General features: G+C 63.2%; 48 protein-coding genes (1 of these 48 cut by a window edge). 22 read left to right on the top strand and 26 right to left on the bottom strand.

Going from position 1 to position 54062, the window contains the following annotated elements:
- Positions 1-1092, top strand: a 1092-nt coding sequence (locus tag FJ930_RS04205) for a porin (RefSeq protein ID WP_141835102.1), incomplete at its 5' end; no start/stop codon positions are given.
- Between the two features lie 900 nt (positions 1093-1992).
- On the opposite strand, the gene FJ930_RS04195 is transcribed toward FJ930_RS04205, so the two are convergent.
- Positions 1993-3672 carry a sulfotransferase gene (locus FJ930_RS04195; protein ID WP_141835099.1) on the bottom strand — a complete coding sequence of 560 codons (1680 nt, stop codon included), beginning with the start codon at positions 3670-3672 and terminating at the stop codon, positions 1993-1995.
- A gap of 279 nt (positions 3673-3951) precedes the next feature.
- Here FJ930_RS04195 and FJ930_RS04190 point away from each other — a divergent pair, with 279 nt between their 5' ends.
- From FJ930_RS04190 to FJ930_RS04175, 4 genes are all read left to right on the top strand, one after another.
- Positions 3952-5064 (top strand): pyridoxal phosphate-dependent aminotransferase, encoded by a 1113-nt coding sequence (locus tag FJ930_RS04190; protein WP_140749600.1) that lies wholly within the window; start codon positions 3952-3954, stop codon positions 5062-5064.
- A gap of 202 nt (positions 5065-5266) precedes the next feature.
- Positions 5267-5551 carry an acylphosphatase gene (locus tag FJ930_RS04185; protein WP_140749603.1) on the top strand — a complete coding sequence of 95 codons (285 nt, stop codon included), beginning with the start codon at positions 5267-5269 and terminating at the stop codon, positions 5549-5551.
- 72 nt (positions 5552-5623) lie between these two features.
- Positions 5624-6268 (top strand): TetR/AcrR family transcriptional regulator, encoded by a 645-nt coding sequence (locus tag FJ930_RS04180; RefSeq protein WP_140749606.1) that lies wholly within the window; start codon positions 5624-5626, stop codon positions 6266-6268.
- On the top strand, positions 6237-7400 hold the full coding sequence (locus FJ930_RS04175; RefSeq protein WP_141835095.1) for an isovaleryl-CoA dehydrogenase: 1164 nt from the start codon (positions 6237-6239) through the stop codon (positions 7398-7400). Before FJ930_RS04180 ends, FJ930_RS04175 begins: the two co-directional genes overlap by 32 nt.
- A 17-nt stretch (positions 7401-7417) precedes the next feature.
- On the opposite strand, the gene FJ930_RS04170 is transcribed toward FJ930_RS04175, so the two are convergent.
- Positions 7418-7810 (bottom strand): hypothetical protein, encoded by a 393-nt coding sequence (locus FJ930_RS04170; RefSeq protein ID WP_141835093.1) that lies wholly within the window; start codon positions 7808-7810, stop codon positions 7418-7420.
- Between the two features lie 244 nt (positions 7811-8054).
- On the opposite strand from FJ930_RS04170, the gene FJ930_RS04165 reads away from it, so the two are divergent.
- The 4 genes from FJ930_RS04165 to FJ930_RS04150 all read left to right on the top strand — a co-directional run bounded on the left by FJ930_RS04165 (position 8055) and on the right by FJ930_RS04150 (position 12703).
- A complete protein-coding gene (locus FJ930_RS04165; protein WP_140749615.1) occupies positions 8055-9662 on the top strand; it encodes a carboxyl transferase domain-containing protein in 1608 nt (535 codons plus the stop codon).
- 1 nt (position 9663) lies between these two features.
- The gene (locus FJ930_RS04160; protein WP_140749618.1) at positions 9664-10194 is read left to right on the top strand and encodes an O-acetyl-ADP-ribose deacetylase; all 531 of its coding nucleotides are present in this window, start codon (positions 9664-9666) and stop codon (positions 10192-10194) included.
- 120 nt (positions 10195-10314) lie between these two features.
- Positions 10315-10689 carry a hypothetical protein gene (locus FJ930_RS04155; protein ID WP_181176580.1) on the top strand — a complete coding sequence of 125 codons (375 nt, stop codon included), beginning with the start codon at positions 10315-10317 and terminating at the stop codon, positions 10687-10689.
- Positions 10690-10738: 49 nt separating this feature from the next.
- A complete protein-coding gene (locus FJ930_RS04150) occupies positions 10739-12703 on the top strand; it encodes an acetyl/propionyl/methylcrotonyl-CoA carboxylase subunit alpha (RefSeq protein ID WP_141835091.1) in 1965 nt (654 codons plus the stop codon).
- Between the two features lie 69 nt (positions 12704-12772).
- On the opposite strand, the gene FJ930_RS04145 is transcribed toward FJ930_RS04150, so the two are convergent.
- Together FJ930_RS04145 and FJ930_RS04140 are read right to left on the bottom strand one after the other, a co-directional pair.
- A complete protein-coding gene (locus FJ930_RS04145; protein WP_140699771.1) occupies positions 12773-13894 on the bottom strand; it encodes a branched-chain amino acid ABC transporter substrate-binding protein in 1122 nt (373 codons plus the stop codon).
- Positions 13895-14324: 430 nt separating this feature from the next.
- Positions 14325-14591, bottom strand: a complete 267-nt coding sequence (locus FJ930_RS04140) for a sel1 repeat family protein (RefSeq protein ID WP_010915070.1) — start codon at positions 14589-14591, stop codon at positions 14325-14327.
- 438 nt (positions 14592-15029) lie between these two features.
- On the opposite strand from FJ930_RS04140, the gene FJ930_RS04135 reads away from it, so the two are divergent.
- The 5 genes from FJ930_RS04135 (at position 15030) to FJ930_RS04120 (ending at position 18701) form a co-directional block, all read left to right on the top strand.
- The gene (locus FJ930_RS04135) at positions 15030-15371 is read left to right on the top strand and encodes a DUF2147 domain-containing protein (RefSeq protein ID WP_140749625.1); all 342 of its coding nucleotides are present in this window, start codon (positions 15030-15032) and stop codon (positions 15369-15371) included.
- A 221-nt stretch (positions 15372-15592) separates the two neighbouring features.
- Entirely contained in the window at positions 15593-15748 is a 156-nt protein-coding gene (locus FJ930_RS29955; protein WP_181176581.1) for a hypothetical protein, read from the top strand.
- 41 nt (positions 15749-15789) lie between these two features.
- Positions 15790-15984: a hypothetical protein gene (locus FJ930_RS04130; RefSeq protein WP_140749629.1), complete on the top strand. Its 195-nt coding sequence runs from the start codon at positions 15790-15792 to the stop codon at positions 15982-15984.
- Positions 15985-16100: 116 nt separating this feature from the next.
- Complete coding sequence (locus FJ930_RS04125; RefSeq protein WP_246676801.1) at positions 16101-17555, top strand: AMP nucleosidase; 1455 nt, start codon at positions 16101-16103, stop codon at positions 17553-17555.
- 108 nt (positions 17556-17663) lie between these two features.
- Entirely contained in the window at positions 17664-18701 is a 1038-nt protein-coding gene (locus FJ930_RS04120; protein ID WP_246676796.1) for an endonuclease/exonuclease/phosphatase family protein, read from the top strand.
- Positions 18702-18743: 42 nt separating this feature from the next.
- On the opposite strand, the gene FJ930_RS04115 is transcribed toward FJ930_RS04120, so the two are convergent.
- Both FJ930_RS04115 and FJ930_RS04110 read right to left on the bottom strand, forming a co-directional pair.
- A complete protein-coding gene (locus FJ930_RS04115) occupies positions 18744-19340 on the bottom strand; it encodes a DUF922 domain-containing protein (protein ID WP_141835088.1) in 597 nt (198 codons plus the stop codon).
- Between the two features lie 107 nt (positions 19341-19447).
- The gene (locus tag FJ930_RS04110) at positions 19448-21127 is read right to left on the bottom strand and encodes an electron transfer flavoprotein-ubiquinone oxidoreductase (RefSeq protein WP_141835085.1); all 1680 of its coding nucleotides are present in this window, start codon (positions 21125-21127) and stop codon (positions 19448-19450) included.
- Between the two features lie 221 nt (positions 21128-21348).
- Between FJ930_RS04110 and FJ930_RS04105 the strand changes: the two genes are divergently transcribed.
- From FJ930_RS04105 to FJ930_RS04095, 3 genes are all read left to right on the top strand, one after another.
- Positions 21349-21993 carry a hypothetical protein gene (locus FJ930_RS04105; RefSeq protein ID WP_141835082.1) on the top strand — a complete coding sequence of 215 codons (645 nt, stop codon included), beginning with the start codon at positions 21349-21351 and terminating at the stop codon, positions 21991-21993.
- A 90-nt stretch (positions 21994-22083) separates the two neighbouring features.
- Complete coding sequence (locus FJ930_RS04100; RefSeq protein WP_141835079.1) at positions 22084-23004, top strand: uracil-DNA glycosylase; 921 nt, start codon at positions 22084-22086, stop codon at positions 23002-23004.
- 117 nt (positions 23005-23121) lie between these two features.
- Complete coding sequence (locus FJ930_RS04095; RefSeq protein ID WP_140742261.1) at positions 23122-23934, top strand: helix-turn-helix transcriptional regulator; 813 nt, start codon at positions 23122-23124, stop codon at positions 23932-23934.
- On the opposite strand, the gene FJ930_RS04090 is transcribed toward FJ930_RS04095, so the two are convergent.
- Positions 23935-24900: a DMT family transporter gene (locus tag FJ930_RS04090; RefSeq protein ID WP_140742263.1), complete on the bottom strand. Its 966-nt coding sequence runs from the start codon at positions 24898-24900 to the stop codon at positions 23935-23937.
- Between the two features lie 229 nt (positions 24901-25129).
- On the opposite strand from FJ930_RS04090, the gene pepN reads away from it, so the two are divergent.
- Both pepN and FJ930_RS04080 read left to right on the top strand, forming a co-directional pair.
- Positions 25130-27775 carry an aminopeptidase N gene (gene pepN / locus FJ930_RS04085; protein WP_141835076.1) on the top strand — a complete coding sequence of 882 codons (2646 nt, stop codon included), beginning with the start codon at positions 25130-25132 and terminating at the stop codon, positions 27773-27775.
- A 208-nt stretch (positions 27776-27983) separates the two neighbouring features.
- Positions 27984-30305 carry a PAS domain-containing sensor histidine kinase gene (locus tag FJ930_RS04080; RefSeq protein WP_141835073.1) on the top strand — a complete coding sequence of 774 codons (2322 nt, stop codon included), beginning with the start codon at positions 27984-27986 and terminating at the stop codon, positions 30303-30305.
- Between the two features lie 45 nt (positions 30306-30350).
- On the opposite strand, the gene FJ930_RS04075 is transcribed toward FJ930_RS04080, so the two are convergent.
- The 19 genes from FJ930_RS04075 to FJ930_RS03985 form a co-directional block, all read right to left on the bottom strand.
- Positions 30351-30830, bottom strand: a complete 480-nt coding sequence (locus tag FJ930_RS04075; RefSeq protein ID WP_141835070.1) for a hypothetical protein — start codon at positions 30828-30830, stop codon at positions 30351-30353.
- A 51-nt stretch (positions 30831-30881) separates the two neighbouring features.
- Positions 30882-33842: a bifunctional [glutamine synthetase] adenylyltransferase/[glutamine synthetase]-adenylyl-L-tyrosine phosphorylase gene (locus FJ930_RS04070; RefSeq protein WP_141835067.1), complete on the bottom strand. Its 2961-nt coding sequence runs from the start codon at positions 33840-33842 to the stop codon at positions 30882-30884.
- Complete coding sequence (locus tag FJ930_RS04065) at positions 33842-35323, bottom strand: ATP-binding protein (protein WP_141835064.1); 1482 nt, start codon at positions 35321-35323, stop codon at positions 33842-33844. The genes FJ930_RS04070 and FJ930_RS04065 overlap by 1 nt, the downstream gene beginning before the upstream one ends.
- Positions 35324-35331: 8 nt before the next feature.
- A complete protein-coding gene (locus FJ930_RS04060) occupies positions 35332-36006 on the bottom strand; it encodes a response regulator transcription factor (RefSeq protein ID WP_027046649.1) in 675 nt (224 codons plus the stop codon).
- A 380-nt stretch (positions 36007-36386) separates the two neighbouring features.
- On the bottom strand, positions 36387-37937 hold the full coding sequence (locus tag FJ930_RS04055) for a Do family serine endopeptidase (RefSeq protein WP_141835060.1): 1551 nt from the start codon (positions 37935-37937) through the stop codon (positions 36387-36389).
- Positions 37938-38085: 148 nt separating this feature from the next.
- Positions 38086-38553 carry a cytochrome c-type biogenesis protein gene (locus tag FJ930_RS04050; RefSeq protein ID WP_140742279.1) on the bottom strand — a complete coding sequence of 156 codons (468 nt, stop codon included), beginning with the start codon at positions 38551-38553 and terminating at the stop codon, positions 38086-38088.
- Positions 38550-40535: a heme lyase CcmF/NrfE family subunit gene (locus FJ930_RS04045; protein WP_141835056.1), complete on the bottom strand. Its 1986-nt coding sequence runs from the start codon at positions 40533-40535 to the stop codon at positions 38550-38552. Before FJ930_RS04045 ends, FJ930_RS04050 begins: the two co-directional genes overlap by 4 nt.
- Positions 40536-40567: 32 nt before the next feature.
- Positions 40568-41011: a cytochrome c maturation protein CcmE gene (gene ccmE / locus FJ930_RS04040; RefSeq protein WP_140742283.1), complete on the bottom strand. Its 444-nt coding sequence runs from the start codon at positions 41009-41011 to the stop codon at positions 40568-40570.
- Between the two features lie 8 nt (positions 41012-41019).
- Entirely contained in the window at positions 41020-42159 is a 1140-nt protein-coding gene (gene ccmI, locus FJ930_RS04035; protein ID WP_140742285.1) for a c-type cytochrome biogenesis protein CcmI, read from the bottom strand.
- Positions 42160-42284: 125 nt separating this feature from the next.
- Complete coding sequence (locus tag FJ930_RS04030) at positions 42285-42722, bottom strand: hypothetical protein (RefSeq protein WP_141835053.1); 438 nt, start codon at positions 42720-42722, stop codon at positions 42285-42287.
- Between the two features lie 187 nt (positions 42723-42909).
- The gene (locus FJ930_RS04025) at positions 42910-44337 is read right to left on the bottom strand and encodes an ATP-binding protein (protein WP_141835050.1); all 1428 of its coding nucleotides are present in this window, start codon (positions 44335-44337) and stop codon (positions 42910-42912) included.
- Positions 44321-44986 (bottom strand): response regulator transcription factor, encoded by a 666-nt coding sequence (locus tag FJ930_RS04020; RefSeq protein WP_056563567.1) that lies wholly within the window; start codon positions 44984-44986, stop codon positions 44321-44323. Before FJ930_RS04020 ends, FJ930_RS04025 begins: the two co-directional genes overlap by 17 nt.
- Positions 44987-45059: 73 nt before the next feature.
- Positions 45060-45359, bottom strand: a complete 300-nt coding sequence (locus FJ930_RS04015; protein WP_140742291.1) for a hypothetical protein — start codon at positions 45357-45359, stop codon at positions 45060-45062.
- A gap of 173 nt (positions 45360-45532) precedes the next feature.
- Positions 45533-45940 (bottom strand): DUF3168 domain-containing protein, encoded by a 408-nt coding sequence (locus tag FJ930_RS04010; protein WP_141835047.1) that lies wholly within the window; start codon positions 45938-45940, stop codon positions 45533-45535.
- 165 nt (positions 45941-46105) lie between these two features.
- Positions 46106-46909, bottom strand: a complete 804-nt coding sequence (locus FJ930_RS04005; protein WP_141835044.1) for an ABC transporter permease — start codon at positions 46907-46909, stop codon at positions 46106-46108.
- Positions 46910-46914: 5 nt separating this feature from the next.
- Positions 46915-47748 carry an ABC transporter permease gene (locus FJ930_RS04000; protein ID WP_140742297.1) on the bottom strand — a complete coding sequence of 278 codons (834 nt, stop codon included), beginning with the start codon at positions 47746-47748 and terminating at the stop codon, positions 46915-46917.
- Positions 47749-47760: 12 nt separating this feature from the next.
- Complete coding sequence (locus tag FJ930_RS03995) at positions 47761-48876, bottom strand: ABC transporter substrate-binding protein (RefSeq protein WP_141835041.1); 1116 nt, start codon at positions 48874-48876, stop codon at positions 47761-47763.
- Positions 48877-48943: 67 nt separating this feature from the next.
- Positions 48944-50038 (bottom strand): ABC transporter ATP-binding protein, encoded by a 1095-nt coding sequence (locus FJ930_RS03990; RefSeq protein WP_140693576.1) that lies wholly within the window; start codon positions 50036-50038, stop codon positions 48944-48946.
- Positions 50039-50177: 139 nt separating this feature from the next.
- Entirely contained in the window at positions 50178-51074 is an 897-nt protein-coding gene (locus FJ930_RS03985; protein ID WP_140611217.1) for a LysR substrate-binding domain-containing protein, read from the bottom strand.
- A gap of 83 nt (positions 51075-51157) precedes the next feature.
- On the opposite strand from FJ930_RS03985, the gene FJ930_RS03980 reads away from it, so the two are divergent.
- From FJ930_RS03980 to FJ930_RS03970, 3 genes are all read left to right on the top strand, one after another.
- Complete coding sequence (locus FJ930_RS03980; protein ID WP_181763269.1) at positions 51158-52747, top strand: amidohydrolase; 1590 nt, start codon at positions 51158-51160, stop codon at positions 52745-52747.
- 40 nt (positions 52748-52787) lie between these two features.
- A complete protein-coding gene (locus tag FJ930_RS03975) occupies positions 52788-53720 on the top strand; it encodes a dimethylarginine dimethylaminohydrolase family protein (protein WP_141835035.1) in 933 nt (310 codons plus the stop codon).
- Positions 53721-53927: 207 nt separating this feature from the next.
- Positions 53928-54062, top strand: the 5' end (the start) of a protein-coding gene (locus FJ930_RS03970) for a penicillin-binding protein 1A (protein WP_140742305.1). It continues 2019 nt past the right edge of the window; 135 of the gene's 2154 nt are visible here — the first part of the coding sequence; it begins with the start codon at positions 53928-53930; its stop codon lies off the right edge, out of view.

The raw sequence follows: 54062 nt of genomic DNA, 5'->3' as shown, positions 1-54062 counted from the left end.
TCCGGTGCGCGCGCCGCCGACGCCGTCGTCGTCGCCGAGCCGGAACCCGCTGAATACGTCAAGATCTGCGATGTCTATGGCGCTGGCTACTTCTACATCCCCGGCACCGAAACCTGCCTGCGTATCGGCGGCTACGTCCGTTACCAGGCCAGCGCTGGCGAGCAAGGCTCGTTTGACGGGCGCACGGCTACTGACCATGAAGATGGCGGCGAGAACGACACCTGGTCCAAATATGCCCGCCTCTCGCTGAGGACCTGGACTGGCCAGGAAACCGAGCTTGGCACCCTGAAGACCTACACCGAGACCCGCTTCACATATAGCAACGGCTCATCAGGCACTTCGCTGAACTTTGCCTGGATTCAACTTGGCGGCCTCCGCGTCGGTGCTGACGAATCGGCCTTCGATACGTTCACTGGGTATGCCGGCAACGTTATCAACGACACGCTGGTTCCCTATGGTGGATTCGAAACCAATGTCATCCAGTACTACTTCGATGCCGGCAACGGGTTCTCGGCCGTGGTGTCGTTGGAACAGGGCTCCGACCAATCATCGGATAGCATCGATGTTCCTGACGCTACGATTGACAGCTATGTACCTAATGTCGTCGGCGGCGTGAAGTACACGCAGGGCTGGGGTTCGATCAGCGGCGTCGTGGCTTACGACAGCAACTACGAAGAAGTCGCCGGCAAGGTCCGTGTGGACGTGAACGTCAATGACGCGATCTCGCTGTTCGCCATGTTCGGCTACGGCTCGGACAACAACCTCAACGACCCGGCCAACGTGATTTCGGCGCATGGCCGCGGCTTCTACAAGCAGTGGGGCGGCAACTGGGCCTGGTGGGCCGGCGGCACGTACAAGTTCAACGAGAAGACCTCGTTCAACCTCCAGGTGTCGGGTGACGACGACAAGAACTACGGCGTTGCGGCGAACGTTGCCTACGACATCGTTAAAGGCTTCACGGTCACGGCCGAAGTTGACTACGACCACTATGGTCGCTTCGACGATCCGGCCAGCTTCACCAACGTCAACTGGACCGGCGCCGACAAGAAGAACAGCGTCGGCGGCATGCTCCGCTTCCAGCGCTCGTTCTAATCAGCAGCGTCTGACTGAAATCGAACCCGGCGGGCAACCGCCGGGTTTTTCATATTAGGTGACGCGATTATCTGATCGAGTCGTGCGAGCAGCAGTCCAGGGCTTCGTCACCCTAGCGCGGAGCGGTAGCGACGCGACTGCGCAGACCCGAGAGTTCATGCCGTGACCCGCGAGTGCAGCCGCGGCACGGGATATTGCGCGGCGCCCGAGGGACAGCCCCTCTGGCCTGCCCGCCCTCCGCAGCGGCGGCGCAGCTGCTGCGAGGGGTGTGAAGGAACTCGACGCAGGGTACCCGATTCTGGACCGCTCGACCCTTCGGCAAAGTCACAGGATCCAGGGTCTGCGCTCCGCTTGGGGTCCGGACTCGGCAGGGTAGCGACGGAGCAAAGGCCCGAAAAGAAGTTTCGCGCGAGCGCGGTTCTTGTAAGCCATCACGCAATCAGCAGCGTTGCCGGGCGTGAGGATGAACGCCCAAGGGCGGCAGGATTCGTCGACTATCGCGTGAATCTTGCTGTTTGGCCGCCTTTCGTGAGGTTGATCGCCTGAAAATCGGCCCTTTTTCCGCCGTGAACGCAACGGTGAACCTTTACACTGCTGGAATCCAAGGCCGCCTATTCAGGCGGATCGTCAGGCGAGGCAACGCTTTTGAATATATTTTGCCAAACGCCCCTCTCTCCACCGCGCAAAGCGGTTGTAGACCGTCTTGTGCGGACCATAGTCCTTCGGCAATCCTGCCAGCGGCAGCCCACTGCTCATCGTTGAACCAAAACAAGCTCGCATCCATCGCCTTGATCCCCCAACTTTCGATTAAGCCGTTGAATCAGATCAACCTTGTTTGGGTCTGGACCCTAGTCTAGGATGATGAAGCCATGGCGGTTGCGCCCCAACCGCAAATGTTTGTTAAACCTCAGCCAAATCTCCCAAAGCGTCGATCAACGGCTGAATCTCGCTTTCGTAATTCTTCCATCGCTTGACGGAGGACTTGTATATCGGCTGGCGAACCTGCCAGAGGCTGTAGGTATTTACCGAGCTATCCCTGTCAAAGAAGCGCAGGCAGGCGTTGTCCCATGGCAAGCCAAGATAATCTATGAGACGACGCGACTGCTCCTCTTGATTTTCAATCAACGTCTCATAGCGATTTTCAAAGATGCGACCCGGAAGAACCTTTGTCCAATGCCGCATCAGACGATCATACTCGCGGTAGTAAAGACCTAGTGTCTGAAGGTCGGCGCTGTAGCTGTGCGTTGTGCTGAATTGCAGAACAAAGCAGGAGACACAATTGTCGATGGCATCGCGACGACAATGAATGATGCGTGCATTGCTAAAAAGAATGCCGATCAGGCCGATCAGCTCGAAATTGTGGGGCATCTTGTCGACGATTCGAAGCGCGTCAGGCGCTCGCTGACGTAGATAGGCAAGATGTTCTGCTGCCAGCATCTTGGTCAGTTCGGGAGTAATCGTCGCGACCGATTTGCCGGGGTCTGTCTCGGAGCTGCCCTTGAGGCCGATCCCATTGGCCATTCGTCTGAGCTTGCTGAGCTCGCCGGCGCCATGAACATTGGGATGGCTGGCACAGATCTGTTCGGTCAGTGTCGTTCCCGAGCGAGGCATGCCGACAATGAATACAGGCACCTCCGACGGGCTGCCATGAGCCGCCATCGAGGCCACCATTTCCGGAGTGAAAGTTTCGATCACGGCATCCACCCACCGGCGGTAGTTTTCCAGATCGAATTTTTGGCCTCCGGCTTGATTTCCTTTCTTGAAGTGGTCCATCGCCTCCTTGTAATGACCGAGGTCGTTGAGCAGCTTTCCAGCCGCGTGATGGAGCATTGCCGCTCCTTCCGCTCCATGGGCCGGGTCTCGAAGTTCCGTCAGGATCGCCGTGAGTTCCGGCGGCTCTTCGGTGAATTTGCGCGTGTGTACAAGTGCGTTGTACGCGTTTGGCACGGCAATGCGCCTTTCTACTGCCTCTTTCAGATGAACCGCGGCTTCGTCCATACGACCGAGACTTGCGAGCGCGTGGGGCAGCCCCATCCGGGCGAGAGGATGATCTCGATTGATCTTGAGCGCCTTCTCGAAGAGCGGCAGCGCCATTTCTCCTTTGTCAAACGCATTGTAAGCATTACCCAAGGCACAAAGCGCTTCCACCAGATCCGGCTTCAATGCCAAGGCCTGCTGAATGTGCTTGATCGCCGGCGTAAATTCGCTGAGCTTCAAATAAATTTCGCCGAGGCTAAGGTGGTAGTAAGGGTTTCCAGGCTCTTCGCCGACCGCCCTGGCGAAATATCGCAAAGCTTTCTCGTCGTCGTGGCCGAGGCCGAGCGTTCCCAGGATATACAGAGCCAGCGGATGGTTCGGCGTGCGCGCCAACACGTGCTGGCAGAGTTCCTCTGCCTCAGCCAATCGTTCAGCTTTCTGTAGTTCTAGCGCCTGCCTCAGTGCCATATCGTCGGAATGGCCGCGAGCCGAACCGGCTATTGGCTGCCTTTGCGGTGGTGCAGTTTTCGGCGATACGACCTTGCGCGATGTAGACTGGGTTTTGAGGTGCTTTGCCCAAGCGGGCGGCAATCGATTGCTCATTGTATTTCGCTAGCAAAAGCGGCCGGAGGAATCCAGTCGGAGCATGCAGTTTGTGTCGCGGACGAGGCATCGCCCATGGCGAAAACGTATCGTCAGGTAGGCGCGGCAGCCACGTCTTGGGTTCCGTTCATCGAGACACGCCTAGGCAGCATTCGCCGAGCGCATCGACAGGCGGCGTAACCCCGTCAACAATGTCCATTTCCGCTTCTTAATGCAACTTGCACCCACCTTTCACTCACGCTAGCAAGAGGGCCCCTTTCTACGCGAGCTTTCCGTCCCATGCGTCAGCGCCCTACCCTCTCGCCGGTCATCGCCGCACTTCCGTCGACCGTGCCCTTTGTCGGCCCCGAAGCACAGGAGCGTGAGCGCGGGCGGGCTTTCCGCGCCCGTATCGGCGCCAATGAGAGCAGTTTTGGCCCTTCGCCGCGCGTCATCGCTCGCATGGAGAGGGTCGCGCGCGACCAGTGGATGTATTGTGACCCCGACAATTACGATCTCAAGGTGGCGGCTGCGGCGCATCACGATGTGGCGGTCGAGAACATCGTTGTCGGTGAAGGCATTGACGGATTGCTCAGCCTGGTGGCGCGCATGTATGTGGCGCCCGGCGACGCCGTGGTGACCTCGCTTGGCGCCTATCCGACCTTCAACTTCCATGTTGCCGGCGTCGGCGGACGGCTTGTCACCGTTCCCTACGAGAACGACCGCGAGAGCCTGGATGGCCTGCTCGCGGCGGTCGTCCGGGAAAAGGCGCCGCTGGTCTATCTGTCCAATCCCGACAATCCGATGGGCAGTTGGTGGGAAGCCGACGAGATCATCCGCTTCATCGAGGCGCTGCCGGAAACCACTATGCTGGTGCTCGACGAGGCCTATGGGGAACTGGGGCCTGCCTCGGCCTTGCCGCCGATCGATGTCTCGCGCCCGAACGTCATCCGCATGCGGACGTTTTCAAAGGCCTATGGGCTTGCCGGCATACGCTGCGGCTACGCCGTGGCCGAAGCCGAGGTCATCCGCGACTTCGAGAAGATCCGCAACCACTACGGTGTCAGCCGCATGGCGCAGATCGCCGGCGTCGAAGCGCTTGCCGACCAGGCCTATCTCGAGACGGTGGTGGCGCGGGTGGCTGCCGGGCGCCAACGCATCGCGGCGATCGCCGAGCAGAACGGCTTGAAGCCGCTTGCCTCGGCAACCAATTTCGTCACCATCGACTGCGGCCATGACGGCGCCTTCGCGCTGAAAGTGCTGCAGGGGCTGCTGTCGCGCGACGTCTTCATCCGCAAGCCGATGGCGCCAAGGCTCGACCGCTGCATCCGTGTCAGTGTCGGTCTCGACCACGAACTGGACATTTTCGCCGAGGAACTTCCCGGCGCGCTGGCGGCTGCGCGCGGAAACTAGCGCATCTCCAAGCTCTCGGAAGCGATCGCTGCGCCGAGCAGATGCCTGGCGCGTGCCGACACATACGATAGCTCAGCGGCTTCCCTGATGGCCGACCGGGCGGCCCGCCCGCGCTCCATGGCTCATTAATTTGATGGCCATGATCTCTTCAGCAGTTGCCTTCGTTCGATCCTGCGCCAGACTCTAGGCAAGGGAGCGAGCCATGGATGACCGGACAAGAGCAGTGCAGGCGCGCGTCCACGGCAAGGTGCAAGGTGTCGGCTACAGGATCTGGGCGCGAGGCGAAGCGAGTGGACTTGGGTTGATGGGCTGGGTACGCAACGAAAGAGACGGCTCGGTGACGGCGCGACTTTCCGGGGCTGACGCGGCGATCTCAGCCATGATCGAACGGCTTGGGCAAGGCCCGGCAGGCTCATCGGTCTCAAGGGTGGATGTGGAGGAACTCGAGAGTTGGACCGCGCCTGGAGATTTCAGGATCGTCGCATAGGCAGGGCCTAGGTTACAGGGCCTTGAATTAATTGAACGTTCGTTTTATTATTACCCCCTTGGCGAGGCAACTATGGCGCGCACCACAGGATCGGACGGCGAACGAACCGAGGCGGCAGTCCGCGAGGCGGCGGTCAATCTGATCGCGCGCTACGGCTATGAGGCGATGTCGATGCGCCAGCTGGCCGCCGAGGTCGGCGTGCAGGCCGCCGCGCTCTACCGCTATTTCCCGACCAAGGAAGACCTGCTGTTCACGCTGATGCGCGAGCATATGGAAGGGCTTCGCGAGGCTTGGGAAAACGCCAGGCCAGACCATGCCGATCCGACCGGGCAGCTTGCTGCCTATGTGCGCAATCACATCGCTTTCCACATCGAGCGCCGGCACGCCACGCATGTGTCGAACATGGAGTTGCGCAGCTTGTCGCCCGACAGGCTGACGCAGATCCTGCGCCTGCGCACAGCCTACGAAAAGGAGCTGCGCGCCATCCTGCGCGACGGCGCCGAGGCGGGCACCTTCAATGTCGAGGACACCGGCCTGACGGCCATGGCGCTGATCCAGATGATGACGGGCGTCATCGTCTGGTTTCGCCCGGGCGAGCGGCTATCGATCACTGAAGTGACGGCGACATATCTTTCAATGACAATGCGCCTGGTCGGCGCCAGGATCGGCGGTGCGGAGGAACGGCATGTATACGAACACGCTCGGCTTCGGGCATGACGAGGACATCGAAGCGCTGCGCGACATGGTGCGGCGCTTTGCCCAGGACAGGATCGCGCCTGTTGCCGCCGACATCGACCGGTCGAATGAATTCCCGGCGCATCTATGGCGCGAACTCGGCTCACTCGGCCTGCTCGGCATCACCGCCGACCCCGACTTCGGCGGCAGCGGCATGGGCTATCTCGCGCATGTGATCGCGGTCGAGGAGATTTCGCGGGCCTCGGCATCGGTCGGCCTGTCCTACGGCGCTCACTCCAATCTCTGCGTCAACCAGATCAACCGTTGGGCGACGTCGGCGCAGAAGGAAAAATTCCTGCCGGCGCTGTGCTCGGGCGAACGTGTCGGTGCGCTGGCGATGTCGGAATCCGGCGCCGGCTCCGACGTCGTCTCGCTCAAGCTGCGCGCCGAGAAGCGCAACGACCGCTATGTGCTCAACGGCACCAAGATGTGGATCACCAACGGTCCGGACGCTGAAACGCTGGTCGTCTACGCCAAGACCGATCCGGAACGGCAATCGCGCGGCATCACCGCCTTTATCGTCGAAAAGACGATGGCCGGATTCTCCGTGGCGCAAAAACTCGACAAGCTCGGCATGCGCGGCTCCAACACCGGAGAGCTCGTGTTCGAGAATGTCGAGGTTCCCTTCGACAATGTGCTGCACGAGGAAGGGCGCGGCGTCGAAGTGCTGATGTCGGGGCTCGATTATGAGCGCACCGTGCTCGCCGGCGGCCCGATCGGCCTGATGGCCGCGTGCCTGGACGTGGCTATCCCCTATGTGCAGGAGCGCAAGCAGTTCGGCCAGCCGATCGGCGAGTTCCAGCTGGTGCAAGGCAAGCTTGCCGACATGTACACGGTGATGAACGCCGCGCGCGCCTATGTCTATGCCGTGGCCGCGGCCTGCGACCGCGGCCAGACAACCCGCAAGGACGCCGCTGGCTGCGTGCTGTTCGCCGCCGAGAGGGCAACGCAGATGGCGCTCGACGCCATCCAGCTGCTGGGCGGCAATGGCTATATCAACGACTATCCGACGGGCCGCCTGCTGCGGGACGCCAAGCTCTACGAGATCGGCGCCGGCACCAGCGAAATCCGCCGCTGGCTGATCGGCCGCGAGATCATGGCGGAGGGGGTGTGATGTCCTCCTCCGCCACTTCAGCCGAATGCCTTGGGCAGCTCATCGGTTGGCTTGGCAACGATCTGGTACGGGTCGCGCCACAGAACCTCGCGCTGGCGCGCCGACGTGATCGAGCGCACCGGCAAGCCGCCCTCCTCGATCAACCAGGCGCAATAGCGTGCCCGGCTGATCGCTTCCCGGGCGTCCGGATGGAACCAGCAGATGCCCCAGATCGAGTTACGGCGCTTGAAGTGCCGGCCAACCCGGCCTGGAATAGGCAAATGTTGATTGAACCAGTCGAACTGACCCTGAAGTTCGTCATGAATCCAATCCGGGCAGCCGCTCCGGTGCAGATACCAGGACGCGTGGAAGAAGCCGGTCTCCACCCGGCTCTTCGGGTGGATCAGCGGCGTTACGAACCGCAAATACATTTTGACACCCACCGCGCCTCAAAGCGCGGTGTTCCTTTTGCTCAAACTCGGGACGTGGAAAGCCGCCCTTCGGCGGCGTCAGGCCATGGCCGAAGGGAGACATCTGGTGAAATGCAAAAGCATGCCTTTCATCGTCGCCTCCTGAGGGTGTCATTCATACAAAGGCTGCCACGCTTGGCACGCAGCATCCGGGCGCGGGCTGTTACACTGGTTCCGCAACGGCATCAAGGGGTGTGAGGACAACGTGGCTACATTGCAAACCCAGATTTCACCCTCTTCCGAAACCTTTCGCGCCAACGCCGAACGCATGCGCGAACTGGTCGCCGACATCGCCGAAAAAGCCACCGCCGTCGAACGCGGTGGCTCGGACGAGGCGCGCGAACGGCACATTTCCCGCGGCAAGCTGTTGCCTCGGGAACGTCTTGCTCAACTGCTCGATACCGGATCGCCCTTCCTCGAGATCGGGCAGTTCGCCGCGTGGTCGATGTATGGCGAGGACATTTCCTCGGCCGGCATGATCGCCGGCATCGGCCGCGTCGAAGGCACGGAGGTAATGGTCGTCGTCAACGATGCCACGGTGAAGGGCGGCACCTATTATCCGCTGACGGTGAAAAAGCATCTGCGCGCGCAGGAGATCGCGCTGCAGAACAATTTGCCCTGCATCTATCTGGTCGACAGCGGCGGCGCCAACCTGCCCAACCAGGACGAGGTGTTCCCCGACCGCGAGCATTTCGGCCGTATCTTCTACAACCAGGCCAATATGTCGGCGGCCGGCATCCCGCAGATCGCTTGCGTCATGGGTTCCTGCACGGCTGGCGGCGCCTATGTTCCGGCGATGTCGGACGAGACGATCATGGTGCGCAACCAGGCAACCATCTTCCTCGGCGGCCCGCCGCTGGTGAAGGCGGCGACCGGCGAGGACGTCAGCGCCGAGGATCTGGGCGGCGCCGACGTGCACACACGGCTTTCCGGCGTCGCCGACCATTACGCGATGGACGACGAACATGCCCTCGCCATCTGCCGTCGCATCATCAAGAACCTGAATCGGAACAAGGCCGTGAGCCTGAACTTACACAAACCAATTCCGCCACTTCATCCGACGGACGAGCTCTATGGCGTGGTGCCGACCGATCTGCGCCAGCCCTATGATGTGCGCGAGGTCATTGCCCGTCTTGTCGACGGCTCCGAATTCGACGAGTTCAAGCAGAATTACGGCACGACACTGATCACCGGCTTCGCCCATCTCCATGGCATGCCGGTCGGGATCCTCGCCAACAACGGCGTGCTGTTTTCCGAAAGCGCGCTGAAGGGCGCGCATTTCATCGAGCTGTGCTGCCAGCGCAGGATTCCGCTGGTCTTCCTGCAAAACATCACCGGCTTCATGGTCGGCAGGAAATACGAGGCTGGCGGAATCGCCAAGGACGGCGCCAAGCTGGTGATGGCGGTTGCCACCGCCAGCGTGCCAAAGGTGACCGTCATCATCGGCGGTTCGTTCGGCGCCGGCAATTACGGCATGTGCGGCCGCGCCTACTCGCCGCGTTTCCTGTGGATGTGGCCGAACGCCCGCATCTCGGTGATGGGGGGCGAACAGGCGGCAACCGTGCTCGCCATGGTCAGGCGCGAAGGCATCGAGCGCAAGGGGGGTGCATGGAGCGCGGAGGAAGAGACGAAGTTCAAGAAGCCGATCCTGATGAAATACGAGCATGAGGGCCATCCGCTCTACTCGTCCGCCCGCCTCTGGGACGACGGCATCATCGACCCGGCGAAGACGCGCGAAGTGCTGGCACTGAGCCTTTCCGCGGCACTCAACGCCGAAATCGAGGACACGCGCTTCGGCGTGTTCAGGATGTGAGATGAGGAAGGCGCTGGACAGGATCCGCATCCGCACCGGCGACATCACGAAGCTGGATGTCGACGCCATCGTCAATGCCGCCAATACCTCGCTTCTCGGTGGCGGTGGGGTCGATGGCGCCATTCACCGCGCGGCGGGCCGCGAGCTTGAATTCGAGTGCCGGATGCTGAACGGCTGCGACGTTGGCGACGCCAAGATCACCAAGGGTTATAAACTGCCGGCTCGGCATGTCATCCACACGGTCGGGCCAGTCTGGCAAGGCGGCGGCAAGGGTGAAGCCGAACTGCTGGCCTCCTGCTACCGGCGTTCGCTCGAAGTAGCCGTCGCCAATGACTGCCGCTCAGTGGCATTTCCAGCAATCTCGACTGGTGTCTACCGCTATCCGAAAGAGGCTGCGGCCGGAATCGCCGTCGATGTGGCCAGTGATTTCATCGAACGGAGCGCGGTTCCCGAAATCATTATTTTCTGCTGCTTCGACGAACCAATGGTAGAAATATACCGGCGGGCCCTTGCTGCATTTGGTGACAATTGAACTTTACAAGCCAGACTTTTCGTCCACTCACGACATTGCGATCCACCCCTGCGGAGCTGGTGGCATCGGAAAAAGTTCGCTATTGCTCATCCTGCACCTTGCAACTGGGATGGGGTAAAAATGAAACTGAAGTATTTTTGGAGGGTGTCCACCTCAATACTTTCAGCATTGCTTCTATTCGCGGCATCTGGCGTGAGCACGGCCGGATCGCTAGCGGGAAGCGAGGGAGACAAGCACTTCCCACCGACCTTGTCTGGAGATCCGAAGTCGCCATGCACAAAGGCCTACAAAGCCTATGTGGCGGCCAGTGGCCATTCCGCCTATGCCACCACACCATATTCAAGGGTGGTTTCACTGTACATCCTGTGCGGCGCGCGCCTGAATGCGCCATCGCAAAAGGTGGCGGAAGAGCTTGCCATGAAATCCTGCGTGGCCACGCGCGCGCACTACAAAGTAACGAATGGCGGCGCCTGCGAGATCGCCGCCTCGAAATAGGCGCGCGCCCACCAGCATGGCGCCGCCCGACGCAGATCCGGGAGGCTCCATGTTCAGCAAAATCCTGATCGCCAATCGGGGCGAGATCGCTTGCCGTGTCATCCGCACGGCCCGGAAGCTGGGCGTGCACACCGTCGCTGTCTATTCGGATGCCGACGCCAAGGCCCTGCATGTCGAGATGGCCGATGAGGCGGTTCATATCGGCCCCTCGCCCGTCGGCGACAGCTACCTGCGCGGCGACAGGATTGTCGCGGCGGCCCTGGCGATGGGCGCGCAGGCCATCCATCCCGGCTACGGCTTCCTGTCGGAAAACCCTGATTTCGTCGACCAGGTGGTTGCGGCGGGCCTCGCCTTCATCGGCCCGTCGGCGGCCTCGATACGCGCCATGGGGCTGAAGGACGCCGCCAAGCGGCTGATGGAGAAGGCCGGCGTTCCGGTCGTGCCGGGCTATCATGGCGAGGCGCAGGAAATCGTGCTGCTCGCCTCCAAGGCACGCGAGATCGGCTACCCCGTGCTGATCAAGGCGCGCGCGGGCGGCGGCGGCAAGGGCATGCGGCGCGTCGAGCATCCCGATGATTTCTCCGAGGCGCTGTCCAGCGCCCGGCGCGAGGCAAAGGCCGCTTTCGGCGACGACCGCGTTCTGGTCGAGAAGTATGTCGACAAGCCGCGGCACATCGAAGTGCAGGTTTTCGGCGATAACTTCGGCAATGCCGTGCATCTCTACGAACGCGACTGCTCGGCGCAGCGCCGCCACCAGAAGGTGATCGAGGAAGCGCCTGCCCCCGGCATGACGCCGGCATTGCGCAAGGCAATGACGGAAGCGGCGGTGAAAGCCGCCAAGGCGATCAACTATTCCGGCGCCGGCACCATCGAGTTCATCGTCGATGCCTCGCAAGGCCTGAAAGCCGATCGCTTCTGGTTCATGGAAATGAACACGCGCCTGCAGGTCGAGCACCCGGTCACCGAGATGGTGACGGGCACCGATCTGGTCGAGTGGCAGTTGCGGATCGCCAGCGGCGAAAAGCTGCCGAAGACACAGAGCGAGATTGCGCTTGCCGGCCATGCCTTCGAAGCGCGCATCTATGCGGAGGATGCGGCACGAGGGTTCCTGCCCGCGACGGGCACGCTGCATCATCTGAAGTTTCCCGAGGCGGCACCCGACGCGGCCACGATGCGCATCGAGACCGGCGTGCGGGCCGGCGATACGATCTCACCCTATTACGATCCGATGATCGCGAAGCTGATCGTCCATGCAAAGGACAGGCAAGCGGCGCTGGAAGCCCTCGGCGTGGCGCTGTCGCAGACCGAAATTGCCGGTTCCACCGTCAACACCGCCTTTCTTGCCGCCCTTGCCGCCGATCCGGATTTTTGTGCGGGCGATGTCGATACCGGCCTGATCGGCAGGCATCAGGATGCACTGACCGAGATCGCGTCGCCAACCAGCGCAATCATCTCGGCAGCCGCCCTCGCCGCCTCCGGTGCTGGGGCATTGCCGCCATCGAACGACCCTTGGTCGTCACTTTCCGGCTATGCACATTTCCATGTCGGGGCGCGGCGCATGCGGCTGAAATTCGGCGAGGACGATATTCTGGCCAAGGTTTCGGTGCGGGCGGACGGGCGCTTCCAGGTGGCGCTCGATGTACCCTATGACAGCGCCAATTCGCACGACCTGCGCGCCCTTCCTCGCCTCGCCCGCTGGCCTGGCCACGTCACCGTATTCGAAGGCGCTGTCGGCTATGCCTTCGCGGTGCCGGACCCCTTGGCCAAAAGCGATGACGCGGCAACCGCCTCCGGCAGCCTGCGCGCGCCGATGCCGGGTCTGATCAAGCTGGTGCGCGCGGCAAAGGGCGATACCGTGATCAAGGGGCAACCGCTGCTGGTCCTAGAGGCCATGAAGATGGAGCACACCATCGCCGCGCCGCATGACGGGGTGATCGCCGAGATCGCCACGGAAGGTGCACAGGTCACCGACGGGACGGTGCTTGTCCGCTTCGTCGAGGGCCAGAACGCGTAGGGCGCATTGCCGGCGCAAAAGAAATGGCCGGGACGAACCCGGCCATTCCTTGCATCTCACTATCCGAGATTACTGCGCGATCGGCGCGTACTTGCCGTTATGCCACTGATTGATGTCGTAGCTGGCATTCTTGAGGTCGCCCTTCTCGTCGAAGGTGACTTCACCGACAACGGTGCTGATCGGCTGACCATTCTTCAACGCTTCGGCAACCTTGCCCGGATCGTCGCTGCCGGCGCGCTTGATGCCTTCGGCGAAAGCCTGGACCACGGCGTAGGAGAACAGCGTGAAGCCTTCCGGCACAAAGCCGCCGGCCTTGATCTTCTCGACGGCGGCCTTGGCTTCCGGCTTTGCCTGCGGATCCGATGGGAACACGAACATGGTGCCTTCGCCGGCCGGGCCGGCAACTTGCCAGAACTCCGGTGAAGCGATGGAGTCGGGCATGATCAGCTGGAACTTCAGGTTCTGCTCAGCCGACTGACGCAGGATCAGGCCGGCTTCGGGGTGATAGCCGCCGAAATAGACGACATCGGCCTTGAGGTCCTTCAGCTTGGTGACGAGGGCCGAATAGTCCTTCTCGCCGGGATTGATGGCGTCGTAGTACACTTCCTTGAGGCCGCCGGCATTCATGGTTGACTTGACGGCATCCGCCACGCCTTGGCCGTAAGCGCTCTTGTCGTGCAGGATGACGACGTTCTTGCCGGCATATTTCTTGGCGATCCACGGGCCGATGAAGGCGCCCTGCGCGTCGTCACGTGTGTACAGGCGCATGATTGTCGACCAACCCTTTTTGGCGGCGTCGTCCGTGAGCACCGGGTTCGAGGACGCCGGGCTCATCATCAGCGAGCCCGCTTCGGCATAGACAGCGGACGCCGGAATGCTCGAACCCGAGCAGGCGTGGCCGTCGATGAATTTGACGCCGTTGGCGACAATGCGGTTGGCGACCGACACAGCCTGTTTCGGGTCACACTGGTCGTCCTCGATGTCGAGCTTGATCATCGAGCCATTGACACCGCCCGCGGCGTTGATGGCGTCGGCGGCGGCCTGCGCGCCCTGCTTGAACTGATCGCCGATGGTGGCGAGCTGTCCGGTCATCGGACCGACCACGGCGAAAGTGATGTCGTCGGCGAGCGCAACCGGCGCACTCATCATCAGCCCGAAAATGGCCGCGCCCAAAATACTCATTCTTTTCATGACAATAGAACTCCTCCACTCGCGCGCGGCCGCCCCGGCCACGCTTCTTCCAGAGAGGCCGGACAATTTCATCCTTCATCGGACCTGTCTAGGCGCATTGACGTCACTCGATTGGGCCTGCATGGCCTCATCCACGCAAAAAAAGCCACGCCAGCCTTGTTCCGGCTGGTCGTGGCTTTTCTGCCTGTCGGCTGCTTCCCCAGCGCCCCCGCGCCGCGAACCCCAACTTGGCCGTCCCTGTCTTCCTGCTGGCCGTGATCTTGCCCGAAAGCCGGAGTCCGCTTTTGGCGATCATGGCCCGTCGCGCGGCTGGGCCTGTCATGCCTGCCGCATTCTTGTTCTTGTCGTTCGACTGTCTGCGCAGCCTTTCCCTGTTCCGGCCCGGCCATCTTGCGCGGCCTTGGCCAACATCTCCCCGTCTGGCGGAAACTCAGTGCATGGTCATCCATTCGCGGGCTTCGCGTAACGCCTTGGCGATCTCGACCTTCGACATGGCCGCAGACAGTTCCGAGCGCAGTTCCGCGGCGCGGGCCGAACCCTTGATGGCGGCGATGTTGAACCATTTGTGGGCGGCAACGACATCGGTCTCGCAATCGCGGCCGGTCGCATACATCATGCCCAGTTCGAAAAGGATGTCGGCCTGGGCAGTTGCCCCCATGGCGCCGAAGCCTGCTTCAAGCATTTCAAAACGTGCCATTTTAGTCCCCTGTCTGGCTCCCGAGAGCTGCCTCCGTTCGTCGTCCGGGCCGCTCTTTCGATGCTTTCGAGAATGCCGCTCAGGCTTGAATCCGTCGTTAAATGGCGTGCTTAATTTGAGGAAAACAAAGCTAAAACAATAGGTAAACACAGAAATTCGTTAAGGATACGAAGCCAGCAATTCGGCTGGTTTTCGCCAAATTTGACGAAAATTCGCGGAGGCGGAATCAACACTCCGCTAACCACGGGAAACAAACACGAAGCGCCGACCGTTTTTCATTTCCTCTCCGACGAGCCGAATTCAGACGTTTTCAGAATCCCAAAGTCTTCCGTTGCGGCACCGCTTTTGTTTTGGCGGGAGCTGGATTAGCTTACGTTTGCGTAAGCGGCAGACCGGCGAGGCGGAGCATCCGGCCGGCTATCCATAGGGAGGAAGAACATGTTTCGAAAAGTGAGCCTGGCCCTTGCAGCCACATTGATCATGGCGGGGACGGCATGGGCCGATCCGATCGAGGGCAACTGGAAGACGCAAGCCGGCGACACCGCGGCCATTTCAGGCGGCGATTCATTCTCCATCACGCTCAAGTCCGGCAAATATGCCGGCAAGACCATCGGGTCGCTCAAGGCGGCCGGCGACAGCAAATATGCCGGCAGCATCACCGATCCGGCAAACGACAGGACCTATTCGGGCAAGGCGACGTTATCGGGCACCTCGCTCAAGATGAGCGGTTGCGTGCTGGGCGGACTGATCTGCAAGAGCCAGACCTGGCACAAGCTCTGATCGACCATTTCCTTGTGATCTCAAGCGGGGCCTGGCAGGCCCCGTTTTCGTTTGATCGATACGCTGGCACTGGCGCTCGGATGCGCTGCCTGCTGCCGTCCGGATCGGCGGCGGCCAGACAAGATCCCGTCAATCAATTTGAACCGCAGATGAACGCCGGCATCAGAGCCGGTTCAGGGGCATCAGGGCATTCTCCCGCGCATTGAAGGAGACACCATCCGATGCTCGCCCGCCGCTTCACCATCGTCTGCCTGCTGATGAGCCTGTTTGGAATATTCTTCGCCATCCTCGTCGCCGAAGTGGGCCGTCCGGCCCGCTCCTGGGACGAAGCCACCAGATTCTGCCGCCTCGCCTGCCCGACCAACCTTCGCCATTGAAACCAGAGTATCCGGACCTCGAAAAGAAAAGCTCGGACATCATGGACCGTATCGCCGCCAACGCCCTCAAGACCCTTCGGCTTCTGCCGCGGGCGGCGCTCATCCTGATACTTCTGGCCGTCCCGGTCCTGGCCGTGCCGATGATGCGCGCCGATACCGGATCGACGATCGAGGCGCCAGCGCTGAAAAAGTCCGGCGTGGGGTTGGTCCTGCTGGTCAGCCTGCAGCGGGGATGAAGAAAAATGCCGCTTTGAGCGGCTTCGGCGGCAAGCCCCCTCCCAACCGCTCGTCCAAGTCTCTATATTGAGCCATGGAAAAGCGAATCTACCCCCAAGCCATCGAATCCGTCGTCATGCCGGAGCCTTTTGGCCGGCAAAGCTTTCACAGCGCCGAAAAAGCGGTCGCAGCACTGCAGATGCTTTACGACCGCAACACCAAATTCCTGCGCGATTCCTTCACCGCGCTTGCCGCCGGCGGCGACAGCAGCAAGCGCTACCGCGCCTTCTATCCCGAGATCGGCGTCACCACGAGTTCGTTCACCCAGGTGGACTCGCGCCAAGCCTACGGCCATATGCCGACGCCCGGCCATTTCGCCACCACGATTACCCAGCCGCGGCTGTTCGAGAATTACCTCGTCGAGCAGCTTCGCCTGATCATGCGCAATCACGGTGTGCCGGTGACGGTTTCGGAATCGACCACGCCGATCCCACTGCATTTCGCCTTCCTGGAGGGCGCCTATGTCGACGGCGCGGCGGCCGAACGCATCAAGCGGCCGATCCGCGACCTGTTCGACGTGCCGGACCTGGACGGCACCGACGATCAGATCGCCAACGGCACGTTCGAGGTCGCCTTCGGCGAGCCTCGGCCACTGGCGCCATTCACCGCGCAGCGCATCGATTATTCGTTGCACCGCATGACGCACTATACGGCCACCAGCCCGCAGCATTTCCAGAATTTCGTGCTGTTCACCAATTACCAGTTCTACATCGACGAGTTCGTCGCCCGCGCGCGCGACCTGATGGAGAATGGCGGCGGCGGCTATGTGGAATTCGTCGAGCCGGGCAATGTCGTGACCCGCGCCGGCACGGCAAGCGAGGGCACCCCACCCGCCCGCCTGCCGCAGATGCCTGCCTACCACCTGAAGAAGCCGAACCATGGCGGCATCACCATGGTCAATATCGGGGTTGGGCCTTCCAACGCCAAGACGATCACCGACCACATCGCTGTGCTGAGGCCGCATGCCTGGGTGATGCTTGGCCACTGTGCCGGGCTGCGCAACACCCAGGCGCTGGGCGACTATGTGCTGGCGCACGCCTATGTGCGCGAGGACCATGTGCTCGACGACGATCTTCCGGTGTGGGTGCCGATCCCGCCGCTGGCCGAAATCCAGGTCGCGCTCCAGGAAGCGGTTGCCGAGGTCACCGGCCTGTCCGGCTACGATTTGAAGCGCATCATGCGCACCGGCACGGTCGCCACCATCGACAATCGCAACTGGGAGCTGCGTGACCAGCGTGGACCGGTGCAGCGCCTGTCGCAGTCGCGCGCCATCGCGCTCGACATGGAATCGGCGACGATCGCCGCCAATGGTTTCCGCTTCCGCGTCCCCTACGGCACGCTGCTGTGCGTTTCCGACAAGCCGCTGCATGGCGAGTTGAAGCTGCCCGGCATGGCGACCGAGTTCTATAAGCGCCAGGTGGCGCAGCATCTGACCATCGGTATCAGAGCGATGGAGAAGCTGGCCGAGATGCCGATGGAACGCTTGCATTCGCGCAAGCTGCGGAGTTTCTCGGAGACAGCGTTCCAGTAGGCGCCCGCCGAGCCGCCGCGAGGCAATTCGTCGTCTTGCTCAGGCCGCAATTTGGCCGATAAACAGGTCGAACGGATCGTCAGGCGACATTCAGCAGACACGACCTCAATGACAACAAGCGGCGCGCGCTCGAACATGACGGCTGGGGTGGCATTCCTGGCAATGACGGCGCTAGCGGCCGCCCTGTTGGCCGGGTTCTTCGGCACGCTGCATCCGGCTTTCGATTCCTTCTCGCATTTCCGCATGCATCTCAGCGTGCTTATGGCGCTTCTGGCATTGCCGCTGCTCGCCAGTTCGTTTCGGCTGCAGGCCGCGGCGGCCCTGCTCTTTGCCGTCGCCAGCCTCGCGACGACGGTAAGCGCGCTGCCCAGATTCTGGCCGCAGCAGGCCGTCGCCAAGCCGGCGGATAAAATGACTTACAGCCTGCTGCAGATGAATCTGCGCTTCAACAACCCGACACCGAAGAAAGTGCTTTCCCTGATCGGCCGCACCAATCCGGACGTGATCACCCTCGACGAAGTCTCGGCGATGTGGGCGACCGAGTTCAGCTATATCGCCAGCGCCTACCCCTACCGCATTCTTTGCGACTATCCCAACGGCACGTTCGGCGTGGCGTTGCTGTCGCGCCGGCCATTCGTCGCCGGCACCGCGCCGCGTTGCGAGCCGCGGGGCGCGATGGCGACCGCCACCATCGATTTCGGCGGGATCGGTGTCGACGTCGCCGCGATCCATTTGAGCTGGCCCTGGCCGAAGGAGCAATACTGGCAGATCGGCGAACTGGCGGAACCACTGGCCGCGCTCGGCGAGACCGCGATCATGGCCGGCGATTGCAACGCCGTGCCGTGGAGCGCGGCTGTGCGGCGGATCGCGGCTCTCGGCGGGCTGACACTTATGCCTTCGGCAGGCCCGACCTGGATCCACCGGACTCTGCCCGACGTCCTGCGCCGCTATGCAGGCCTGCCTATCGACCAGGTGTTCAGCAAGGGCGCGTTGACGATCCTGTCGTCGACGCGAATGGAGGACACCGGCTCCGACCATCTGCCGGTCCTGGTCCAGTTCACGCTGCGGCCCGACGACAAACAGCCTCATGACGAACATGAGAGCGCGCTGGCGTCGAACAACCCGGTCCCCGGTCCGCGCGGCTGAACGCACCTTCATCACCTCCAGGCACACGACTGGATCGGGCCTTCAGGGCTTCCCCACCAAAGCGTCGACAAGGTGCTCGACATGGCCGCCATTACGGTGCTCGCGCGCGTCGAAAGCGTTCTGCTTGGCTTCGTATTCGGCATAGATGGCGTTGATGCGCCGTCTCGCCTCAAAGTGTGTGCCGGTGCAGAACCAGTTGTCCGGGCGTTCCAGGCCGGCAAGCGCGGTCTCGGTCGCCCGCATCATCGCCTTGGCGATGCGGCCGTGCGTGTGCTCATGCTTGCGGACGCCAGCCATGAACCGGTCCCAACGCTTGCGCGGACCTGGGCTTGCCGGCGAGAGCCGCGGAAAGGTGTAGGTCAGGTCGAGCGTGCCGTTGGCCTGCCGCAAATGACAGATCCCATCCTGACGGCCGATATCGAAATCCCAGTGCACGGTATAGCCAGTTTCGGCGATGGCGCGTGTCATATAGCCGTGCTTGGGTCCCTGCCGGTCCATCGCCTCGACAAGCTCGGCCCCGGTCTTTCCGGCAACATCATAGTTACGGACATGGACGACGATCTTCGTGCCCGCCGATGCGGCTGACACGCAAGACAGCGCACAGGCCGCGGCAAGCATCGTCAGGCTGGTCAGGCGCATGTCCGCCTCCTTTGTGGGTAGCCAAGCAGACCACACTCGGCGACGCGCTTCAACGGGCTTGAGCGAAGCGGCCAGTCTCGCGAGGGCGACAGCAGAGCTGCCGCCACTCACATGTTCTGGTAGACCGGGCCTTCTCCGCCCTGTGGCGGCACCCAGTTGATGTTCTGGTTCGGGTCCTTGATATCGCAAGTCTTGCAGTGGACGCAGTTCTGCGCGTTGATGACGAAGCGCACGTCCTTGGCCGAGGGATCGGCGGCGGCGTTGCCGTCCTTGTCGACCCATTCGTAGACACCGGCCGGGCAATAGCGTGTGGAAGGCCCGGCGAAGACATCGTGCTCGGAGCGCTGCTGCAGCGCCATGTCGCCGACGATGAGGTGCACCGGCTCGTTTTCCTCGTGATTGGTGTTGGACAGGAACACCGAGGACAGGCGGTCGAATGTCAGCACGCCATCCGGCTTCGGATAGGCGATCTTCTTGTTCTGGGCGGCGGGCTCGAGTGTGGCATAGTCGGCCTTGCCATGCTTCAGCGTGCCGAAGGGCGAGAAACCGAACAAGCTGTTCAGCCACATGTCGAGGCCACCCAGGCTGACGCCGACGATGGTGCCGAAGCGCGACCAGAGCGGCTTGACGTTGCGCACCTTCTTCAGATCCTTGCCGATGTCGGTCGCGCGCCACGCCGCCTCGTAGGAGGAAAGCTCGTCATTGGCACGGCCGGCGCCGATCGCCTCGGCGACATGCTCGGCCGCGAGCATCCCCGACAGCACAGCATTGTGGGAGCCCTTGATGCGCGGCACGTTGACGAAGCCCGCCGCACAGCCCATCAGCACGCCGCCAGGGAAGGACAATTTCGGCACCGATTGCCAACCGCCTTCGGTGATGGCGCGCGCGCCGTAGCCGAGCCGCTTTGCGCCTTCGAACGTCCCCGCGATCACCGGATGGGTCTTGAAGCGCTGAAATTCCTCGAAGGGCGACAGATAAGGGTTCTTGTAGTTGAGGTGGACGACGAAGCCGACGGCTACCTGGTTGTCCTCCAGATGGTAGAGGAACGAGCCGCCGCCGGTCTTCATGTCGAGCGGCCAACCGAAGGAATGCTGCACAAGGCCCGGCCGGTGGTTCTCCGGCTTGACCTGCCAGAGTTCCTTGAGGCCGATGCCATACTTGCCGGGCTCGCGGCCATCGGAAAGCTTGTATCTGGCGATCAGCTGCTTGGCGAGCGAGCCGCGCGCGCCTTCCCCAATCAGCACATATTTGCCCATCAGCGCCATGCCCGGCGCGAAGCCTGGGCCGTGCGTGCCGTCCTTCTCGATGCCCATATCGCCGGTGACGACGCCGGTGACGGCGCCATCTTCATTATAGAGCAGCCCGGCGGCGGCAAAGCCCGGATAGATCTCGACGCCAAGCGCCTCAGCCCTGGTCGCCAGCCAGCGGCAGACATTGCCGAGCGAGACGATGTAGTTGCCGTGGTTGTTCATCAGCGGCGGCATTAGGAAATTGGGCAGGCGGAACGAGCCGGCCGGGCCGAGCACCAGGAAATGATCCGCAGTGACGGGCGTCTTGAAAGGGTGGCCTTCCTCTTCGCGCCAACCGGGCAGCAGCCGGTCGATGCCGATCGGATCGACGACGGCGCCGGAGAGGATATGGGCGCCGACCTCGCCGCCCTTTTCCAGCACGACGACGGAAAGCTCGGGATTGACTTGCTTGAGGCGGATGGCCGCGGCAAGGCCGGCCGGCCCGGCACCGACGATGACCACGTCGAATTCCATGCTTTCGCGTTCGATATCGCTCATCAACCCCTCCGCACTGGCTTGCCGCTGTTCGCGTATCTTGCTGGCTCCTGCGCTGCATAGCGCATCAATTGACGACAGGAAACCGGCGCATACGTGACAATGCGGATTTGGCCAAAAAGTCGCGCATCTTGCAGCATGGTAGCCGTTTCTGCACGGCGCGACCCGCCAACCCAGCGTTTTTTAATTGTTCGACGGCTTGCTTATCGGCCATACTTCCCGCCATGCGCATTCCTGAGCCAGCCGGCTTTTCTTCGACGCGCTTTCTATCGACGCCCGGCCGGGCCAGCCGGGCGATTCTTCTGGCCCTTCTGACGTTGGCACCAGGTCACGCCGCCGCGAACGAGGTGAAGGTCTGGGCAACAGGCGCCTACTCCTTCTCCGACGAGCTTGGCGGCTTCCGCATCACCGGAGCCTCAGGCATCGGAACCAGGGATGATCCGCTGGTCATCACCGAAGAGCTGAATTCAGCGACACCGGTGACGCTGACCATCCGCACGACAAAGCCGATCCAGCCATTCGGCAAGGCGGGTGAGTTCGCCAACGGTATCATGTATATGCGCATCGACGTGCTCAACAACAGCGGCCAGGCCTGGATCGAGTTCCAGTTCGAGCTTCAGGAAATACTGGATCAGCCAAGCGTGTTTGGAGACGGACTTTCGTTCGACCAGCGCAATAAGACGCCCGACAATATCTGGTCGAGCAACTTCGCCGATTTCGACCGCGACTTCGAACCCTATGACCGGCTGCTGTTCAGGAATGGCAAGGTCGATCCGCTGAAGACCGCCAGCTTCGAGTTTCTGATGACCGACTACACGCCGCGATGGACCTTCTACCTGGTGCAGGATCCGCGCATCCCGACAGGATAGGGCCAATCGCCATCTGGGGGAGACGCCTTCGTCACCGCTTTCACCAATCCCAAACTTGCAAATCGTGATCGCGCGGACGATGGTGGCACCATGACTGCCACCGCCGCCAACACCCCAGCCGAAATCGCCGAGCTGCTCGCCTTCTATGCCAGCACGGGCGTCGACGAGGCGTTGGAGGACACACCCATCAACCGGTTCGCCGAAGCTTCTCGTCCGAAGCAATCCGAGCGCGCGCCTCCACCGGTCGCGCCCGCTCACAAAGACAGGCCCCAGGAGCGGCCCTCATCGGACCCCGGTGTCGACCAAATCAGAGCTGCGGGGCAGCAAGCGGCGTCGTCCCGGCTGGACGCAAGCAAGGTGCCGGATGCGTCGGCGCGTACCGTGGCTGCCGCCATACCTGACGAGGCGCAGGCCGCCCTCGCCCGGCAAATGGCGGCGAGCGCTTCCACGCTCGAGGAGCTGCGCTGGCACATGGCGGCCTTCGATGGCTGCAATCTCAAGGCCACCGCCAAGAACCTGGTGTTCGCAGACGGCAATCCGGAGGCCGCGGTCATGCTGGTGGGCGAAGCGCCGGGGCGCGACGAGGACATCGAGGGACTACCCTTCGTCGGCCGTTCCGGCCAGTTGCTCGACCGCATGCTGGCCGCGATCGGGCTCGACCGCGCGTCCGTCTACATTGCCAACGTCATTCCATGGCGGCCGCCGGGCAATCGTACGCCGACGCCGCATGAGACCGAGATCTGTCGGCCGTTCATCGAGCGGCAGATCGAGCTGGTCAATCCCAAGGTGTTGGTCAATCTCGGCGGGCCGTCGGCCAAGACCTTGCTCAACACCTCCGAAGGCATCCTCAGGCTGCGCGGCAATTGGCGCGTCCACATCACGGCCTCCGGCATCGCCATTCCGGCCATGCCGACACTGCATCCGGCCTATCTCTTGCGGACGCCCGCGCATAAGAAGCTGGCGTGGCGGGATTTTCTCGAAGTGAAGGCGAAGCTGCGGGCGCTGTCCTAGACTCTCGGTCTTTACGCAATTCCGGACGGGAAACCGCTACGCACTTTTCCTGGAATTGCTGCAGCGATGACCTCGCACGTAATTGAAATGTGCCCGGCGTCGGCCTAGTCATCCGCCATGACAACCGCTCAAACCTCCGCCGGCAGCCTCATCCGCGAATGGCGCACGCGCCGGCGTATGAGCCAGCTTGACCTCGCCATGGAAGCCGAGATTTCGCAGCGGCATCTGAGCTTCGTCGAGAGCGGGCGCGCCGCGCCCTCGCGCGACATGGTGCTGCATCTTGCCGAGCAGCTCTCGATACCACTTCGGCAACGCAACCAATTGCTGCTGGCGGCGGGCTTCGCGCCCAGCTTCAGCGAACGGCCGCTGACCGACACGACACTGGCGCCGGCGATGGCGGCGGTCGAGATCGTGTTGAAGGGACATGAGCCGTTCCCGGCGCTGGCCGTGGACCGGCACTGGAACCTGGTTTCGGCCAATGCCGCGATCGCGCCCTTCCTCGCCGGTGTCAGCGAGACTGCGCTGCTGACGCCCCCGGTCAATGTGCTACGCCTATCCCTGCATGCTGGCGGCATCGCGCCGCGCATCGTCAACCTCCAGGAATGGCGCACGCATCTGCTGGAGCGGCTGAAGCACCAGAACGATGCCACCGGCGATCCGGTTTTGATCGAGTTGGAGCGCGAATTGCGCGGCTATCCGTCCGGTCTGAAGGGCAGCCGGCCGGCGCCGGTCGAGCCGAATGCCATCGCGCATCCGCTCAGGCTTGCCCATGGCGATCAGGTCCTGTCGTTCATCAGCACCATAACCGTGTTCGGCACACCGCTCGACGTGACCTTGTCGGAGTTGGCGATCGAATCCTTTTTCCCGGCGGATGAACAGACACGGACGGTGCTGGTGCGGCTGGCGAAGGAACGGGCCGAACGGTCGTGATCAGCCCTGCGGCAAGGCCGCCTTTCGCGTCCTCGTGCGTTCCAGGCCGAGTTGGCGCTCGCGCCAGATGATGAAGATACCGGCGGCCACCACGATCACACCACCGACCAGGGTGCTGAGCGAGGTCACGTCGCCGAAAACGAAATAACCGACGACAACGCCGAGGATCATCGAGGTGTATTCGAAAGGCGCCACGACCGAAGCCTCGGCATGGCGATAGGCCGCCGTCATCAGGATCTGACCGAGGCCGCCACAGAAACCAGCAATGATGAGAAGCGCGACCTGCGCCGAACTCAGCCATTGCCAGCCGAAAGGCAATGTCAGCAGCGACAGCACGCTCGCGGTTGACGAGAACCACAACACGATGGTCGCCGTCTTCTCCGTCTGCACGAGGTTGCGCACGAGCAGCATGGCGACAGCCGATATCGCCGCGGCCACCAGTACGGCCACCACGCCCAGGACCTCCTGATCGTCGAGCCCCTCGCCCGAGTTGAGCAGGGTCAGTTCCGGCCAGGAAATGATGAGCACGCCGATGAGACCGACGGCGACAGCGCTCCAGCGATAGACGCGGATCGTCTCGCCGAGGAAGATCGAGGAGAACACCACGACCAGCAGCGGCTGCGCATAGTTCAAGGTGATCGCCTCCGGCAGCGGCAGCCTGGTCAGCGCGAAGAAGCCAAGCCCCATGGCGCCGACGCCAACGATGCCGCGCGCGATATGGTTGAAGGGCCGTTTGGTGACGAATGCCGTGGCCAGCTGTCTCTTGAATGCCAGGAAAGCAATGATCGGGAAGATGGCGAAGAAGGAGCGGAAGAAGACGATCTGGCCGGCGGGCACGTCGCCAGCCGCCTTGATGCAGGTTTGCATGCCGACGAAAACCGCCACGGAGACGATCTTAAGCGCGATGCCCCTCAGCGTGTCGTGCCCGCCGGTGGTCTCTGGTTGCGCCCTCACTCCTGATGTCACTCTATGGATGCGTCCTTGATCGTTGCTCAGATCCGTCCCGGCGTTGTCCGCCCGTCCCGATTTTCGGCCCGACGATCATGACTGCCTTGTGATGGTTGGGAAGGAGCGCCTGAAATAGGCCTTCTCACAGTTTTGTCGAAGGACTGTTTCGTGTAAAGAGCGCGGGCTTCGAATTTTTTGGACCAGTCAGACCATGTCTGGTCCCCGGAAAGACAGGAAAAGCCAGGGAATGCGCACTGACACAGGCCAGGTCTTCAAACTGGAAGACTATCGCCCCAGCGACTACCTCATTCCGGAAACGAACCTTGAATTCCGTCTTTCGCCACAGGCCACGACCGTCACCGCGCTACTGACGATCGAGCGTCGTGACGGCGTAGCCGCATCGGCCCCCCTAGTGCTCGACGGCGACGGGCTGACGCTCAAGCGCGTCGAAATCGACGGCAAGAAGGCAAAGCCGGCGGATCTGCTGACAAGCCCAGACCAGTTGACCATTCTCAAGCCACCGGCCGCGCGCCGTTTCCAATTGCTGATCGAAACAGAAGTGGCGCCGGCCGGCAACGAAGCCCTGATGGGTCTCTACCGCTCGAACAACGTCTATTGCACGCAATGCGAGGCCGAGGGCTTTCGCCGCATCACCTATTTCCTCGATCGCCCCGATATCCTGTCCGTCTACACCGTGCGGATCGAGGCGCTGCGCGACGAGGCGCCGCTGCTGCTGTCCAACGGCAACCTAGTCGACAAGGGCGACCTCGGCGACGGCCGGCACTATGCCGTCTGGCACGACCCCTTCCCCAAACCGTCCTACCTTTTCGCACTGGTCGCCGGCAATCTCGGCCAGGTCGCCGACGATTTCGTTACCATGTCGGGCCGCAAGGTCGAACTCGGCATCTATGTCGAGCCCGGCAAGGAGAAGCTCGCCGGCTATGCGATGGACGCGCTGAAGCGGTCGATGCAATGGGACGAGGAGGCCTTCGGCCGCGAATACGACCTCGACGTCTTCAACATCGTCGCCGTGTCCGATTTCAACATGGGCGCGATGGAAAACAAGGGCCTCAACATCTTCAACGACAAATATGTGCTGGCCGACCAGGAGACCGCGACGGATGCCGACTTCGCCAATATCGAGGCGATCATCGCGCATGAGTATTTCCACAATTGGACAGGCAACAGAATCACTTGCCGCGACTGGTTCCAGCTTTGCCTCAAGGAAGGGCTGACGGTCTTCCGCGACCACGAGTTCTCCGCCGACCAGCGCTCGCGCGCGGTCAAGCGCATCGCCGAAGTGCGCACGCTGCGCGCGCACCAGTTTCCCGAGGACCAGGGCCCGCTGGCGCATCCGGTGCGGCCGCGCCGCTACCGCGAGATCAACAATTTCTACACGGCGACCGTGTACGAAAAGGGCTCCGAAGTGGTGCGCATGATCCGCACCATTCTCGGCGCTGAGGCCTTTCGCGCCGGCATGGACCTCTATTTCGAACGACACGACGGCGAAGCGGCGACGATCGAGGATTTCATCAAGGTGTTCGAGGATGTGTCGGGCCGCGACCTCTCGCAGTTCGCGCTCTGGTACCATCAGGCGGGCACGCCCAACCTTACGGTCAGTTCGACGCACAATCCGGCCGCGCAAGAATTCACGCTGGAGATCGAGCAGTCGGTGCCGCCGACGCCGTCCGAAAGCCGCAAGCGCCTGATGCACATTCCGCTCGCCTTCGGCCTGATCGGCGCCGGCGGCGAGCCTGTCACGTATAGCGGCGTCGAGGGCGCCAGCGTCGAGGACGGCGTCATCCATGTCCGCAAGCGCCGTCACATTGTGCGCTTTTCAGGCGTTGCCGAACGTCCGGCGGTGTCGCTCAACCGCGGTTTTTCAGCGCCGGTGACGCTCGCTGTCGAGCAGAAGGCCGATGACCAGTTCTTCCTCGCTCGCCATGACAGCGATGCCTTCTCGCGCTGGCAGGCCTTCAACACGCTGCTCACCGATGCGCTGATCGCCGCCTTCCGCGAAATCCTCGGCGGCATGCAGCCCGAGTTCGCGTCACGGCTGACCGAACTTGCCGGCAGCATTGCCGGCAACGAGACGCTGGAGCCCGCCTACCGCGCCCTGGCCCTGGCGCTGCCCGCCGATGCCGACATTGCCCGCGACATCGGCAAGAACATCGATCCAGACGCCATCCACGTGGCTCGACAAGCCCTTGCGCTCGCCATCGCCAGGGCCAACCGGGAACCGCTCGCGCAGCTGTATGATCGCCTCGTGGACAAGGCCGCGTTCAGTCCGGATGCGACAAGTGCCGGGCGACGCGCCCTGCGCAACGTCCTTTTGGACTATCTCTCGCTGCTGCCAGGCGGCGCGGCCCTTGCCGTTGGACATTTCCAGTCCGCGACCAACATGACCGATCGCGCGGCCGCATTGATGGTCCTTGCGCATCGCCACCACGGTTCGCCGGAGGCAAACAAGGCGCTGGCGACTTTCGAAAAGACGTATGCATCCGACCCGCTGGTCATGGACAAATGGTTCCAGATCCAGGCCAGCGTGCCGGGGCCCCAGGCGGTGGACACGGTTCGCGCGCTGACCGCTCATCCGGCCTTCTCGATGAGCAATCCGAACCGGGTCCGCTCACTGATCGGTACATTCTCCAGCGCCAACCAGACCGGCTTCCATCGCCCTGACGGCGAAGGCTACCGGTTCTTCGTGCAAACGGTGCTCGAGGTCGAAAAGCGCAACCCGCAAGTGGCGGCAAGGCTGGCGACGGCACTGAGATCGTGGCGTTCACTCGAACCAGGTCGGCAGGCCAAGGCGAGAGAGGCACTGCTTACGATCGCGGAAGCCGAAAACCTGTCAGCCGATCTGAGGGATATCGTCGAGCGCACGCTGGCCTAGCCACTCCCCAGCCTTCTCCGATGTGGGAGAGGGCGGAGGCGCCGCACGTCCAAGGGCCAATAATTTCAATCAAATTTTAATCTTTTTTCGCCGGGCCACTGGACAAGGCGAATCACCTTTGATTCTTTAATGGCGATTCGGACGTGCGGTGTTGCCGGATCACCAGCACATGGAAATGCGGGCATACTGAAATCGGGGAGTGCCATTTATGGCGAAGGCGGACGCGTGGGGCGCGCCCGGAGGGATGGCTTTTGCGCGGCGCGAAACGCGAAGCGACGGCCTTGCCGGGAATACGCGGCTCATCGCCGAACCGACCTACAAGCGGCTTCTGGCCGCCGAGCCGTTGCTGCGCCGCTCGATACCGGCCCTCATCATCATCTTCCTGGTCGTCATCGCGGCACTGCGTGTCCTGTCGCTGATGAATGAGCGCGACGATGTCGAGCGCGACGCCAAGGCGGTCCTCACACTGGCGGCGGCACAGCTCGCCAGTTCCCTCGCCGTCACCTCGGATACCGTGCCTGGCGCCATCCAGGACCTGCTGGAGACCACCAGCCGTCAGGGCGCGATGGGCCGCAGCCATGTGCTCGTCATCACCGACAGCGCCTTCAAGATCACCGCGGTGACGCCGCGCTCGACACCCTGGCAAGGCCATTCGCTTGATGGCCTCGTCCAGGGCGGTCAGCCTCTGTTCATGTTCGGCGACCGTGCCGGCGTGATGGAGGTCAACATCGGCGGGCAGGACTGGTATGCAGCGGTCAGCCTCGCCAAGGACAGGAAGGGCGCCGCCGCGGCTCTCGTGCCGCAGGAAGCGGTTTTCGACACATGGCGCAAGACCGTCTCGCTGAACGTCACCCTCTTCGTGCTGACGGCCGGCGTGCTGATCATCATCCTCTATGCCTATTTCGGGCAGGCGGCGCGCGCGCAGGCCGCCGACCGCATCTATCTCGAAGCGCATCAGCGCATCGACATGGCGCTCGTGCGCGGCCGCTGCGGCCTGTGGGACTGGGACATGGTGCGCGGCAAGATGTACTGGTCGCGCTCGATGTACGACATGCTGGGCTACGAGCCTTGCGAGACGATGCTGTCCTTCGGCGAGGTCGACGAGATCATCCACCCCGAGGACGGTGACCTGTTCGAGCTCGCCAACAGGATTGTCGCCCGCGAGATCGACCATATCGACCAGGTGTTCCGGATGCGGCACGCCGATGGCCAATGGGTGTGGATGCGCGCCCGCGCACAGGTCATGGATCCGGAGGCGCCCGAAATCCAGCTGATCGGCATTGCCGTCGACGTCACCGAGCAGCGTCATCTGGCGCTGCGCTCGGAGGCTGCCGACCTTCGCCTCAGGACCGCCATCGAGAACATCAACGAATCCTTCGTGCTGTGGGATTCGGCCCAGCGCCTGATCATGTGCAACTCCAAGTACCAGCAGGATAACGGGCTCTCGGATCGCGACGTGATGCCGGGCGTGACGCGTGTGTCGCTGGAAGAGCGGATGCTGGCCTTTGCTTCCGAGCGCCGGCTTGCCAACACCAATGGGCCGCAAGGTGGCGCCACCTTCGAGCGGCAGTTGTCCGATGGCCGCTGGCTGCAGGTCAATGAACTCAGGACCAGGGACGGCGGCATCGTCTCGGTCGGCTCCGACATCACCCAGATCAAGCTGCATCAGGAGAAACTGGTCGACAGCGAACGCCGGCTGATGGCGACGATCCATGATCTGAGCCTCGCCCGCCGGGCCGAAGAGGAACGGGCGCGCGAACTGGTCGACCTCAACCGAAAATACATGAAGGAAACCGAGCGCGCCGAAGCAGCGAACCGGGCGAAATCCGAATTCCTGGCCAACATGTCGCATGAATTGCGCACCCCGCTGAACGCCATCATCGGTTTCTCCGAACTGATGGAACAGGGCCTGTTCGGCCCGCTGGGCTCGGAGCGCTACGAGGAGTATGCCACCGACATCAACAGCAGCGGCAAATACCTGCTCGGCGTCATCAACGACATCCTCGACATGTCGAAGATCGAAGCCGGCCAGTTCTCGCTGGACCAGGAACAGATCGATCTCGGGCCGTTGATCAGCGAGACGGTGCGCGTCGTTTCGCTGCAGGCGGCACAAAAGGCGATCACCGTGGAGACACGCATCTCCGACGCGTTGACTTTGTTCGCCGATCGCCGCGCGATCAAGCAGATCGTCATCAACCTCCTGTCCAATGCAGTGAAATTCACCGGCCAAGGCGGCCACATATCGGTCAGGGCCCGCAACACATCGGGAGCCCTGGTGCTGACCATCGAGGACAATGGCTGCGGCATCCCGAAGGAGGCGCTCGGCAAGCTTGGCCGGCCCTTCGAACAGGTGCAGAACCAGTTCTCCAAGAACCATGCCGGATCCGGGCTTGGCCTCGCCATCTCGCGCTCGCTGGCCGAACTCCAGGGCGGCGCGCTGAAAATCCGTTCGACCGAAGCTGTCGGCACGATCGTTTCGGTGCGCATCCCGGTGAAGAAGGCACCGCCGGCGATTAAAGCCGCAGCCTGAGCGACAGGCTCCGAGCGGCGTCGCCGGAGCCTGCATCAGGGAATTTCACTGCATGCTGCCGTCGTTGCCTTCGTCATCCCATCGGTGGTGACGGCCGAAGCGGCCGCCCTTCGGCAGTTCGCTCTTATCGATCTTGCCATCATTGTTCTTGTCGAGCAGGGCGAACACCTTCTTCTGGCGACCGGCGATGTCATCGGCGGTCAGAGTACCATCACCCTTGGTGTCATAGCGGGCGATGATGCGCTTGGCCATCCGCTCGAAACGCGCCTTCTCCAGCGCGTCCGCGAGCTGAGCGACGGTCAGCTTGCCGCCATTATCGGCAACGAGCTTCTTCAGTCGCGCGTCCATCACATTGGAAAACTGGTCGAAGGTGATGGCGCCACCTGAATCATTCATTGCCTTGTCGAGGCGCGCCATCATGCCCTCGCGCATTTTCGCGCTGGCATTGTTTTCCGCGTAGGCCGTGGTGCCTACGGCTCCGGCCAGAGCTACGAAGGCAAGGGCAAGCTTGGTTGACTTTTTCATGGTCTTCTCCTGTTGCATCGTCACCCCCGATGCGGCCCGGAAAACCGTTCGTCACGGTCGTCCGGCACGAAGCAAAAGGTCAAAGTCCTTCCTGACCTTTCGCGACGTCTCTTTGAGGTGTGCTTCCAGCACACCGAAATCCGGCAGGTCGGTGACCGCCAGAAGCAGATCGGAAAGCCCCGGCGGAACGTCGTCGCGCTCGAAGGCTCCGGTGAGGCACAGCCGGGTCATCTGGGTCAGCCCCAGATAGAGGGAATAGGCATCGCCAAGTTCCTGCCTGACCCCGGCGTCGGCGAAGCGAGGTGCCAGGCGGGCCAGTATTTCGGCCGGACCGGTCGCGCGCGGCCCTGCGTCGACCTGCCCGGTAATGACAGCCACCTGGGCAATGAATTCGAGATCGATCAGTCCTCCGGGGATCAGCTTGATGTCCCAGAGGTCGCGCGGCGGCTTCTCCGTCTCGATCATGGCCCGCATATCCCAGGCCTCGGCCTTCACCTTTGCCGCGTCGCGCGGCTGCCCAAGCACCGCGGCAACTTCCGCATCGACCTCGGCGCAAAGGCCGGCATCGCCGGCAATGGCGCGCGCCCGCGACAGCGCCATATGCTCCCAGGTCCAGGCTTCCTGGCGTTGGTATTTCTTGAAGGCATCGATGTGGGTGGCCACGGGGCCCTTGTTGCCGGATGGCCGCAGCCGCAGGTCGAGTTCGTAGAGCACCCCTTCGGCCGTCGGCGCTGAAACGGCGGAAATGAGCCTCTGCGTCATTCGGGTGTAGTAATGCGAGGGGGCCAGCGGCCTTTCCCCGTCCGATTCGTCGGCATCCGCATCGTGGTCGTAAAGCAGGATGAGGTCGACATCCGATCCCGCGGTCAATTCGCGGCTGCCGAGCTTGCCCATGCCGAGCAGCGCAACCACACCGCCGGCGATCGTGCCGTGGTGCACCGCGAATTCGGCGATGACCGCCCGCAGGGCTGCCTCGATGGTGAGGTCCGCGAGATCGGAAAAGGCGCGGCCGGCCCGGGGCGGATCGATCGAGCCGGCAAGCAGCCGCACACCGATCAGGAACTTTTGCTCCGAGGCAAAGATGCGCAGCCGGTCCAGCACCTCCTCATAGGCCCTGTCACCTTCGAGGAAGGCGGACAGCCGTGCCGAAAGATAGCCACGATCCGGCAGCTCGGTCAGAAGAGCGGGGTCGAGCAGGCCGTCGAACACATGCGGCCGGCGCGTGATGATCGCCGCAAGCCGAGGCGCGGCGCCCATGATCGTCGCCATCAGCTTCAGCAAGGCCGGATTGGATTGCAGCAGCGAGAACAGCTGGATGCCAGCTGGCAGGCCGGCAAGGAACTCGTCGAAGCGGACCAATGCTTCGTCCGCCCGGCGCGTCTGGCCGAAGGCCTTGAGCAAGGCCGGTGTCAGTTCCGTCAGCCGCTCACGCGCCTCGGCGGACTGGGTGACGCGATAGCGCCCGAAATGCCAGCCGCGGATGACACGGCAGATGTCACTCGGCCGCTGGAAGCCGAGGCCGTGCAAGGTGCGCAGTGTATCGGGGTCGTCCACGTCGCCGGTGAAGACCAGATTGCCGATGCCCGCCGAAAGCTCCGGCGCGGTCTCGAACAACGCCGCATAGTGACGTTCGACCTGCTGCAGCGAGGCGCGGAACGCGCCGGCAAACCCGGCCGCATCGGCAAAGCCCAGCATGTGAGCGATGCGCTCCAGCCCTTCATCATCTTCCGGCAGCATGTGTGTCTGCTCGTCCGCCACCATCTGGATGGCGTGCTCGACACGGCGAAGGAACCAGTACTGGCGGGCAAGCGCGTCACGCGCATCGGCGGTGATCCAGCCGCGCGCGGCAAGCTGGCCGAGCATCGGCACGGTCTCACGGCCACGCAGTTCCGGGAACCGGCCGCCCGCGATGAGCTGCTGGGTCTGGACGAAGAACTCGATCTCGCGGATGCCGCCACGGCCGAGCTTGACGTTGTGGCCTTTCACGGCGATCTCACCATGGCCCTTGTGGGCGTGGATCTGGCGCTTGATCGAATGGACATCGGCAATCGCGGCGTAATCCATGTATTTGCGCCAGATGTAAGGCTGAAGTTCCTTCAGGAAGGCAGCGCCCGCGGCCAAGTCGCCGGCCACCGGACGCGCCTTGATCATCGCCGCACGCTCCCAGTTCTGGCCGCGCGCTTCGTAGTAGCGCAGTGCCGCCTCGACCGGGATGGCGAGCGGCGTCGAACCTGGATCCGGGCGTAACCTGAGATCGGTGCGGAAAACATAGCCGTGCTCGGTGCGGTCCTGCAGGATGCGCACCAGCCGTCGCGTCAGGCGCGAAAACAGCTCCGTGGCGTCGAGCGGATCGACCACGGCGGCCGCTTCCGGGTCGAAGAAAACGACGAGATCGATGTCGGAGGAGAAATTCAGCTCATGCGCGCCGAGCTTGCCCATGCCGAGCAGGATCCAGCCGGATTGCCGCGCCGGATTGCCGAGGTCGGGCAGTCTGAGCTTGCCCTGGCCATGCGCGTCCCGCAGCAGGAAGTCGACGGCCGCGCGGGTGCAAGCTTCGGCAAGGTCGCTCAGCCGCCGCACCGTCAGCGACGTTTCGGCCTCACCGGCGAGATCGGCGATCGCGATCAGGAAATGCGCCTCTGCCTTGCATTGGCGCAGCGCCATCATCAGGTTGGATTCGGAAACCGCTTCGGCCAGCGGCGCCTGATCGATCGCCGTGGTGATCGCCTTCAGGCGAGCCTCGATCGGCTGGTCGAACAGACCGTCGAGAATCCGCGGCCGGCGTCGCGCCGTATCGCGCAGGAATGGCGAGAGGTCGAAGACAGCGGCCAGGAAAGCCTGGGCCTTCCCCTTGCCGCCCAGGAAATCGTCCAGCCGCGCCAGCCCTTCCTCGCGGGCCACAGCCGCAGTTTCTGCCAAGTCGTGTCGCGCCCGGACTTCGTCCAGAGGGGCAAGCTCGGCCACCGGCTGCAGCAGCCAGTCCGTGCCGGTCCGTTTCGCAACCGCGGCCATCAGTGATCCTCCCTTGCTGGGAAACTCATGACCACGGATAGTCCCGGATTGCCAGGCAAGAGATCAAGCCGCCCATTGTGAAATGTCATGACCGCCTTGGCGAGGCTGAGGCCGAGACCGGAACCGGGCTGCGAGCGGCTCTTCTCCAGCCGCACGAAACGTTCGGTCGCCCGGGCTCGATCGGCGTCATCCGGAATGCCCTGGCCGTTGTCGGCGACACAAAGCCTGATTTCGCCATGCGTGCGCCCGAGCGTCACACGGACGGCCGGCTTGGACGTGGCGTCGGTCGAATATTTGATCGCATTGTCGACGATGTTGGACAGCGCCTGGCCGATCAGTTCGCGATTGCCGTTGACGACAAAGGCGCCGTTCACCTCGGCTTCGAGGGAAACGCCAGCCTCCTCCGCCACCGGTTCGTAGAGTTCGACGACATCGCGCACCGCCGCCGCCAGATCGACGCGGGTGGTGTGCTCCGAGGAATAGCCCGCCTCCAGCCTGGAGATCATCAGGATGGCATTGAAGGTCTTTATCAGTTGGTCGGACTCGGCGATGGTGCCTTCCAGTGCCTGGCGATAGTCGGCAGGCTTGTTCTTGCCGGAAAGAGTTGCTTCGGCTCGATTGCGCAGCCGGGTCAGCGGTGTCTTCAGATCGTGCGCGATGTTGTCCGAAACCTGCTTCAGGCCTTCATTGAGCGTGGCGATCCTGGCCAGCATGGCATTGAGGTTTTCCGAAAGCCGGTCAAACTCGTCGCCCGCTCCCGTCACGGGCAGCCGGCCGGAAAGATCCCCACCCATGATCCGACGGCTGGCTTCCGAAACGCCGTCGATGCGCTTCAGCGCGGCGCGGCCGACAAAGAACCAGATCAGGATACCGCCCAGGCCCATCATGCCAAGCGCCAGCGTCAGCGCGCGGCGGATGACGGCGCGAAAGCGCTCCGGTTCGCCAAGATCGCGGCCAACCAGCATAATCATCTGATTGGGCAGCCGTAGCACCAGCGCGATGGCGTTATGACCTTTCTCGCCTTCGGTCTGCGGCGCCGCGTTCTCGCCGGTTGAAGGAGACGTCGCCTGATCGGACGTTCCGCTGCGCAGGCGGTCGAGTTCGCCTTCGCCGAAGCGCTTGTAGGAGAAGGGCTGGGTTGTCCAGCCTTCGGTGTCGATCACCCCCGGTTCCAGGCTCTGCACATTGCCGGTCAGTATCTGGCCATTGGCGTCGGCGATCAGATAGAGGTTGGCGCCGGGCTGTCGGGAGCGTGCCTCGACCACGCGCACCAGTACCGGCAGACCACCGCGCTGATACGCGCGGGCGAGGCCAAGCACTTCGTCGTTGATGGTCTCCTGCGTCTGCGTCGTCAGCATGCGTGCCGACAGTGAGGTCATGTAGAAGACGAGCAGAACGGCGCAAAGCGCGAATAGCAGAAGGTAGAGCGCCGAAAGCCGCGCAGCCGTCGTCTTCATGATGGCGGGCACGGAAAGGGCCATGCTGCCGCCTAGCCGCCCTTCAGCATGTAACCTGCGCCGCGAACCGTATGCAGGATGGGCTTGTCGAAGCCCTTTTCAATCTTGCCCCGCAGTCGCGACACATGAACGTCGATGACATTGGTCTGCGGATCGAAATGGTAATCCCAGACATTTTCGAGCAGCATGGTGCGCGTCACCACCTGGCCGGCATGGCGCATCAGATATTCGAGCAGGCGGAATTCGCGGGGCTGCAGCGTGATCTCGCGCGCCGCCCGGCGGACCGAATGCGACAGCCGGTCGAGTTCAAGGTCGCCGACCCGGTAGACGGTTTCGGCCTCCTTGGCGCTGGCGCGGCGGTTCAGTACCTCGACGCGGGCCAGAAGTTCGGAGAACGCATAGGGCTTGGTCAGATAATCGTCGCCGCCGGCGCGCAAGCCGGTGACCCTGTCATCGACCTCTCCCAGAGCCGACAGGATCAGCACTGGTGTGGTGTTGCCCCTTGAGCGTAGCCCGGCGATGACCGACAGGCCGTCACGGCGCGGCATCATCCGGTCGATGACCATCACGTCATAATCGCCGGCGTCGGCAAGCGCGAAGCCGGTCTCGCCGTCACCGGCGACATGCGCGGTATGACCGGCTTCGGTAAAGGCTTTCTGCAGATAATCCGCAGCCTCCCGATCGTCTTCTATGACGAGAATCTTCATAGGACCGTTATACGCGATTTCGCTGGAAGGTTGAGTAGCCGGCATGTGCATTCAGCCTTTGCCAAAGCGCATCGAGGTCAAGATGACCCGGGGCGCGCGCGATGAGATCTTTGTTCTCCGGCATTGTTACGCCGGACATTCCAAGCCCGAACATTCCAACTCCCGGATAGGCCAAATCCCGGACGTCTTGCTCCGAAGTCGCGCGCTATCGGATCGGGCGCGACGGAGCGCCTCTGAGGCCAATAGTGGGTGCGGCAGCGGGCGATGGGAAGCCCGCTGCCGCTGGAGGAGAGCACGATGACTGACTAACGTACCCGTCTCCATGCTTTCCCATGCGGCGACTCGGGGGTGTTGAAACCGCCGCATTGGAAAAGTCGTTTTCAGCCCTTGGCGACCGGCAGCGCGACGAAGCGGTTGTTGTCGTCACGGGTGATCTGCATCAGCACCGCCTTGCGCCCAGACTTCACCGCCTCGGTCATGGCCTTGGTGACGTCCTCGGTACCGTTCACCTCGGTCGAGTTGACCGCGGTGATGACGTCGCCAGGCTGGATGCCGCGATCGGCGGCATCGCTGTTCGGATCGACGTCGGTCACCACCAGACCTTTGCCGTTTTCCGACTTGGTGACGGTCAGGCCGAGATCGGCCAGCGTGTCGGGCTTTGCCGGAGCGGCGGGCTGCTGCTGCTGGTCGTTCGAGGCCTGCTTGTCGGTGGCTGGCAGCTTGCCCAGATCGACCTTGACCGTCTGGCTTTTGCCGTCGCGCCACACTGTGACATCGACCGACTTGCCCGGCGAATAGGCGCCGATCAGGCGAGCCAGTTCCTTCGGCGACGCAACGTCCTTGCCGTCGACCTGGGTGATGACGTCACCAGCGGCGATGCCGGCCTTCTTGCCGGGACCGGCGTCCTGGGCGCTGGACACCAAGGCGCCATTGTTGGACTTCAGGCCGAGCGATTCGGCGATGTCCGACGTGACCGGCTGGATCTCGACGCCGAGCCAGCCGCGCTGCACGGTGCCGCTCTTCATCAGATCGTCGACGACCTGCTTGGCGGTCGAGGCGGGAATGTCGAAGGCGATACCGACGCTGCCGCCGGACGGCGAGAAGATAGCCGTGTTGATGCCGACCACCTGGCCGTTGAGATTGAAGGTCGGGCCACCCGAATTGCCGCGGTTGACCGAGGCATCGATCTGGAGGAAATCGTCATAGGGGCCGGCGCCGATGTCACGGCCGCGCGCCGACACGATGCCGGCGGTGACGGTGCCACCGAGACCGAACGGATTGCCGACGGCCACGACCCAGTCGCCGACGCGAACCTTGGCATCGTCGGCGAAGTCGACATAGGTGAACTTGCCGCCGCCTTCGACCTTGAGTACGGCGAGATCGGTGCGCGGATCGGTGCCGATCAGCTTGGCGTCGAGTTCCTTGCCGTCATTCGTCACCACGGTGAAAGCGGTGCCCTCTTGGACGACGTGATTGTTGGTGACGAGATAGCCGTCCTCGGAGATGAAGAAGCCGGAACCCTGAGCCACCGGGCGCGGTTGGCCGTCGTTGCGGTCGCGATGCCCGAAGCGGCGGTGGGCTTCGTCGTTCTGACCACCCTGGTCGCCAAAGCCGCGGAATTCCTTGAAGAAGCGGCGCAGTTGCGGATTGTTGGGAAGATTGTCGAAACCGTCCTGACCGTCAGAGCCGTCGTCCGCGGTCGGCTGCACCTTGGCCTTTACCTTGACGCTGACCACGGCGGGCGAAACGCGCTCCACGACATCGGCGAAGCTCGGAACCTGCGGGGCCTCGACTCGCACCGCGTCGGCCAGAACGGGGCTGGTTCCGCTGGTCAGCGCGCCAACTCCGATCGCGCCGGCAACCGCAACGGACGCGACGGCAGCCAGAAGGCGCTTGCGGGTGCGGGAATATGAACTGGGGGCAATATTCATGAGTCTCTCATCCTCTTTCAAAGGGACGCGGCTTAATCGGCATCCTCAAGCAGGAGAATTAGAGCGGCGCACATTACAACGCCATTTCCGACGCATGAAACTTTGGTAATGTTGGCGGGCTGCCCTGGCGGCCAGACGACCTTGCCTGTCAGTCGCGGCGCAGGATCGCGTCCAGCGCCGCCTGTTCATCGGCCGAGAGGGATTTTGTCGCCAGCTTCCGACGCGAGCGCGCGTTCAGGGCGATAAACATGCCGCCCACCAGGAGCAAAAGAACAGGCGTGCCCCAAAGCAGCGCGTTGCGCAGGTCGAAGCGTGGCTTCAACAGCACGAACTCGCCGTAACGCGAAACCACATAGTCCATCACCTGCTGGTCGCTATCGCCGGCGACGAGGCGCTGGCGCACCAGGATACGCAAATCGCGGGCAAGGTCGGCATCGGATTCATCGATCGACTGGTTCTGGCAGACCATGCAGCGCAGGCCTTCCGACAGAGCCCGGGCCCTCGCCTCGAGCGCCGGATCGGCCAGCATCTCGTCGGGCTTCACCGCGTGCGCGGCACCGGCGAAGACCAGTGCCAGCAGCAGGACAATCGAGGTCAGGGAAAGCCTGGGTTTCATGGCAGGCCCGCCGGCGCCACCGCCTGCTTGCGGCGCCGCGAGGGCGCGCCGACGCGCAGACGCCTGTCCATCAGCGACATGGCCGCACCCGCCATCATCGTCAGACCGCCGCCCCAGATCAGTGCCACCAGCGGTTTCCACCACAGACGCACCACGACCGAGCCGTCCTTGCCTTCGTCGCCGAGAGAAATGTAGAGCTGGGAAAGACCAAGCGTCTTGATGCCGGACTCCGTCGTCGTCATCTGCCGGACCGGATAGAAACGCTTGGCGGAGCTTATTTCGCCGACCGGACTACCACTGACACCGATCAGGTCGAAACGGCCGCGATCCTCGCTGTAGTTTGGACCCTGGGCAGGATACAGCCCGACGAAACGCAGCGTATGGCCGGACAATTCCACGGTCTCGCCGGCGCGCATCGTCAGGATCTTCTCGGTACCGAAGGAGAGCGTGGCGACGATGCCGAGCAAAGTCAGGCCGAGGCCGAGATGAGCCAATGCCGTGCCGAAGACCGAGCGCGGCAGGCCGGCGAAGCGCCTGACCATAACGGCCGGGGCAACCGATCCAACGCCTGACTTGATGGCAAGGTCGGTGAGCGCGCCGGTGACCAGCCAGACGGCAAGGCCGATGCCGAGGGCGGCGAATACCGACGCTCCGTCGATGAACAGACCGGTGACCAGCATCGCCGCCAGCGCCAGGGCGAAGGCGGCCATCAGGCGCTGCGAAGCGGCGATGACGTCGCCGCGCTTCCAGGCCAGCAGCGGCCCGAATGGCACGAGGACCAGAAGCGGCAGCATCAATGGGCCGAACGTCAGGTCGAAGAACGGCGCGCCGACCGAGATCTTGTCGCCTGTGAGTGCCTCCAATGCCAGTGGATAGAGCGTGCCGACGAGCACGGTGGCGGTCGCCGTGGTCAGGAACAGGTTGTTGAGGACGAGCGCGCCTTCGCGCGAGATCGGGTGGAACAGGCCGCCGGCCGTCAACCTCGAGGCACGCAGCGCAAACAGCGCCAGCGAGCCGCCGATGAACAGCGTCAGGATACACAGGATGAAGACGCCACGCGTCGGATCGGTGGCAAAGGCATGCACTGAAGTGAGCACGCCCGAACGCACCAGGAACGTGCCGAGCAGCGACAGCGAGAAGGTGAGGATGGCGAGCAGCAGCGTCCAGATCTTCAAGGCCGAGCGCTTTTCCATGACGATGGCCGAATGCAAAAGCGCGGTGCCCGCCAGCCACGGCATGAAAGAGGCGTTCTCGACCGGATCCCAGAACCAGAAGCCGCCCCAGCCCAGTTCGTAATAGGCCCAGTATGATCCCATGGCGATGCCGCCGGTCAGGAACATCCAGGCGACCAGCGTCCACGGCCGCACCCAGCGCGCCCAGGACGCATCGATGCGGCCCTCGATGAGGGCAGCGACCGAGAAGGAAAAGCAGATCGAGAAACCGACATAGCCGAGATAGAGCAGCGGCGGATGGATGGCGAGGCCGAGATCCTGCAGGACCGGGTTGAGGTCGCGACCCTCGATCGGCGCTGGATTGAGCCGGATGAAAGGATTGGACGTGGCCAGGATGAACAGGAAGAAGGCGGCACCGATCGTGCCCTGAACGGCAAGCACGTTGGCGCGCAGCGTGGCTGGCAGATTCGAGCCGAAAGCTGCGACAAGCGCGCCGAAGAAGGTCAGGATCAGCACCCAGAGCAGCATCGAGCCTTCGTGATTGCCCCACGTTCCGGTGATCTTGTAGATCAGCGGCTGCAGCGAATGCGAGTTTTCCCAGACGTTCGCCACCGAGAAATCGGAGTTCGCGTAGGCACCCGCAAGTGCTACGAAGGACAGCGCCGTCAGCGCAAAGCCGGTCACGGCGACGGGGCCGCCGACGGCCATCAGGCGCTGGTTGTTCAGGCGCGCGCCAAAGAGCGGCACGATCGTCTGCACCAAGGAAAGCGCAAACGCCAGGACCAGGGCGAAATGTCCGATTTCAACCATGCGCGCAGTTCACTCTTGCTCTCCTGCCGGAGCTACTCACTCTTGCTCTCCTGCCACACACCTTTGGCCTTGAGGCCGTCGGCCACTTCCTTGGGCATGTAACGCTCATCGTGCTTGGCCAGAACGCTATCGGCAACGAATACGCCATCCGGACCGAAGGTGCCCTCGGTGATGACGCCCTGCTCTTCACGGAAGAGGTCAGGCAGGATGCCGGTATAGGTGACCTTGACCGATTTGTGCGTGTCGGTGACTGAAAAAGCGACTGTCGCGCCCTGCCCGCGCTGGATCGTGCCTTTTTCGACCAGCCCTCCCAGCCTGATGCGCTGGCCGGGCTGGACGCTGGCGGTGGTGAGATCGGCCGGCATGTAGAAATAGGAGGCCTTCTGGCCAAGCGCGTAGAAGGTCAGTCCCGTGGCGGCGGCCAGGAAGGCCAATCCTCCCAAGATGACCGACAATCGTTTCTGCTTGCGTGTCATGACACGTTCTACTCCGTCGCCGTCAGGCCGAGCGACGCGGCGAAGGCGGTGAATTTCTTGGCCTCGTCACTGCCGGCGCCAAAGACGGCGATGGCGCGCCCCAGAGCATCGCGCGCCTGATCGGCCTTGCCCAGCACGACGTAGGAACGAACGAGCCGCATCCATCCTTCCGCGTCACGCGGATTTTGACGCAATTTCTCGTCGAGGCTTGCGACCATCGTGTTGATCATCGCTTCCCGATCCTGCGGCGACATGGAGGACGCGGCGTCGATCTCCGCGGCATCAGGGCCTTTCGCGGCGGCGCTGGAAGCAACTTCTGGCGTGCCGGATTTGGCCAGTGCCTGTTCGACCGCGCCGCGCCATGGCGAATCCGGTGGCAACGTGCCCAGCATTGCCTGCCAGGCCGTGATCGCCTCCTTGTTGCGCCCCTCCTGCGCCAAAGCCATGGCGAGATAGAAGCGGGCCTTCATATTGGCCGGATCGAGCTTCAGCGCCGCCTCGAAGGCATCCTGGGCATCGGCGGAAACAACGCCCCCGGCCGCACCGGCGACTGCCTCGCCAAGGCCGGCCTGGCGGACGGCGCTGTCGCCGTCGAGGCGGATGGCGTTGCGGTAGGCGGCCACAGCGTCGGAAAAGCGCTGCATGCGCAGATAGACCGGGGCCAGAACCTCCCATCCCCTGCCATCGGAAGGGTTGGCGGCAAGGTGGGCTTCGGCTCGCGCCACCAATTCGTCGACCGAACTGTCGGCCGGATTCTTGGCCAGCCGCTCGCTGAGCGGCTGCGACGGCAGGTCAGGCGAACCGATCTGGCTGTAAAGACCCCAGCTGACCAGCGGCACCGCCAGCACGGCCATGGTCGCGATCAGCCTTGCCGTGACCGACGCCTGCCTGGCTGATGTCTTGCCGGCTTGATCCGCACTGTCGAGGCGAAGGATGCGGCGCGCGATCTCGGCGCGCGCCTCGGCCGCTTCCGCCGGCTGGATCAAGCCACGCGCGGCGTCGCGGTCAAGCTCGGATAATTGATCGCGATAGACTTCCAGATCGTGATCGCCGCTCGACGACGCGCCCCTGGACCCGCCGGCCAGCGGCAGCAGCACCGCCAGGCTCGCACCCAGCGTCAGTATTGCGGCTATGACCCAGAACAGCATGGTTCTTCCAATAACGGCAGAGCCCTGCCCTGCCAACACAGACATCCTGCGACGCTTTGACGGCACGCGCGCCGAATGTCCTTGATCGACATCAACCGGCCGGCTTCCACCGAAGCCGATCGGGATCAGGTCAGCGGTGTCCAGCTGCCGTCGGCATTGCGGCACGCTGTTCCGCGGGCCGTGACGCCCGCTCCGCCGGTGAAGACGGTCTGCGTGTACTGGCGGCAGTCCTGCGAGCCGACCCGATAGGGTTGGGCTGGAACCACCTCCCCATAATGCGAAGCCTGATCACCCTTCCACGTCACCCTCTGACCGCTCGCCGTGTATTCGAGCGCCTTATATTCAGCCTCCAGCGCGCTGCGCTTCTCCGCGTCGCTGAGGCCATTGCCGATCGACCCGCCGACGAGGCCGCCGCCCATCGCCGAAATGATCGACTTGGTGAGCTTGCCGGACGACGGAGGCGTCGAGGCTGGTGTCGGCGCGACAGTGGGACCCTTGCCGCTCAAGGTGGTGCAGCCGGATATGGCCAGCAGTGCGGAAACAAGCGCGACGCGAATCTTCATGCCAACAACCGGTTCTCTTGAGTTGGAGCCTGCCATGGATGCGCCGGGGGCCGCGTCATCGGAGAAGTGGGCGTGGCCATAGTGTTGATATTTGTCGGAAATTTGGCCACCGCCGGCCACTCCGGGATCAATCGATACGCCGCCATACCATGCGCCGCCCATCGGTGTCGATTGGCCCTGGAAAGCATCACTGAAGGCTCCGCAATCGCACCGCCGCCTTCAATCCGCCCATGCCGGACCGTTCCAGCGCCAGGACGCCGCCATACTCGTTGACGAGGTCGGCGACAATGGCGAGGCCCAGACCTGTCCCGGGCTTTGTCTCATCGAGGCGTCGTCCCCGCTTCAGGGCTTCGCGCGCCTTGTCCTCGGGAATGCCCGGCCCGTCATCCTCGATGCTGATCTCGAACAGGCTCTCGTCCTTGCTGACCAAGGGCACGACCGAGATCGCGACGGCACTCTTCGCCCATTTCATCGCATTTTCGAGAAGATTTCCGAGCAACTCCTCAAGGTCCTCGCGCTCGCCGGCAAAGACGATCTCGGTGGCCGGCAGCGACAGCGACAGGCTGGTCCGCGGGTGGAGCTTCTGCAGAACCCGCACCATGCGCTGCACCAGCGGCGCCACCGGCGTGCGGTAGACGACGCTGTCGCGTTGCGCCGCGACGCGGGCGCGCTGCAGGTAATGGTCGACCTGCATCTGCATGGAAGCGGCCTGCTCGGCGATCAATTGTCCCTTGGCGCCGCCAAGCGCGCGGCCTTCGTTGAGCAGCACCGCGAGCGGCGTCTTCAGCGAGTGGGCGAGATTGCCGACCTGGGTTCGCGAACGCTCGACAATGCGTTTGTTGTTTTCGATCAAGGCATTGGTTTCGTTGGCTAATGGTTCGATCTCGGCCGGGAAGCGGCCGTCAAGCCTCTGCGCGGTGCCCTCGCGCACCATGGCAAGGGCGTTGCGGACCCTGCGCAGCGGCTGCAGGCCGAGCAGGATGGCGATCGCGTTGATGGCGATCATGCCGATGCCGAACAGGCTGAGATAGGTCAGCAAGCGGCGCTGGAAGGTGCTTATCTCCTGCTCCAGTTCGGTCTTGTTGCCCATGACGCGGAAGCGCGCGGCGCGGTTCTTCGCATCGAGGACGAACTCGCTCTCGAACACCACCAGTTGCTCGCCGTCGATGCCTTCGGCCGCATAGCTGCGCTGGAAGCTGGCGTTGAACGGCACTTCGGCAACGCTCGGCGACGGGATCGATGTGGTCATCGAGGACGAATGAAGGTCGCCATGCACGCCCTCCGAAGCGGGCTCGACCGACCAGTACCAGCCCGAATTCGGCTCCGAGAACCTGAGGTCGCCGAGGTCGGGAGCCCCGGTGAGAGCGCCGGTGTCGGAAACGCCGACGGAGCCGATCAGGTTGAACAGATGCGCCGAAAGCAGGCTGTCAAAACCGCGTTCGCTGGCCTGGCGATAGAGCGTGGTGATCAGGGTGAAGATGACGACAAGGGTCAGGATCGCCCACACGGTGGAAAAGGCGATCACGCGGAACGTCAGCGAACGCGGCCACAAACGCAGCGAAAGCGGCGTCCTTGCGGTTGGTTTGAGCGGTTCCGAGTTACGCCTCCGGCTCACGCATGCGGTAGCCCATGCCGCGCACGGTTTCGATCATGTCGATGCCCATCTTCTTGCGCAGCCGCCCGACAAAGACCTCGATGGTGTTGGAATCGCGGTCGAAATCCTGATCGTAGAGATGCTCGACCAGTTCGGTCCGCGATACGACTTCGCCCATATGGTGCATCAGATAGGCAAGCAGGCGGAATTCATGCGAGGTCAGCTTAAGCGGCACGCCGTCGACATCGGCCTTCGAGGCCTTTGTGTCGAGGCGCAGCGGCCCGCATGTCAGTTCGGACGAAGCGTGGCCCGCGGCGCGGCGGATCAACGCCCTGACCCTCGCCAGCACCTCCTCGATATGGAACGGCTTGGTGACATAGTCGTCTGCGCCGGCGTCGATGCCGGAGACCTTGTCGCTCCAGCGGTCGCGCGCGGTCAGGATCAGCACCGGCATCTTGCGGCCGCCGCGGCGCCAGCGCTCGACGACGCTGATGCCGTCCATCTGCGGCAGGCCGATATCGAGTACGACGGCGTCGTAAGGTTCGGTATCGCCGAGGAAATGGCCTTCCTCGCCGTCGAAGGCACGGTCGACGACATAGCCGGCGTCGACCAGCGCGTCCGCTATCTGCCGGTTGAGATCCTTGTCATCCTCGACGACCAGTACGCGCATGCGGAGATCGATACCTGTTGAAGTATTCGGCTCAGATATAGGCCGATTCCCGCGGCCTGGGAAACGGCAGGGGTCAGTTCTGCGGAACGACAATCTCGGAACGGCGCGGTCGCTGTCCGTCCTTGCCAGGCACCAGCACGACGATGACGCAGACCGGTTGGCCACCACGTGTCGACTGCGAGGCCTTGGCCAGCGTTCCGCCATTCTGCGAGGCCACCTGCAGGCCGATCGCATAGCAATCCGACGCTGCCAGGACGATCGGGGTGGCCTGGTCGTATGCGATGACCTGCATCGCCATTGCCTGCGACGCAAACAGCCCGGCAGCACAAAGCGCCAGGGTCGCGGTTCGGAAATGGGAGCGGAGCGTTTTCATGACCGGCGTTGTAACGCTTCGGTGCTGAACGTGAAATGAACGGTGATCGATACAAAAAACATGTCCGCTACACCCCTGAAACGCGCGACGACCGATCGCGATTTCGACGCCCCAACCCGACAAAATCACGCAGACGTCAGTCTAGACTCCGTTTCAGTCATATTGAAAGCGCGTCAGGCATTTTCCTGCGTCAGCGCCCGAAACCGCAGCAGCCCGTGATGCACAAGGAGCTCCTCGTCATAGCGGGCTTCGGTGAACTCAAGCGACAGCCGTGTCTGGCCGCGGGGGCCTATCACCAGCACCGCGTCGGCAAGGCGTCCCTTGATGGCGTCCATGATGGCAAGCGTTTCGGCATCGCCATGAGCTTTCGACCAGACATGCAGCGTGATCAACTGATCGTCGTTGTTTTCGACGCCCGTGTCCCAGTCAAAGGCACTGGTCTGGCCACAGGTCACATACGGGAAAGCGGCATTGTCGGTCGGCCGTTCGAGCAGACCGGCACCGCCCAGCAATGCCGACAGTGACGCATCACTTTTCAGTCTCAGAAAAAGGGCCTGCTGCAAATCGCCTGGCGCGGTCATCGTCGTTTTCCTCAACTCGTCGCCATGGACATGCTTTTCCAAGCCCGCCCATGCCTTGCATGCCCTGCCCACATATAGCGGTTCGCCACGCGAAGACGATGGCGATTCGTCACCAGGATGATGGATGCCGATGATCTCGAAAATACGACTGCACCAGGACGCCGATCAGACAGCGCGCAGCCTGACAATGAAGCTGCGCACCGCCAGCACCAGCACGGTGATGATGATCAGAATCACGGACAATGCAGCGATTGCCGGATCGATGTTGTCGCGCAAACCCATCCACATCAGACGCGGCAAGGTGATGGCGTTGACCGAAGTGATGAACAAGGTGACGCCGATCTCTTCCCAGGAGAGCACGAAGGACAGCAACGCCGCGGTGATGATGCCGAACTTGATGTTGGGCATGATGACGCGGGTGGCGCGCTCCCACACGGTGGCACCGAGGCCCCGAGCGGCTAAGTCGATGCGCCTGTCCAGTTGACTGAGCGACACCAGCATCAGCACGGTGGCGAAAGGCACCGTCATCACCGAGTGCGCCATGGCGACGCCAAGCCAGGTATCATAGCCGAAGAACGAGCTGAAACCGGAGATCGAGGTCAACAGGAAGTAGAGCGTGATCGCCGAGACCACTGGCGGCACCACCATGGGCAGCAGCACGAAGCCGACGAGCGCTGCCGTGAAGCGCGGCTGGAACATCCAGACGCCGAGACTGAAGCATAGCGCCAAGACGGTGGAGAAAGCGCTGCTGACCACGCCGATCCGGATAGAGAGCAGGATCGAGTCGATCCAGCGCGGATCCTCGATCAGCGTGCGGTAGTGACGCAGCGACAGTTCACCCGTCGGCATCGCCAGCATGCGGCTTGGCGTCAGCGACACCGGGATGACAGCCAGCAGCGGCATCAGCAGAAACAGCGCCACGAAGGCGGCGATGACGAGCGAGATGGGTCCGGGACGATAGGTCGGCATCTCGGCTACACCAATTGCTTCGGCCTGATATAGCGGAACAGCAGCGCCATCAGCGCGCCGACGAACAGCACGAGCACGACACTGATCGCAGCGCCCAGCCCCCAATCCGGGCTCTGGAAAATCCTGAGATAGATGAGTTCGGCCACCATGACGCTGCGGCCGCCGCCGAGGATCGCCGGTGTGACGAAGAAGCCCAGCGAAAAGACGAAGACGATGAGGGCGGAGCCGATGATTCCGGAGCGGGTCATCGGCACGAAGACCGACCAGAAGGTGCGCATGCGGCTGGAGCCGAGGCCGCGCGCCGCCAGAAGCACGCGGTCGTCGAGGCTGCGCATGGCCGATGCCAGCGGAAAGACGGCGAAGGGGATGAGGAAATGCGTCATGCCGACGATGACGCCGAATTCATTGCGCACCAGGGTCAGCGGTTCGGAGATGAAGCCGATCGCCTGCAGCCAGGTGTTGATCAGGCCGCGATTGGAGAGCAGCGCCACCCAGCCGAAGGCGCGGGTCAGCACCGAAATCCAGAAGGGAACGAGAATGCAGAACTCGGCGATAAGGCGCTGCGCCGGCGTACCGCGCACCCAGATGAGGGTAATGGCATAGGCGGCGGCCACCGACACGATGGTGACGATTGCCGCGATGCGCAGCGTCCTGACGAACACCGATTGCACCAGATCGTCGGTGAGCAGCGCGTCATACTGCCCAAGCCCCGGCGTCGGCAGCGTGAAGCTCCATTTGACGACGCCGAGGAAAGGCCAGGCATAGGCCAGCACAAGGAACAGGAGCAGCGGCGCCATCAACAGCGCCGCGCCCGTCCTGTCGGAAAGAGAGGACCGCATCCCTGCCCTGGATCAGGCGGAGATGATCTTGGTGTATTCGTCGAGCGCCGCCCCGTAGTTCTTGGCGTACCAGTCCATGTCGAGCGGGATCTGCTTCTTCATGTTTTCCGGGTCGACAGGATTGATGCGCTTCTTGTCGGCGGGGATCAGCGCGTCGGCTGCGGGGTTGGCCGGACCCTGGCCCAGCTTGTCGAACATGATCAGCTGCTTTTGCGGGTCCTGGGCGCTGGCGATGAACTTCATGGCCGCGTCCTTGCCGCCCGGATTACCCTTGAGGACGGCAAGCGCGCCGGGCGAGATCAAGCCTTGGTCCCAAATGAACTTGATCTTGCCGCCGGAGTCCTGCTCGATCAGCGAGGCGCGTGTCGACCACACGATAGCCATCGAGGCCTCGCCGTTGAGCAGCACGCTCTGGCTCTCGGCGCCGCCGCCCCAATAGGCGACGACGTTTTCCTTGAAGGCGGCGATCTTGTCATGTGCGCGCTTGAGGTCGAGCGGATACAGCGAGGCCGGCGCGATGCCGTCGGCGAGAAGGGCAGCCTCCCAGCTCGAAACACCCCATTTGTAGAGCGAGCGCTTGCCAGGGAATTTCTTCACGTCGAAGAAATCTGCCATGCCGGTCGGCGCGTCCTTGCCGTATTTCTCGGAATCATAGGCGATGATGTAGGAGAAAAAGTAGGTCGAGGCGGCATAGTCCCAGCCGAAGCCCGGCCGCATCTTCTTCTTGTCGACGACTGTGTAGTCGATCGGCTCGAGCATGCCTTGGCCGCCGAGCGTGATGGCCGAGAACGGATCGACGTCGACGAGGTCCCAGGTCGGCGCGCCGCTCTTGAACTGCGCCGCGATGGCGCCTTCGGTCGGGCCCGAGCCGTCCATCTTGACGACGATGCCGGTTTCCTTGGTAAAGGCCTGGCCATAGGCGGCATCATAAGCGGTGATGGCGTCGCCGCCCCAGTTCACCAGCACCAGTTCCTTCGCGGCGGCGAAGGCACCGGTCGAGCGCAAGAGCATCGGCGTGCCGGCCAGAACGAGTGCTGCAAGCTGCGTGAACTGCCGGCGCGAGATCTCGCCGCGGCCTGCCCTGGCGGACAGGCTCGCGATGGCTTGTTTCTTGGTGTCATTGGTCATGTCAGTTCCCCTTATTGTCGTTGATAGTACCGGAAAGTGGTGTGCGAACGTCTCGCCGCACCGATCGTCATTGCCCTCCGTCCGGAAGGAGGAAACCCTTTTCCGCCGGCCAGGTCAGCCATACGGAATTGCCTTTGCTGAGCGCGGCGGCGGCGACTTCATTGGGCACCGACACCGTGACCTTGGCGCCTTGCCTCGTCGTCAGATCGAGCCGCGTCGCGGCGCCCAGATAGGTCGAGTTGGTTGCTGTCGCGGCGACGCCGTTCTCACCGGCCGAAGCCTCGCCGGCGATGGACATGTATTCAGGCCGGATCGCCAGTATGGCGTTCCCACCGACGCTACCGGGGTTGCCGCGCAGGCTGACGGCGCGGTCCTCGCACAGGCCGGTGGCGCCGTTGTCGGCTCTGCGCACGCCTTTCAGCGGCAACATGTTGATCTCGCCGAGGAATTCGGCGACGAAGCGGTTGGCCGGCCGGTCATAGACCTCGTCCGGCGCGCCGACCTGCAGCAATTTACCGTGGTTGAAGATGGCGACGCGCGACGACAGCGCCAGCGCCTCGCTCTGGTCGTGGGTGACGAAGACGAAGGTGGTGCCGGTTTCCTGATGCAGGCGCTTCATCTCGGCCTGCATCTGGCCGCGCAAGCTCTTGTCCAGGGCGGAAAACGGCTCGTCGAGCAGGAGCACGCCCGGCTCGAACACCAGTGCGCGGGCAAGCGCCACGCGCTGCTGCTGGCCGCCGGAGAGCTGCGCGGGCAATTTCTTCTCGTGACCGACCAGACCGACGCGCTCGATCATCTCCCCGACGCGCTTCTTGATCTCGGCGGCTGATTTCTTGCGAACCTTGAGCGGGAAAGCGATGTTCTGCTCCACGCTCATGTGCGGGAACAGCGCGTAGCCCTGGAACACCATGCCGGCGGCGCGCTGTTCGGCCGGACGATCGGTGATGTCGGTGCCGTCGCTGAAAAGCCTGCCCTCGGTCGGCTGCACGAAGCCGGCCAGGATCATCAGGAAGGTGGTCTTGCCCGAGCCGGAGGGGCCGAGCAACGTCAGGAACTCGCCGCGACCGATATCGAGCGTCAAATTGTCCAGCGCCCGGAACGAGCCGAAGCTCTTGCCGATCCCGTTCGCCTTGATTTCCGCCGCCCGGCCGGGTTGCTGCATCCTGCCTCTTCCTCAGTCTCGGATGAAATCGTAGGCAGGCGCGCGGCTCACCGCAACCGAATAGTTTTCGCCTGATCGGCAAATTTGATTCACGTCTGGTAGATGGGCGGGTGGCGGTCGGCGGTTTCAACGCCCCGCCTCAATATTTCGCCAGCCTGTTTTCCGACAGCTTCGCCCTGAGCCAGTCGCTGAAGGCATTGAGCACCGGATGGCCGGCCTTGGCGTGCTCGAAGACCAGATAGTAGGACCGCGGCGAGGGGACCGACGCCTCGAACGGCTTGACCAGCCGGCCTTCGCTCAGTGCCCGGCGGCCGGTCAGTTCGTCACCCATGGCAATGCCCTGGCCGGCGACCGCCGCCGAGAACACGAGGTTCATGTCGGAAAAGAAGATGCCGCCTTCGGTGTCGGGATTTTCCACCTTGGACAACGCCAGCCAGCGCGCCCAGTCCTCGGTGTCGCCGAGATGGAGCAGGTTGGCGCGCAGCACGTCGGCGGGCTTGGAAAAGCCGCCGACCTTGTTGAGCAGCGTCGGGCTGCAGAGCGGCGTGAAGAAGACTTCGCACAGCAGCTCCACCGATCGGTTCGGCCAGTTGCCGACGCCGAAGGCGATGAAGGCGTCCGCTTCCGCATTGCTGACGTCGTCGAGCCGCCGCGGCGTCAGCACCGAGAGCGCAACGTCGGGATACATCTGCTGGAACTCGCCGATATGGGAGCACAGGAACATCGAGGCGAAGCCCGGCGGGCAGGAGATGGCGAAGGAGCCGCCGACGCCTGCGCCGCTGTTTTGCGTGCCCGCGTCGCCGAGCACTGTCAGCGCCTTGCGCACGTCGGCGGCGTAGCGCTGGCCGCGCGGCGTCAACGCCACGCCCTTGCCGATGCGCTGCAGCAGATCGAAGCCGAGGTCGCGTTCCAGCAGCCGAAGCTGATGCGAGACGGCGCTGCGGGTCAAACAGAGTTCGTCGGCGGCGCGCCACATGCTGCCGTGACGGGCGAAGCTGTCTAAGGCACGTAGCGCCTGCGTCGAAGGTATTCGCAAAGGGACCTCAGGTGAACCGAATTTGCACGAGCCGGGAAAACATATCACTTTTTGATAAGCCGCTTCACTGCTTTCTTAGGCCCATGGAGAAATCCGTGACGACGTCAGCACAAGAAACCGCGCTCGCTTGCATCGACAGCATCCAGCCGCTGCTGTCGGCCTGGACGCGCACGATCTTCGATTTCGGCGAGACCGCCTGGCGCGAATATCAGTCGGCGGCATGGTATGTGGCGCGGCTGAAGCATGAGGGCTTCTCCGTCGAGGAAGGCTCGGGCGGCATGCCGACCGCGTTCTGCGCCCACTGGACGAACGGCGCCGGACCGACGATCGGCATGTATGCCGAATATGACGCCGTGCCCGGCAACTGCCAGGATGCGGTGACGGTCAAGCAGCCCCGGCCCGGCCTCGGCGTCGAGGCCGGCGGGCACACCGACCCGCATTCGGGGCTCGGCATGGCAAGCCTCGGTGGGCTGCTTGCCGCCAAGGCCGCCATGCAGCGACACGGCGTTCCAGGCACGCTGCGCTTCACTGGCGAGCCGGCCGAGAAAGTGCGAGGGTCGAAGCCGATCCACGCAGCCAGGGGCTATTATGATGGCCTTGCCGGCATGATCTCCTTCCATCCCTTCTACATGCTGCCGCTCTGCAACACGGCCCGCTGGGACACGCATTGCGGCGCGGCCTACGCCATGATCTACCGTTTCATCTGCGACGAGCCTCAGAACTGGGCACGCGCCGCGGGCGACGGCGCACCGATCCCGCAGGCGCATTCGGCGGTCCGCGCCCCCGGCGCCAACGACGCGCTGATGACGATGTACATGGCCTCCAAGGCACTGCGTGACTCCATGCTGCCGCACCAGGGCGGCTGGTCGATCAGCGAGGCCATCCTGACCGCGGGCCAGGCCACCGCCGACAATCTGCCGGCGGGGCTGGCCGAGATCCAGTACATGATCCGCGTGCCGACCATCGGCATGGCCGAACAGGTCACCGCCGTGCTCGACCGCAATGCGCAGGCCGCGGCCGCGGTCAGCGGCTGCCGCTACGAACGGCACTGGGTGTCGAAATCGCGCCCAGGGCTGGCCAATCACGCCATGGCCGAGATCGCCTATGATGCGCTGTCGACGGTCGGTCCGCCGCGCTGGGACGAGGCCGCCAGGGCGATTGCGCGCGAGATCCAGGTCAATGCCGGCGGCACCGCGACCGAGAACCCGTTCATCGATGAGCTGGAGCGGCTGATCGACCCCAGGCAAGCCGAGGCAATCCTGCGCCGCGACCTGCCGCCCTCGCAGGTCAATTCGACCTCCGACGACTACACAGACATGAGCTGGCACGCGCCGACAGCGCGGTTCTACGTCGCCCGCCCGGCGCTGCGTTCGGCACATGGCCACCCCTACCCGGCTTGGGTGATGAATGCGCTCGGCGGCATCTCCGCGACCATCGATCCCATGGTCACCTGCGCGGCCAAGACGATCGCGCTGGCGGCGCTCCGTCTGATCGAGGACAAAACCGCGCGCGACAAGGCGATGGACGAGTTCACTTTCCGCACCGGCGGCGGTGTTCGTGGATCGAGCTGGATCGCGCCGCTCTGCGACTACGAACCGCCGATCCATTTCCGCTGGCCGGAATATGTCACCACCGCGCGCGGTCGCGACTGGTGGATCCCAAACAATGCATGACCCGATCCACTCTTGAGAACAAGCCACGAGGAGAACCCCCATGACCGTTCATGATCGCATCGTCGCCGAACCGTTTTCTCTGCAGCGCCGCAATCCGGCCGGCGGCACCAAGCCGCTGACCGCCTGGGGCTTCGCCAACGAAACCGACAAGCTGACCGACGTGCTGCTCGGCTCGCCCAATTTCCTGCGTCATCTGTCGACCAGTTCGCTGTCCCGGAAACATCTGCGCGAAGCGCCCTGCAACATCCAGATCGCGCAGGCTCAGCACAAGGATCTGGTTGCCGCCTATGAGCATTTCGACGTCAACATCCATTGGCACGAGCCGACGCCGGAGCTGCCGATGCAGGTCTATTCCCGCGATTCCAGCGTCATGACGCCTTATGGCGCGATCATCACCGCCATGGCCAACTGGTGGCGGCGCGGCGAGAACTATGCCGCCATCCGCACCTATGAAAAACTTGGCATCCCGATCTACGACATGGTGACGGCGGGCACCTTCGAAGGCGGCGACTTCAACGTCATCGAAGACGGCGTGGTGCTGATCGGCTGCGGCGGCGCCCGCACGCAAGAGGAAGGCGCGCGCCAGGTGCAGGCCTGGTTCGAGAGGGAAGGCTGGGAGACGCGCATCGCCTTCATCGACGAATACTACGTCCATATCGACCTGATGGTGGTGCCGATCGCCGAAAAGCTCACCGCGGTGTGCCTCGCCTGCACCGAGCCAGGCATTGTCGACTGGCTGAAGAGCAAGGGCCACGAGATCATCGACGTTCCCTTCCAGGACACGATGGCGCTCGGCTGCAACTTCATGTCACTCGGCAAGGACCGGGTGATCGCGCCGACCTCCAGCAAGACGCTGATCGGCCAGCTCAAGGCGCGTGGCTTCGAGGTCGCGGCCGTCGACATGGGCGAAATCTCCAAGACCGGCGGCGGCATCCATTGCATGGCGCAAGCGCTGAAGCGCGAAGCGGCCTGACACCCATCCGCCCGCCGGATCGAGAATCTGGCGGGCGGGCGCTCCGCTTGGCAGCTGCCCTGCCCTTTCCATCGACAAACCTCGCAGCTGTGTCCTCGCCGCCCTTGTGAGCGTGCGCAAAATGGACGAATAGTCAGGACAGGGCGCCGCCCTGAAATTGCCCGCTTGCGGTTTTCAGGTCGCGTCACAGCCGAGCCGGGTTTTTGAATGGTCCGTCCTGAACCGCGCAAGAGAAGAGGTCCGATCGCCTCCCGCCTTCTGGCGCTGGACGCATGGCTTGATTCCTCGCTCTACGAGATCGGCTTCAAGGCGCGCCAGTTCTGGGAAGCGGCGACGATCTTC

Source organism: Mesorhizobium sp. B2-4-15 (assembly GCF_006658505.1).
GTDB lineage: Bacteria > Pseudomonadota > Alphaproteobacteria > Rhizobiales > Rhizobiaceae > Mesorhizobium.
Note: the sequence above shows the minus strand (reverse complement) of the source record. Positions and strands in the feature narration are given on the sequence as shown.

Coding starts and splice junctions, on each gene's coding strand:
- FJ930_RS04195 (WP_141835099.1), bottom strand. CDS start 3,672: ATGAGCAATCGATTGCCGCCCGCTTGGGCAAAGCACCTCAAAACCCAG.
- FJ930_RS04190 (WP_140749600.1), top strand. CDS start 3,952: ATGCGTCAGCGCCCTACCCTCTCGCCGGTCATCGCCGCACTTCCGTCG.
- FJ930_RS04185 (WP_140749603.1), top strand. CDS start 5,267: ATGGATGACCGGACAAGAGCAGTGCAGGCGCGCGTCCACGGCAAGGTG.
- FJ930_RS04180 (WP_140749606.1), top strand. CDS start 5,624: ATGGCGCGCACCACAGGATCGGACGGCGAACGAACCGAGGCGGCAGTC.
- FJ930_RS04175 (WP_141835095.1), top strand. CDS start 6,237: ATGTATACGAACACGCTCGGCTTCGGGCATGACGAGGACATCGAAGCG.
- FJ930_RS04170 (WP_141835093.1), bottom strand. CDS start 7,810: ATGTATTTGCGGTTCGTAACGCCGCTGATCCACCCGAAGAGCCGGGTG.
- FJ930_RS04160 (WP_140749618.1), top strand. CDS start 9,664: ATGAGGAAGGCGCTGGACAGGATCCGCATCCGCACCGGCGACATCACG.
- FJ930_RS04155 (WP_181176580.1), top strand. CDS start 10,315: ATGAAACTGAAGTATTTTTGGAGGGTGTCCACCTCAATACTTTCAGCA.
- FJ930_RS04150 (WP_141835091.1), top strand. CDS start 10,739: ATGTTCAGCAAAATCCTGATCGCCAATCGGGGCGAGATCGCTTGCCGT.
- FJ930_RS04145 (WP_140699771.1), bottom strand. CDS start 13,894: ATGAAAAGAATGAGTATTTTGGGCGCGGCCATTTTCGGGCTGATGATG.
- FJ930_RS04140 (WP_010915070.1), bottom strand. CDS start 14,591: ATGGCACGTTTTGAAATGCTTGAAGCAGGCTTCGGCGCCATGGGGGCA.
- FJ930_RS04135 (WP_140749625.1), top strand. CDS start 15,030: ATGTTTCGAAAAGTGAGCCTGGCCCTTGCAGCCACATTGATCATGGCG.
- FJ930_RS29955 (WP_181176581.1), top strand. CDS start 15,593: ATGCTCGCCCGCCGCTTCACCATCGTCTGCCTGCTGATGAGCCTGTTT.
- FJ930_RS04130 (WP_140749629.1), top strand. CDS start 15,790: ATGGACCGTATCGCCGCCAACGCCCTCAAGACCCTTCGGCTTCTGCCG.
- FJ930_RS04125 (WP_246676801.1), top strand. CDS start 16,101: ATGCCGGAGCCTTTTGGCCGGCAAAGCTTTCACAGCGCCGAAAAAGCG.
- FJ930_RS04120 (WP_246676796.1), top strand. CDS start 17,664: ATGACAACAAGCGGCGCGCGCTCGAACATGACGGCTGGGGTGGCATTC.
- FJ930_RS04115 (WP_141835088.1), bottom strand. CDS start 19,340: ATGCGCCTGACCAGCCTGACGATGCTTGCCGCGGCCTGTGCGCTGTCT.
- FJ930_RS04110 (WP_141835085.1), bottom strand. CDS start 21,127: ATGAGCGATATCGAACGCGAAAGCATGGAATTCGACGTGGTCATCGTC.
- FJ930_RS04105 (WP_141835082.1), top strand. CDS start 21,349: ATGCGCATTCCTGAGCCAGCCGGCTTTTCTTCGACGCGCTTTCTATCG.
- FJ930_RS04100 (WP_141835079.1), top strand. CDS start 22,084: ATGACTGCCACCGCCGCCAACACCCCAGCCGAAATCGCCGAGCTGCTC.
- FJ930_RS04095 (WP_140742261.1), top strand. CDS start 23,122: ATGACAACCGCTCAAACCTCCGCCGGCAGCCTCATCCGCGAATGGCGC.
- pepN (WP_141835076.1), top strand. CDS start 25,130: ATGCGCACTGACACAGGCCAGGTCTTCAAACTGGAAGACTATCGCCCC.
- FJ930_RS04080 (WP_141835073.1), top strand. CDS start 27,984: ATGGCGAAGGCGGACGCGTGGGGCGCGCCCGGAGGGATGGCTTTTGCG.
- FJ930_RS04075 (WP_141835070.1), bottom strand. CDS start 30,830: ATGAAAAAGTCAACCAAGCTTGCCCTTGCCTTCGTAGCTCTGGCCGGA.
- FJ930_RS04070 (WP_141835067.1), bottom strand. CDS start 33,842: ATGGCCGCGGTTGCGAAACGGACCGGCACGGACTGGCTGCTGCAGCCG.
- FJ930_RS04065 (WP_141835064.1), bottom strand. CDS start 35,323: ATGGCCCTTTCCGTGCCCGCCATCATGAAGACGACGGCTGCGCGGCTT.
- FJ930_RS04060 (WP_027046649.1), bottom strand. CDS start 36,006: ATGAAGATTCTCGTCATAGAAGACGATCGGGAGGCTGCGGATTATCTG.
- FJ930_RS04055 (WP_141835060.1), bottom strand. CDS start 37,937: ATGAATATTGCCCCCAGTTCATATTCCCGCACCCGCAAGCGCCTTCTG.
- FJ930_RS04050 (WP_140742279.1), bottom strand. CDS start 38,553: ATGAAACCCAGGCTTTCCCTGACCTCGATTGTCCTGCTGCTGGCACTG.
- FJ930_RS04045 (WP_141835056.1), bottom strand. CDS start 40,535: ATGGTTGAAATCGGACATTTCGCCCTGGTCCTGGCGTTTGCGCTTTCC.
- ccmE (WP_140742283.1), bottom strand. CDS start 41,011: ATGACACGCAAGCAGAAACGATTGTCGGTCATCTTGGGAGGATTGGCC.
- ccmI (WP_140742285.1), bottom strand. CDS start 42,159: ATGCTGTTCTGGGTCATAGCCGCAATACTGACGCTGGGTGCGAGCCTG.
- FJ930_RS04030 (WP_141835053.1), bottom strand. CDS start 42,722: ATGAAGATTCGCGTCGCGCTTGTTTCCGCACTGCTGGCCATATCCGGC.
- FJ930_RS04020 (WP_056563567.1), bottom strand. CDS start 44,986: ATGCGCGTACTGGTCGTCGAGGATGACAAGGATCTCAACCGGCAGATA.
- FJ930_RS04015 (WP_140742291.1), bottom strand. CDS start 45,359: ATGAAAACGCTCCGCTCCCATTTCCGAACCGCGACCCTGGCGCTTTGT.
- FJ930_RS04010 (WP_141835047.1), bottom strand. CDS start 45,940: ATGACCGCGCCAGGCGATTTGCAGCAGGCCCTTTTTCTGAGACTGAAA.
- FJ930_RS04005 (WP_141835044.1), bottom strand. CDS start 46,909: ATGCCGACCTATCGTCCCGGACCCATCTCGCTCGTCATCGCCGCCTTC.
- FJ930_RS04000 (WP_140742297.1), bottom strand. CDS start 47,748: ATGCGGTCCTCTCTTTCCGACAGGACGGGCGCGGCGCTGTTGATGGCG.
- FJ930_RS03995 (WP_141835041.1), bottom strand. CDS start 48,876: ATGACCAATGACACCAAGAAACAAGCCATCGCGAGCCTGTCCGCCAGG.
- FJ930_RS03990 (WP_140693576.1), bottom strand. CDS start 50,038: ATGCAGCAACCCGGCCGGGCGGCGGAAATCAAGGCGAACGGGATCGGC.
- FJ930_RS03980 (WP_181763269.1), top strand. CDS start 51,158: ATGGAGAAATCCGTGACGACGTCAGCACAAGAAACCGCGCTCGCTTGC.
- FJ930_RS03975 (WP_141835035.1), top strand. CDS start 52,788: ATGACCGTTCATGATCGCATCGTCGCCGAACCGTTTTCTCTGCAGCGC.